This is a genomic window from Streptomyces sp. NBC_01012 (assembly GCF_045162755.1).
Classification (GTDB): domain Bacteria; phylum Actinomycetota; class Actinomycetes; order Streptomycetales; family Streptomycetaceae; genus Streptomyces.
Map to the genome: position 1 here is coordinate 1,372,805 of NZ_CP108688.1, position 56,676 is coordinate 1,429,480.

Genomic DNA, 56,676 nt, shown 5'->3' on the forward strand with positions numbered 1-56,676 from the left:
CACCGACTGGGCCGGCTTCGCGGTGACGGACTTCGTCGAGGACGCCCTGGGCGTCCCGGCGTTCCTGGACAACGACGTCAACGCCTTCCTCCTCGGGGAGGTCTCGGGCGGCGCCGTGCGCGACGAGCCGGACGTACTCGGGATCACCCTGGGGACCGGGGTCGGCGGCGCGCTCTGGAGCGGTGGCGCCCTGTTCACAGGACCGCACGGCGCGGCCGGCGAGATCGGGCACATCCCCGGCTTCGGTGACCTGCTGTGCTCGTGCGGCGGACGGGGCCATCTGGAGACCCTGGCCTCGGGCCGCTCCATCGCCGCCCGTTACGCGGACCGCACAGGCCGGCTGCTGACCGCCCGCGAGGTCGCCGGAGCGGCGCGCGACCACCGGGACCCGGACGCCCTCGCGGTGTACGAGGCGGCCGGTGCCGGTATCGCCCGGGCGATCGTGATGACGGCGGGCGTCGTGGACATCACGACCGTGGTGATCGGCGGCGGCGTCAGCCGGGCCTGGCCGCTGCTCGGCCCACTGATCCTCGCCGCGCTGGCCGCGGACCCGCCGGTCAGCGGCCACCCGGTCACGCTGGTGAGGGCCGCCCTGGGCTCCGACGCCGTACCGGTCGGGGCCGCCGCACGGGCGCGGCGCGAACTCACGGCCGAGTTGGCGGTCTGACGGACCCTGGGGCGTGGGCGGTGCGTGGGGCGGGCGTGGAGAATGGGAGCGTCGGAACACCCTCCTGATCCGAACTCCGAGAGGACGTCACCGCCATGCGTATCAGAATCGTCGGCGCCGGAGCCATGGGCCGCGGCATCGCCCAGTGGGCCGTGGCCGGCGGGCACACCGTCGAGCTCTGCGATGTCAGGGCCGAGGCGGTGACGGCGGCCGTGGACTTCGTACGGTCCATGCTGGGGCGCGCGGTGGACAAGGGGCGGATGTCCGCGGGCGACCGGGACGCGGCCCTGGAGCGGCTGGTGCCGCTGGCCGACCCCTGGGCGCCAGGCCCCGGGGTCGGCCTCGTCGTCGAGGCCGTACGGGAGGATCTGGACACCAAGGCCGAGGTGTTCGGGAAGCTGGAGCAGGTCCTGCCGGACTCCGCGGTCTTCGCGACCAACACCTCGTCCCTCTCGGTGACCCGGATCGCCTCCTCGCTGCGCGACCCGGGGCGCCTGGCGGGGCTGCACTTCTTCAACCCCGTACCGCTGATGAGGATCGTCGAGGTGGTGCCCGGCGCCGCGACCCGCCCCGGGATCCCGCCGGCGCTCACGGAGCTCGTCGAGAGCTGCGGCCATCACGCGGTCACCGTCGCCGACACCCCCGGCTTCCTGGTCAACCACGCGGGCCGGGGTCTGGTGACCGAGGCCCTGGCACTGCTGGAGGAGTCCGTCGCGGATCCGGCCGTGATCGACCGGATCGCCCGGGACGTCCTGGGGCTGCGCATGGGCCCGTTCGAGTTGATGGACCTCACCGGGCTCGATGTCACGGCTGCCGTGATCGACTCGATCTGGGAGGGCTTCCGCCACGAGGACCGGCTCCGGCCCTCGTATCTCACCCCGAACCGGGTCACCGCGGGCCTGCACGGCCGCAAGACCGGACAGGGCTGGTTCGCGTACGGCCCCGAGGCTCCCGCCCGTGCCCCCGAACCGCCGGTGACGGGCGACGCCGACCGGCCGGTGTTCATCGCGGGCGGCGCGTACGCGCAGGGCGCGGCCGCGCTGCGGGCCGCGCTGGCCGCCGCCGGGGCCACGGTCGAGACCGGTCCCGCGCCCACCGAGGGCGCCCTGGTCCTGGCCCCCGTGTGGGGCACCACCGTGGCGGCGGCGGTGGCCTCGGTCGGGCTGCCCGCCGACCGCACCTTCGGTGTCGATCCGCTGGCCCCGGCGGGCCGCCGCCGGGTGCTCGCGGTGACGCCCGCGTCCGACCCGGCGGCCGCGCGGGACGCCCGCGCGGTCCTGGCACGTGCGGCGGCCGGCGAGGAGGCCTGGGCCGTGTCGGTGGTAAGGGACACCGCCGGTTCGGTGGCGCAGCGGCTGCTCGCCTCGGTGGTCTCGGTCGCCGCCTCGATCGCCGAGCGCTCACTGGCCACCCCGGCGGACATCGACCTCGCCGTGACCACCGGCCTCGGCTACCCGACGGGGCCCCTGGCCTGGGGCGACCGGATCGGCGCCACGCGGATGCTGGAGCTCCAGCGGTCCCTGCACGCCACGACGGGCGACGACCGGTACCGGCCGACCCGGTGGCTCACCGAACGCGCTCACCTGGGCCTGCCGCTCACGGCACCCGGCACCTCGCCCCAGGAGTGCGTCTAGGGCGTGTCCTTGTCCCGGTTGCCGTGCAGCCGGGACTTCACGTCGTCCGGGGGCAGGAAGCGGGACCAGCGCTCGGGGAACTCGGAGGGCATGGAGACGTCCTCCTCGTCCTCCTCGTCGTCATCGGCGTACGCGTCCCAGTTCGCCGCCTGGGTACGGGCCACGAGCTCCGCGGCCTGCGCCGCTCGGGCGCGCTCGGTGGTGGCGCGGGCGGCGGCGGTGGCGAGCGAGGGCCAGACCCGGTCGATCGCGGCGTTCACGGCGGCGCCGACGAGCACGGCGAAGGCCGAGACCCCTATCCAGAGCAGGACGGCGATGGGCGCGGCCAACGAGCCGTAGATCGTGGGCCCTTCGATCGTGCTGGTGAGGTAGATCCGCAGCAGGAAGCTGCCGAGCACCCACATCCCGAGCGCCACGAGCGCGCCGGGCACATCCTCGATCCAGGGCGAACGGACGGGCACGGACACGTGGTAGAGCGTCGTCAGGAAGGCGATGGTCAGCAGTATCACCAGCGGCCAGTACATGACGGCGAGCACCTCGGTGCCCCACGGGACGAACTCCACCACCCGGTCGGGGCCGACCACGAGCAGCGGCAGCACGACGGCACCCAGCAGCAGCGCGACCACGTAGAGACCGAAGGCGAGCAGCCGCGTCCTGACGATGCCGCGGTGGCCGTCGAGCCCGTACATCACGGTGATGGTCTCGACGAAGACGTTCACCGCGCGTGATCCCGACCAGAGCGCGATCGCGAAGCCGAGGGAGATGACGTCGGGGCGCGCGCCCGTGGTCACGTCGGCTATGAGCGGTTTGGCGATGTCGTCGACGCCCCGCTCGGACAGCACGGTCTGCGCCGCGTTCAGGATGTTGCGCTCGATGGAGGCGACCGTGGCGGTGGACGTCCAGTCGTCGACGTAGCCGAGCAGCCCGATCAGGCCGAGCAGCAGCGGCGGCAGGGACAGCAGGGTGAAGAAGGCGGCCTCGGCCGCGAGGCCGAGGATCCGGTACTCCATGCACGAGTTGACCGTGTCCTTGAGCAGTTGCCACGCCATCTGTCGCTTCGAGACGTTGCGGTAGAGGACGCGAGCCCGGTGGAGCCGACCCGGTGGCCGCTCGGGTGTTTCATTTGCTGCCTGCACGTCCTTACCGTAGCGGCATGGCACCTAGCACCCACACAGTGACCAACCAGGTTCCGCCGCTGGTCGGCTATGACGTCTACGCCGGAGACCGGGCGCTGACCGAGGCCGTCGAGCGGCATCTCGCGCCCGGAACCGTCGAGGAGGCCCGGCAGGAGCTCAGCCGTCTCGGCAGGTCCGCCGGCTCCTTCCAGGCCCAGGAGTGGGGGGCGCAGGCGAACGAGAATCCGCCGAAGCTGCGCACGCACGACCGCTACGGGAACCGTATCGACGAGGTGGAGTTCCACCCGGCCTGGCACCGGCTGCTGGGGCACGCGGTGAGCGCCGGGCTGACGGACGCCTGGGGCAGGCCCGGCGGTCATGTGCGGCGCGCGGCGGGGTTCCTGGTCTGGACGCAGGCCGAGGCGGGCCACGGCTGCCCGCTGTCGATGACGCACGCGGCGGTCCCCGCGCTGCGGACCGATCCGGCGCAGGCCGCGGAGTGGGAACCGCTGCTGACCTCGCACGTGTACGAGCAGGGGCTGCGGCCGGCGTCGCAGAAGGCCGGTGTGCTCCTCGGGATGGGCATGACCGAGAAGCAGGGCGGCACCGACGTACGGTCCAACACCACCAGGGCCGATCCGCTGGCGGCCGACGGGGAGTATCTGCTCACCGGCCACAAGTGGTTCTGTTCGGCGCCGATGTCCGACGGCTTCCTGGTGCTGGCACAGGCGCCGGGCGGGCTGAGCTGTTTCCTGCTGCCACGGGTCCTGCCGGACGGCACCCGCAACCCCTTCGCGATCCAGCGGCTCAAGGACAAGCTGGGCAACCGGTCCAACGCGTCGAGCGAGGTCGAGTTCGACGGGACGTGGGCCCGCCGGGTCGGCGAGGAGGGGCGTGGGGTGCGCACCATCATCGAGATGGTGGCGGCGACCCGTCTTGACTGCGTGCTCGGTTCGGCGGCGCTGATGCGTCAGGCGGTGGCGCAGGCGATCCACCACAGCGCCTACCGCAGCGCGTTCGGCGGGCTGCTGATCGAGAAGCCGCTGATGCGCAACGTGCTGGCCGACCTGGCCCTGGAGTCGGAGGCGGCGACCACGCTCGCGCTGCGGCTGGCCGCCGCGTACGACACGGACACCGAGGAGGAGCGTGCCCTCCTGCGGATCGCGGTGCCGACGGCGAAGTACTGGGTGACGAAGCGGTGCGGGGCGGTGGTCGGGGAGGCGCTGGAATGCCTCGGCGGCAACGGTTATGTGGAGGAGTCGGGGATGCCCAGGCTGCTCCGCGAGGCCCCGCTCAACTCGATCTGGGAGGGCTCGGGCAACGTACAGGCCCTCGATGTGCTGCGGGCCCTTCAGCGTGAGCCGCAGGCGCTCAACGCCTTCCTTCAGGAGGTCGGAAAGGCACGCGGCGCCGACCACCGGCTCGACGCGGCGATCAAGGACCTGCTGACGGAGCTGGCGGACCTGGACGCCGTCGAGGCGCGGGCCAGGCGGCTGGTGGAGCGGATGGCGCTGGTGCTGCAGGGCTCGCTGCTGCTGCGCTGGGCGCCGCCCGAGGTCGCGGACGCGTTCTGCGCCTCACGGCTCGGCGGGGACTGGGGTTCGGCGTTCGGGACGCTGCCGCACAGCCTGGACCTGGCGACGGTCGTGGAGCGGGCGCGGGCCCAGGAGGGCTGAGGGCCCCCGGGGCGACTGCCCGGCCCAAACGACGGAGGGTGGTGCTGCGCCGACACGGCACCACCCTCCACGCTTGTGCAGCACCGCACGGCGGGCCGATGACTCTCCGCATGGTGCACACCCACTGTCGTACGGTCTGCGGCTTGCCAACAGAGTTGCAAAGGGTTGCAACCATTGCGTGGAGTGCGAGCCAAGGGGCTCCCCGCACGGCAGGATGTGTCCCTCGGGCCGGGTTTCGCTCTTCCGGGCCAGGCCCACGCCTTGTTGGGGGGACCCGTCTTGGAAACACAGCCTGTCGCACCGCCGCGGCCTTCGATCCCTTCACGCTCGTCCGCGGCAGAGCGTCTGGTCCACCGTGCGCGGGAGGCCCGGCTCGCGGGCGAGCGTACGGCGGCCGGCCCGCGCGCGGAGATCGACGCGTCCTGGGACCGTGTGCTGCGCAGCGGGGTCGACCCCGAGCAGTCGCCGGAGAGCAGACTGCTGCAGATCGACGAGATCGAGCACCGGCGCAGGAGCACGGCGCTCGGCGAGGTCATGCCACGGCTGCGGGAGGGTCTTGCCACGATCGCGGACGCGGCCCACCAGATCATGGTCGTCACCGACACCGAGGGCCGGGTCCTGTGGCGCCAGGGTCACGCGGCGGTGATGCGCAGGGCCAAGGACATCTGTCTCGAGGAGGGTGCCGCCTGGGCGGAGTCGGCGACGGGGACGAACGCCATCGGCACGGCGCTCGCCGCGCGCACCCCCATCCAGGTCCACTCCGCCGAGCACTTCATCCGCGCCCTGCACGGCTGGACCTGTGCGGCTGCCCCGGTGCGTGACCCCAGGGACGGCCGGCTGATGGGCATCGTCGACATCAGCGGCCCCGCCTCCACCTTCCACCCGGCGACGCTCGCGCTGGTCGGCTCGGTGGCGGCGCTGGCGGAGAGCGAGCTGCGCAGCCGGCATCTGGTGGCGATCGAGCGGCTGCGCTCGGTGGCCGCCCCGCTCCTGTGCAGGCTGGGCGGCCGTGCGCTGGTGGTGGACTCCCACGGCTGGCTGGCCGCCGTCAGCGGGATGCCGCCGGTGGACCGGCTGCCGCTGCCCAAGTCGCTGGAGCCGGGTCCCGTGTGGCTGTCCTCGCTCGGGATGTGCCGGGTGGAGCCGCTGCCGGGCGGCTGGCTCGTGCAGGTGTCGGAGGGCACCCAGGACCACTCACCGCGCCGGGTGGTGCTCGACCTGAGCCGGGAGCGGGGGCTCACGGTGCATGTGGCGGGCCCGGTGGGCAGCTGGACGCGCCGTCTCTCGCCCCGCCACGCGGAGCTGCTGTACGCCCTGGCCCTGCACGGGGAGGGGCGCACCGCCGCGGAGCTGGCCGAGGACGTCTTCGGTGACGCGTCGAGGACGGTGACGGTGCGGGCCGAGATATCGCGGATGCGCCGCCATCTCGCGGAGGTGCTCGAACACCGGCCGTACCGCTTCCGTGAGGGCGTCGAGGTGGATGTGGTGCATCCGGACGAGCCGGCCGATCTGCTGCCCCGTTCGACGGCTCCGGTGGTGCTCAGGGCGCGTGTGCCGATCGGGAGGATCTGAGACGGGGCGGTTTGGGTGGGCGGCACCGGCCGTGGTTTTCTGGCGGCCATGACCGCCATGAACTCCATGAATGACGCAGCGCGTGTCTCCGCGCCCACGGCCCCCGCCATGGCCGATGTCACCGTCTGGTCCCTCGAACAGACGGCGCCGGGCGATCTGAACCCGGCCGCCGTCCCCGGGGACGGGGTGACGGTGGCCCGCTCGCGGACACCGCTGCCGGAGTTCAGCCGGTTCCTCTACACGGCGGTGGGCGGGGACGTCCGCTGGACCGACCGTCTCGGCCTCACCCACGCACAGTGGCGGGAGATCCTGGAGCGTCCCGGGGCCGAGACCTGGGTGGCGTACGAGAACGGGACCCCGGCGGGGTTCATCGAGCTGGACGCCCAGGAGGACGGGGTGGTCGAGATCGCCTACTTCGGCCTGATCCCCGCCTTCCGGGGCCGCCGGATCGGCGGCCATCTGCTGGCGTACGGCGTGGCGCGCGCCTGGGACCTCGCGGAGCGCCATCCCGGGCGTACCCCCACCACGAGGGTGTGGGTGCACACCTGCTCCAACGACGGTCCGCACGCCATGGACAACTACCTGCGCCGGGGCTTCCGGCTGTTCGAGACGAAGACCGAGCAGGAGCCGGACGTCGCGAGCCCGGGCCCCTGGCCCGGCGCGTACGCCTGACGGGCGCCCCGGATATCGCTTTGTCGACGGATTGTCGGCGGGCCGGGCGTGACCGACACCACAACGTCTCATATACCGGGACCATCTCGTCCACATAATGGATCGTGGTGGACTGGCCCGAGATCCGCGTGACACGCTTCCGTCATGTCCGGAACTGGAATTGCCTTGGTGAGTCGGCGGCACGTCGACCTCGGCCGCATGTCCAGCGCCATCTGTCCGGTCCGCTGAGAGTTACCAGCACCGCGCCCCCCTGAAGTCCGCTCCATCCCCCTGCGCACCGCCGCGCCTCACGCGAGTGTGCAGTTCAGAGCCGCCCTCCTGCAGTCCCGAAGGACGTATCGCCATGGCCGCCATCCCTGAGAAGCCTGCTGCCGCCACGCCCCGCCGCAAGGCCGGACGTCACCGTGGTGAAGGTCAGTGGGCCATGGGTCACTTCACCCCGCTGAACGGCAACGAGCAGTTCAAGAAGGACGACGACAGTCTCAATGTGCGGACGCGCATCGAGACGATCTACGCCAAGCGCGGATTCGACTCCATCGACCCGAACGACCTGCGCGGGCGCATGCGCTGGTGGGGCCTCTACACCCAGCGCCGCCCCGGCATCGATGGCGGCAAGACCGCGGTGCTGGAGCCGGAGGAGCTGGACGACCGCTACTTCATGCTGCGCGTGCGCATCGACGGCGGGAAGCTGACGACCGCCCAGCTGCGCGTCATCGGCGAGGTCTCCGAGGAGTACGCACGCGGCACCGCCGACATCACCGACCGGCAGAACGTCCAGCTGCACTGGATCCGCATCGAGGACGTCCCGGCGATCTGGGAGAAGCTCGAAGCGGTCGGGCTATCGACCACGGAAGCCTGCGGTGACTGCCCCCGCGTGATCATCGGTTCGCCGGTGGCGGGCATCGCCGCCGACGAGATCATCGACGGCACACCGGCGGTCGACGAGATCCACGAGCGGTACATCGGCAGCAAGGAGTTCTCCAACCTGCCCCGTAAGTTCAAGACCGCCATCTCGGGCTCGCCGGTCCAGGACGTGGTGCACGAGATCAACGACATCGCGTTCGTGGGCGTCGACCACCCCGAGCACGGCCCCGGCTTCGACCTCTGGGTCGGCGGCGGGCTCTCCACCAACCCGCGCTTCGCCGAACGCCTCGGCGCCTGGGTGCCGTTGGACGAGGTCCCCGATGTCTGGGCCGGTGTCGTCGGTATCTTCCGCGACTACGGCTACCGCCGGCTGCGCACCCGTGCCCGTCTGAAGTTCCTGATGGCCGACTGGGGCCCGGAGAAGTTCCGCCGGATCCTTCAGGACGAGTACCTCAAGCGCCCGCTGCTCGACGGACCGCCGCCCGCGCGGCCCTCCTCCCGCTGGCGTGACCACATCGGGGTGCACGCGCAGCAGGACGGCCGCTTCTACGTGGGCTTCGCCCCGCGCGTCGGCCGGGTGGACGGCTCCACCCTCGCCAAGATCGCGGAGCTCGCCGAGGCGCACGGCTCCGGCCGGGTGCGCACCACCGTCGAGCAGAAGATGCTCATCCTGGATGTGGAGCAGGACCGGATCGAGTCCCTGTCCGCCGGCCTGGAGGCCCTGGACTTCCAGGTCAAGCCCTCCCCCTTCCGGCGCGGCACGATGGCCTGCACCGGCATCGAGTTCTGCAAGCTGGCGATCGTCGAGACGAAGGCGCGCGGCGCCGCGCTCATCGACGAACTGGAGCGCCGCATGCCGGAGTTCGAGGAGCCGCTCTCCATCAACATCAACGGCTGCCCCAACGCCTGCGCCCGCATCCAGACGGCGGACATCGGCCTCAAGGGCCAGCTGATGCTGGACGAGAACGGCGAGCAGGTCGAGGGATACCAGGTGCACCTCGGCGGTGCGCTCGGCCTGGACGCCGGCTTCGGCCGCAAGGTCCGCGGGCTGAAGGTCACATCGGCCGAACTCCCGGACTACGTCGAGCGGGTGCTCGGCAGGTTCCAGGAGGAACGCGAGGACGACGAGCGCTTCGCGACCTGGGCGGCCAGGGCCAGTGCGGAGTCGCTGTCATGAGCGAGCGAGCGGCGCCGTTCTACTGCCCGTACTGTGGCGACGAGGATCTGCGTCCGCACGAGACCGGGCACGGCGCCTGGGAATGTGCTTCCTGCAACCGAGCGTTCCAGCTGAGGTTCCTGGGTCTTCTGACTCAGGGTCTCCAGCGCAACGACGCCGAAGGGCAAGGGACATGACGGACACTCTGCAAGCGGCCGAGCTCACCGACGAGGCCCTGAAGGACCTGGCCGAGCAGGCCGGGCGCGATCTGGAGGACGCCTCGGCGAGCGACATCCTGAGGTGGGCGGCCGACACCTTCGGCAGCCGCTTCTGCGTCACCTCCTCCATGGAGGACGCGGTCGTCGCACACCTCGCCTCCCGGGTCTTCCCCGGTGTGGACGTCGTCTTCCTCGACACCGGCTACCACTTCGAGGAGACCATCGGCACCCGGGACGCGGTGGACGCCGTGATGGACGTCAACCTCATCACGCTGACCCCGCGTCAGTCGGTCGCCGAACAGGACGCCGAGTACGGGCCGAAGCTGCACGACCGCGACCCCGACCTGTGCTGCGCGCTGCGCAAGGTCGCGCCCCTGGAGGAGGGGCTGACGGCGTACTCCGCCTGGGCGACCGGGCTGCGCCGCGACGAGTCCCCCACCCGGGCGAACACCCCGGTGGTGGGCTGGGACGAGAAGCGCCGCAAGGTCAAGGTCTCGCCGATCGCCCGCTGGACCCAGGACGACGTGGACGCCTACGTCGCCGAACAGGGCGTACTGACCAACCCGCTGCTGATGGACGGCTACGCCTCCGTCGGCTGCGCGCCCTGCACCCGCCGGGTGCTGGAGGGCGAGGACGCACGGGCCGGCCGCTGGGCCGGACGGGGCAAGACCGAATGCGGGCTGCACGGCTGATGACGAACGAGCAGGAGATATCGATGAGCGTGACGGAGACGGGAGCCACCGTCTGGCTCACCGGACTGCCGAGCGCGGGCAAGACCACCATCGCCTACGAGCTGGCGGGCCGGCTGCGCGCCGACGGCCACCGGGTGGAGGTGCTCGACGGTGACGAGATCCGTGAGTTCCTCTCCGCGGGCCTCGGCTTCTCCCGCGAGGACCGGCACACCAACGTCCAGCGGATCGGCTTCGTCGCCGAACTGCTGGCCGCCAACGGTGTGAAGGCACTCGTCCCCGTCATCGCGCCCTACGCCGACAGCCGTGACGCGGTGCGCAAGCGTCATCAGCAGGAGGGCACCGCGTATCTGGAGGTGCATGTCGCGACCCCGGTCGAGGTGTGCTCGGAGCGCGATGTGAAGGGTCTTTACGCCAAGCAGGCAGCAGGCGAGATCAGTGGTCTCACCGGGGTGGACGACCCCTACGAGGCACCCGATTCGCCGGATCTGCGGATCGAGTCGCACCAGCAGACCGTGCAGGAGTCCGCAGCGGCGCTTCGTGCGCTGCTCACCGAGAGGGGCCTGGCGTGAGCACCGTCGCCACCGTGCCGGATGGCACCGTCAACCCGTACGCACTGAGCCACCTGGACTCCCTGGAGTCCGAGGCGGCGCACATCTTCCGTGAGGTGGCGGGTGAGTTCGAGCGGCCGGTGATCCTCTTCTCCGGCGGCAAGGACTCGATCCTGATGCTGCATCTCGCGCTGAAGGCGTTCGCCCCGGCGCCCATCCCCTTCACGCTGCTGCACGTGGACACCGGGCACAACTTCCCCGAGGTACTCGACTACCGCGACCGCACCGTCGAGAAGCACGGACTGCGTCTGCACGTCGCCTCCGTCCAGGAGTACATCGACGCGGGCAAGCTGCGCGAGCGTCCCGACGGCACCCGCAACCCGTTGCAGACCGTCCCGCTCACCGAGGCCATCCAGCAGCACCGCTTCGACGCGGTGTTCGGCGGCGGACGCCGTGACGAGGAGAAGGCCCGCGCCAAGGAGCGCGTCTTCTCCCTGCGCGACGAGTTCTCCCAGTGGGACCCTCGCCGCCAGCGCCCGGAGCTGTGGCAGCTCTACAACGGCCGCCACGCGCCCGGCGAGCACGTCCGTGTCTTCCCCATCTCCAACTGGACCGAACTCGACGTCTGGCAGTACATCGAGCGCGAGGGCATCGAGCTCCCGGAGATCTACTTCGCCCATGAGCGCGAGGTCTTCAGCCGCTCCGGCATGTGGCTCACCGCCGGCGACTGGGGCGGCCCCAAGGAGCACGAGCGGACCGAGACCCGCCAGGTGCGCTACCGCACCGTCGGCGACATGTCCTGCACCGGCGCCGTCGACTCCGACGCCACCACCCTGGACGCCGTGATCACCGAGATCGCCGCCTCCCGGCTCACCGAACGCGGCGCCACCCGCGCCGACGACAAGATGTCGGAAGCCGCGATGGAAGACCGCAAGCGCGAGGGGTATTTCTAGACATGACCACCACCACCGAGCAGCTCTCGGCGACCACCCTGCTGCGGTTCGCCACCGCCGGGTCCGTCGACGACGGCAAGTCCACCCTTGTCGGGCGGCTCCTGCACGACTCCAAGTCGGTCCTCACCGACCAGCTGGAGGCCGTCGCGCTGGCCTCCACCAACCGGGGCCAGGAGGCACCCGACCTGGCGCTCCTCACCGACGGGCTGCGGGCGGAGCGTGAGCAGGGCATCACCATCGATGTCGCCTACCGCTACTTCGCCACACCGCGGCGCCGCTTCATCCTCGCGGACACCCCGGGCCATGTGCAGTACACCCGCAACATGGTCACCGGCGCGTCGACGGCCGAGCTGGCCGTCGTCCTCGTCGATGCCCGCAACGGTGTCGTCGAGCAGACCCGCAGGCACGCCGCCGTCGCCGCTCTGCTGCGTGTCCCCCATGTGGTCCTCGCCGTCAACAAGATGGACCTCGTGGACTACGCGGAGCCCGTGTTCGCCGCGATCGCCGAGGAGTTCACCGCGTACGCCGCCTCGCTCGGCGTCCCGGAGATCACCGCGATCCCGATCTCGGCGCTGGCCGGCGACAACGTCGTGGAACCCTCCGCCCACATGGACTGGTACGGCGGCCCGACGGTCCTGGAGCACCTGGAGACGGTGCCGGTCAGCCATGACCTCACCGAGTGCCACGCGCGCTTCCCCGTGCAGTACGTGATCCGCCCGCAGACCAGCGAGCACCCCGACTACCGGGGCTACGCAGGTCAGATCGCCGCCGGGGTGTTCCGGGTCGGCGAGAGCGTGGCCGTGCTGCCGTCCGGGCGCAGCACGACGATCGAGGGCATCGAGGCACTCGGCGCGAGCGTCGACATGGCCTGGGCGCCGCAGTCGGTGACGATCCGGCTCGCCGACGACATCGACGTGTCACGGGGCGACCTGATCGCCCCCACCGACGACGCCCCCGCCGTCACGCAGGACGTCGAGGCGACCGTCTGCCATGTGGCCGACCAGCCCCTCACGGTGGGTCAGCGGGTGCTGCTCAAGCACACCACCCGGACGGTCAAGGCGATCGTCAAGGACATACCGTCGCGGCTCACCCTGGACGACCTCTCCCAGCACCCGGCTCCCGGGCAGCTGGTGGCCAACGACATCGGGCGGGTCGTCGTGCGTACCGCCGAGCCGCTCGCGCTCGACGCCTACGCCGACTCGCGGCGCACCGGATCGTTCCTGCTGATCGATCCCGCCGACGGCACGACGCTGACGGCCGGTATGGCGGGCGCCTCGTTCGCCGCCGTCGCCGAGGGGGCGGCGGCCGACGCGGACACCTCCGCCGAGGACGCGGAGTGGGACTTCTGATGGCGAACGACTTCTTCTCCACCTTCGCCAAGGAGGGCGGCCGGGTCGGCAGCGGCGCCCGCGGATGGGGGCACCCCCTGCTCGAGCGGAGTCGAGAGCTTGGGGGAGGACTGGGCGGGGTCGGGCGATGTGCGTGCTGACGTACGCGCACTGCCTGCGCGCCCGCTCGTACGACCCGCACCACCCGATCAGACGAAGACCTGCCGACCGCCCGGTCGCGCCACCCGACTCCGGGGGGACGTGAGCACCGGGCCAACGAGAGGAAAGCCTCCCGTGCCTGCCACCCGTACCACTCTCCGCCGCAGTCTCGCCGCAGCCGCGGCTCTGCCGCTGCTCGCCGTGGCGCTCACCGCCTGCGGTTACGGTTCCGAGGCGGACGACGACGACTCCGCGAAGTCGACCGCCTCCACCGGCGGGAAGAAGCTCTCGGCGGACACCGTGAAGCTCGGTTACTTCCCTAACCTCACACACGCCACCGCCCTGGTCGGTATCCAGGAAGGCCTCATCGCCAAGGAGCTCGGCGGCACCACGGTCAAGCCCTCGACCTTCAACGCCGGGCCCTCCGAGATCGAGGCGCTCAACGCGGGGTCCATCGACATCGGCTTCATCGGCCCCTCCCCCTCGATCAACGGCTACACCAAGTCCAAGGGCCAGAGCCTGCGGATCCTCGGCGGCTCGGCCTCCGGCGGCGTGAAGCTCGTCGTGAACCCGAAGAAGATCAAGACCCTGGACGACCTCAAGGGCAAGAAGATCGCCACCCCGCAGCTCGGCAACACCCAGGACGTGGCCTTCCTCAACTGGATATCCGAGAAGGGCTGGAAGGTCGACGCCCAGAGCGGCAAGGGCGACGTCTCCGTCGTACGCTCCGACAACAAGGTGACCCCGGACGCCTTCAAGTCGGGTTCCCTGGACGGCGCCTGGGTCCCGGAGCCGACCGCTTCGAAGCTGGTCTCCGAGGGCGGCAAGGTCCTGCTCGACGAGTCGACGCTGTGGCCGGACGACAAGTTCGTCATCACGAACATCATCGTGTCGCAGAAGTTCCTCACCGAGCACCCGGACGTCGTGGACGCGGTGCTCAAGGGCACGGTGAACACCAACAAGTGGATCAACGCCAACCCGGACGAGGCGAAGGCCTCGGCCAACAAGGCGCTGGAGAAGCTGAGCGGCAAGGCGCTGCCCGACGAGGTCCTCGACCCGGCGTGGGAGTCCATCGACATCACCGACGACCCGCTGGCCGCCACGCTCGAAGCGCAGGCCGACCACGCGGTCAAGGCCGGTCTGCTGGAGAAGCCCGACCTCAAGGGCATCTACGACCTCAAGCCGCTGAACAAGGTCCTCAAGGCCGAGGGACAGCCCGAGGTCGACGACGCCGGTCTCGGCGTCGAGTAGACCGACCGCACCAGGATCCCCGATGACTCCCAGGAGGTGACGACCATGGCGACCACCACCCTCACCAAGGCCGAGGACCGCGCGGCGGTCGAGCACGCCGCTCGTCTCACGAACGTGTCCAAGTCCTTCGCCGGACCCACCGGGCGGCAGCTCGTCCTGGACGACATCACGCTCGATGTCGCTCCGGGCGAGTTCGTCACCCTGCTGGGAGCATCCGGGTGCGGCAAGTCGACGCTGCTCAACCTGGTGGCCGGACTCGACCGCCCGACCGCGGGGTCCATCGAGACCCCCGGCGGGCGGCCGGCCCTGATGTTCCAGGAGCACGCGCTGTTCCCGTGGCTGACCGCGGGCAAGAACATCGAACTGGCCCTGCGGCTGCGCGGGGTACCGAAGTCGGAGCGCCGCCCGGAGGCGGAGCGGCTGCTCGAACTCGTGCGCCTCGGCGGGGCGTACGGCAAGCGGGTGCACGAGCTCTCGGGCGGGATGCGCCAGCGGGTGGCGATGGCGAGGGCGCTCGCCCAGGACAGCCAACTGCTGCTGATGGACGAGCCGTTCGCCGCGCTCGACGCCATCACCCGCGATGTGCTGCACGACGAACTGACCCGGATCTGGCGCGAGACGAACGCCTCCGTCCTCTTCGTCACCCACAACGTGCGTGAGGCGGTACGGCTCGCCGAGCGCGTCGTCCTACTCTCCTCTCGCCCCGGCCGGGTCGCCCGGGAGTGGACGGTCGACATCGAGCAGCCGCGCCGCATCGAGGACACCGCCGTGGCGGAGCTGTCCGTAGAGATCACCGAACAACTGCGTGGGGAGATCCGCCGTCATGGCCAGCACTGAGACGAAGGCCGACGACCTGGCGGGGCTGGAGGCCGGCCTCGACGCCCTCGACGCCGTACAGGTGCGCAGGACGCCGACCCGCGAGATCCTGCTCAACAAGGTCCTGCCACCGGTCGTCGCGGTCGTCCTGGTCGTCCTGGTCTGGCAGGTGCTGGTCTGGGCGAAGGTCACCGACGACTACAAGTTGCCGCCGCCGTCCGCGGTCTGGGACAGCCTGACCGACATGTGGGCGAAGGGCACCCTGCTCGAGGTCATCTGGACCAGCGTGTCGCGCGGTCTGCTCGGCTTCGTGATGGCTGTCGTCATCGGTACGCCGCTGGGTCTGCTGGTCGCACGGGTGAAGCTGGTCAGGGCCGCGATCGGCCCGATCCTCTCGGGGCTGCAGTCCCTGCCGTCCGTGGCGTGGGTGGCGCCGGCCATCATCTGGCTGGGCCTGGACGACAAGACGATGTACGCGGTGATCCTGCTCGGCGCGGTGCCCTCCGTCGCCAACGGGCTGGTCTCCGGCGTCGACCAGGTGCCGCCGCTGTTCCTGCGCGCGGGCCGCACGATCGGCGCGACGGGGTTGCGTGGCACGGTCCACATCGTCCTGCCGGCCGCGCTGCCCGGCTATCTGGCGGGCCTCAAGCAGGGCTGGGCGTTCTCCTGGCGCTCACTGATGGCCGCCGAGATCATCGCGTCGTCGCCCGACCTGGGTCTGGGGCTCGGCCAGCTGCTGGAGAACGGCCGCAACAACTTCGACATGCCGGGGATCTTCCTGGCGATCCTGCTCATCCTGTTCGTCGGTATCGCGATCGACCTGCTGATCTTCAGCCCGCTGGAGCGGCGGGTGCTGCGCGGCCGCGGTCTCCTCGTCAGGAGCTGAGTTCCATGGCCTCCCCCGTCCTGCTCGTCGTCGCCCACGGCAGCCGCGACCCGCGGCACGCGGCGACCGTGCACGCGCTCACCGCGCGGATACGGTCGCTGCGGCCCGGGCTGCGTGTGGAGACGGGCTTCCTGGAATTCAACGCCCCGTCCGTGCCCCGGGTGCTGGAACGGCTGGCCGCCGACGGCACGGACGAGGTCGTCGCGCTTCCGCTGCTGCTCACCCGCGCCTTCCACGCCAAGGCGGACATCCCGTCGGTGCTGCGCGAGGCCCGCGCACGGCTGCCGCGGCTGCGGATCGGTCAGGCCGATGTACTCGGTCCGGACCCGCTGCTGAACGCGGCACTGGAACAGCGGCTGTACGAGGCCGGGGTGCGCCCCGGCGACAAGAGCTCGACCGGTCTCGTCCTGGCATCGGCGGGCTCCACCGACCCGGAGGCGATCGCAGTGATCGCTGAAATCGCGCGGGAGCTGCGGCACACCGGCTGGTGCGCCGTGCGGCCTGCGTTCGCCTCCGCATCTCTCCCCAGGACCGCCGATGTCGTGCGGTCCCTGCGCGCCGACGGTGTGGACCGGGTGGCGGTCGCGCCGTACGTCATCGCGCCCGGCCGGCTCCCCGACCGCATCGCGACGGGGGCAGAGGAGGCCGGGGCCGATGTACTGGCCGGCGTGCTGGGCCCGTCCCCCGCGCTGGCCCGGCTGCTGCTGACCCGGTACGACGAGGCGCGCGTGCCGGTGACCGGGGCGATGAGCGCCTGAGGACCGAACGGCAACGGGCCGCGCTCGGTGAGCGCGGCCCGTCGGCAGGTGGTGCGTGCGTGCGGGTCCCGATGGCCCGCGTGCGTCTCCTAGAAGACGCTGACGCCGTAGGCGCTCAGCGCCTCGGTGACGGGCTGGAAGAACGTGGTGCCGCCGGAGGAGCAGTTGCCGCTGCCGCCGGAGGTGAGGCCGAGCGCCGTGGAGCCGGAGAACAGCGAGCCGCCGCTGTCACCGGGCTCGGCGCAGACGTTGGTCTGGATCAGGCCGCTGACGATGTCGCCGCTGCCGTAGTTCACCGTGGCGTTGAGGCCGGTGACGGTGCCGCTGTGGACACCGGTGGTGGAGCCGCTGCGCTTGACGCTCTGACCGACGCTGGGGGTCGCGGCGGAGGTGATGTCCTGGTAGCTGCCGTTGTAGAGGTAGACCGAGCCCTCCGCCGCGGCGGAGTTGCTGAGCCGGATCAGACCGTAGTCGTTGCCCGGGAAGCTGGAGCCGGCGCGGGTGCCGAGCGTCGTGCTCTGTCCGGAGTTGGTGTACCAGGTGCTGCCTATCTCGGTGCAGTGCCCGGCGGTCAGCGCGTAGTAGGTGCTGCCGCTGCGGACGTTGAAGCCGAGGGAGCATCGGCCGCCGCTGGCGTAGATGGCCTGTCCGCCTGCGATGAGCTTGTTGAACGTACCGTCGGTGTGCTTGATGTCGGCCTTCGCGCCCGAGTCCGTGACCGACTTCTCGATCGTGGCGATCTCGGCGGAGCTGACCGTGCTGTCGACCGTCACGACGACCTTGCCGGTGCTCGCGTCGGTGTACCAGGCGGTGCCGGCGATGTCGGCGCCGCGCACGGCGGAACTGGCGTCGGCCAGGGCGGCCTTGGACACGGTGGCGTCCGGGGCCGCCTGGGCGACCGCGGTGGGGGCCGCCAGCGCCACGGCGGTGACCAGGCCGGAGGTCGCCGCGATGAGGCGAGCACGTCTGGAGAGCGAGGTGAGGGGAGCGAAGCGCTTGAAGGTCACAGGATCCTCCGTCATCGGGGGGTGTACCGGCCCACTGGGTGGGCGGGCCGGGTAGTACGGCCGTCCTCGACCAGCGGGTTCTGGTCGTGGACCTGCCAACCGCACGCCTCGAATCCTTGACTCCGCTTGAGCCGGTGACAAGGTCGCCTTCCGGACCTCGACGGAGAACGGACCCTGAACTCCGATATGCGTGCCAGGTAACTTCCGAACAGCGGCGTCCGCCCACCGAACGGAGGAGGGCAGCGAATTGCAGCAAAGCCCCTGATGCCGAGTGGACTTCGGCCGCTTTCTACGCGCATCGCGTTCACACACACCGGCCCTGCCCGGCAGGGGCGCGCCGACCGGTCCGCGCGGCCCGGAACGGGCGTGCCGCCGCATGGCCCGTTCGGGCGGCTTACCGGCGTTTTGACCGGGCGCGCCGGATGGCCGGAATCAGCCCTTCCAGCGAGAACCGGACGCGTTTCGGGCACGGAGCAGGCGCACTTCAGTCCGGTACCGCCCTCTTGCGGAACGGCGCCCGCGTATGCAGCGGGGGTGCGGCGGAACCCGGAACCGCGGGCTCAGACCTCGGCGAACGGATCGTCGATGAAGGGCGTCGCCTGATGGAAGTAGAGCATCCAGCCGGATCCGGTCAGCCGCCACAGTGAACTGCGGTGGGAGCGCAGGCCCTTGGACTCCGTGTCGAAGGTGAGGTGCACCAGGTCGGGTGCGAGCTGCTCGCCCCGCATCCGGGACGCGGTGAGCGGTCCGGGGCGCGGCGCGCCAGGGGCCGTGAGCATGGCGATGATCGTGTCCCGCTCCCACAGCCGGCCGCTGGTACCGATCTCCCGGAAGTCGGGGTGCAGCAGCGTCGCCAGGACATCCGCCGAGGCACGCACGACGGGGTCGAGGAGGCGGAGCTCGCCCTCGATGGCTGCGGCCACGGCGGCCGGGGGCTCAGTCACGCGTCATCTCCGCAAGCTTGACCACGGTGTTCCAGTTTCGGCTGGTGGCGACGAGACCGCGGTTGAGCGCGGGCCGCCCGAGTGCCACGGCGAGCTTGGAGCGGCCGAGTCCGTCGGGCGCGTACAGATACAGGGCACGGTCCCCCAGCCGGAACTCCTCCGGGCGGAAGGCCTCGGCGTCGAGCGGCGCGAACCGTGCCGCGTCGACCGGCTTGTCGAAGTACGTGACGTGCAGCTGCTTCGCGTCGAGCTCGGCGGCCGGGAACGGACAGGTCGCGACCACGTCCGCGAGATAGCCGCCGGGGCGGACGACGCAGTCGACCGGAAAGCCGAACCGCTCCTCGATGGCCCGCTCCAGCTCGGCACGCAGGGCGTCCTCGTCCCCCGACGCGCCGCGGAATACCGCGTTGCCGCTCTGCAGATGGGTGGCGACGTCCTCGTGCCCCAGCTCCCCGAGCAGCGCCCGGAGTTCCGGCATCGGGACCCGCCGGTGGCCGCCGACATTGATCCCCCGCAGCAGCGCCGCGTACATCGTACTCATGGTCCATACCTTAGACCGGCCGGCGAACAGGGCCTTGGAGTTCCGCACCCGAACGGGCCGCCGCGCCCCGTGGGGGAGGGCGCGGCGGCCGTCCGTCTGTTCTCTGTCAGGCCTTGCCCGGCCTGCTACTCCACGACCTTCAGGAGCTTGTTGGGCGTGCCCTGGGAGGCGTTGGAGATGGCGTCCGGGGTGGCCCCTTCGGTGAGCGCGTCGGAGACCTCCTCAGGGGTGGCGTCCGTGTGCCCGCCGAGGTAGAGCGCCGCGGCACCCACGACGTGCGGAGTGGCCATCGACGTACCGGAGATGGTGTCGGAGCCGGTGTCGCTGTCGTTCCACGCCGAGGTGATGTCCGAACCCGGGGCGTAGATGTCCACGAGCGAGCCGTAGTTGGAGAACGACGACTGCTCGTCGTCCACCGTCGACGAGGCGACCGTGATGGCCTCGGGGACGCGCGCCGGGGAGCTCTCGCTCGCGTCGCTGGACTCGTTGCCCGCGGCCACCCCGTAGGTGACTCCGGAGGCGATGGACTTCTGGACCGCCGCGTCGAGCGCCTCGTCCACGCCGCCGCCGAGGCTCATGTTGGCGACGGACGGGCCCTCGTGGTTCTCGGTGACCCAGTCGATGCCGGCGACGACCTGCTCGGTGGTGCCCGAGCCCGAGTCGTCGAGGACCCGGACGGCCACGATGTTGGCCTTCTTGGCGACGCCGTACGTCGCACCGGCGATGGTGCCGGCCACGTGCGTCCCGTGACCGTAGCCGTCGTCGGCGTCATCGTCGTCGTCCACGGCGTCGTAGCCGTAGCTCGCCCGGCCCTCGAACTCCTCGTGCGTGATGCGGACGCCGGTGTCGATGACGTACGCGGTCACGCCCTCACCCGCGCTGTCCGGGTAGTTGTACGCGTCGTCACCGGCGGTGTCGGTCTGGTCGATGCGGTCCAGGCCCCAGGACGGCGGGTTGTCCTGGGTGGCGTCGACGTGGAACTTCTTGTTCTGGACGACCTTCGAGACGGCCGGGTCGGCGGCGAGCCGCTTGGCCTCGGTCTCCGAGAGCCCGCTGGCGGAGAAGCCGTTGATGGCCGACGTGTAGTTGCGCTGGAGCTTGCCGCCGTACTGCTTGGCCAGGTCGGCCTTGTCGGCCTTCTGGTCCAGCATCACGATGTAGCTGCCGGAGACAGCTGTCGCCGCGTCCGCGCCGTAGACGGTGCCCAGCGCGGGCGCCGGGGCGGCACCGGCCATGGGGCTGGCGAGCAGGGTGACACCGGCGGCCGCTGCCACAGCGGTGATCGCGGCGGTGAGCTTGACCGAGCGTATGCGCTTGTTAATTGCCATGAAGAGGGGGTCTCCTCGTCATTCTTTGTGGGGGGATTAACCCTCGGCCGGAAAATCTCCGGGGGTTGCCTCGAAACACTGCTCGATTGACGCGCCCAGATCAAGAACTTCATGCATCCGTCACGTACTCGGCAAGTTATGGACACAAAAAACCTGGGCACTTCCCGTCAAGTCGGACGTACTGCCGAGTAGTTCATGAACACCGGGGCCGCACCCCCGCCACCCGAAGGGGTGAATCCGGCCCGATCAGGCCTGCCGGACGGGGAGTTCGGCCTCGATGAGGTCCGCGGCACGCGGCGCCCCGCCCTCGGCCGCCATCCGCTCCTGGATCCGCGCCAGCCGCGCCGCCACGTCCGGGTCGTCCACCAGGGCGAGCACGGCGGCACGCAGGGACGCGGCGTCGGCCTCCTCCTTGGCCAGCCGCCGGGCGACGCCGAGTGCCTGGAGCATGTCGGCGTTGCCGAACTGGTCGACGGCCTGCGGGACCGCGACCATCGGGGTACCGGTGGCGAGCCCCTCCTGGCTGCCGCCGGCGCCCGCGTGGGTGATGAAGGCGTCCGCCTGCTTCAGCACGGACAACTGCGGGACCCAGGAGTGAAGCTCGACGTTGTCGGGTACGTCACCGAGTGCGGCGGGGTCGACGTGGGCCCCGATCTGCAGCACCACATGCCAGCCGCGGAGATCACCGAACGCGTCGACGCACGCCCGGTAGAACCCGGGCTCGTCGGTGAACGACGAACCGAGGGAGACCAGCAGGACCCTTTCGGCACCGGCGGGCCGCTCCCACTCGCCCTGGTCGGCGCGGTCGCCCTGGCAGGCGCCGACGAAGGTGAACCTGGTGTGGTCCACCCGCCCGGCGTTCGGCTGGAGCGCCTCGGGGATCAGCACCAGTCCGCGGCGCGGCCGGGCGACGAAGTCGTCCGAGGAGAGGTCGCCCAGGCCGTTCTCCGTGAGCCAGGCCGCGAAGCGCGCGTAGTAGGCCCGGCCCCGCTCGGTCTGCTTCAGCCCGGCTGTCGCCGGCTCCCCCACCTCCTCGGCGTATCCCTCCCAGGGGACCAGGTTGGGCCAGAGCTGGACGGCGGGCACGCCCCAGCGGTGGGCGAGCACACGGGCCGGGTAGGAGGTGATGTCGTGCAGGACGAGGTCGGGCTCGTCCCCCTCGAAGGCGTCGGCGAGCTTCGGGAGCGCCTGGACGGCGTCGTCGAGGAACGGCTCGATGTTGTCGATGAGTTCGGTCCCCCAGGCCTCCGGATTGTCCTCGGTGGGCAGCACCGAGGTGTAGATCACCGGTTCGGCCCCCGTGGCGGCGACCTTCTCGGCGAAGGAGGCGGGGATGGCGTAGCTGACGCGGTGTCCACGGGTGACGAGCTCCCGGATCACTTCGAGACTCGGGTTCACGTGCCCGTGGGCGGCGATGGAGAACATGGCGACATGGGCGCGCGGGGTCGTATGCATGCCCCGACCCTAGACGAGACGGTTCGTCTCGCCCACTCGTTTTCCGGGTGGTGCCCACTCGTTTTCCGGGTCGCTCCCGGTCGCGCGCTCAGCGCTGGTAGCGGGCCAGCACCCGGTTCCCGTCGTCGACCAGACGTCTCTCCAGCTCATCGGCGCCGATGGCCCCGCTGTAGTACTCCTGGAGCGCGGGCGTGGCGACCTTGTCCTTCCACTCGGGGTAGCCGCGCACCGACTGCGCGGGGGCCGGCCGCAGCGCCCCGGCGAGTGCGGTGCCCGTCGCCCAGCCGTTCTTCCCGGTGTGCAGCGAGGGATCCCGCAGTGCCTCGGTGCCGGTCGGCAGCATCCAGTCACCCCTGGCGAGGCGCACCATGTTGGCGGGGCGCAGCAGGAAGTCGATGAACCGCGCGGCCTCCTTCTTGTGCGGGCTGTCCTCGGCGACCGAGAGAGTCTGCGGACTGACCCCCTGGGCCAATCCCCCGCTGCCGGCCGGCATGGGCAGCACCGTCCAGTCGAAGCCCTCGGGTGCCTGCTCGACGACCTGCTGGCGGTAGGAGAAGCCCAGCGGGACCATGGCGTACTTGCCGCCGAAGAATCCGGGCAGGGTGTCCGAGCCTCCCATCCCGAGGGCCCCACGCGCCGCGCTGCGGTCGGAGTTGACCTGGTCCCTGACCGTGTCGGGCATGACCTGGTCGCCCTTGCCCGACCGGATGGTCACCTTGCCGTCCGCGCCGCGGTGGAAGAGCCGGCCGCCGGCGGAGAGGCCCAGATTGAGGGTGACGGAGACCGGCTCCTTGAGCGGCCAGGCGACCCCGTACGTCCCCTTCTCCGTCAGCCGGTCGGTGACCTGCCGGAATTCCGGCCAGCTCCAGGGCTTCTCGGGGGTCGGGATCCGGGCACCCGACGACCTGAGGATCTCGGTGTTCGCGATCAGGACCCTGGGCTCCTGGAGGAAGGGGACTCCGTAGACACCGCCGTCGAAGGTGGTGGCCTGCCAGGACCGCTGCGGGATGTCCTGGGTCAGCCGGTCGGGCAGCAGGCTCCGCAGATCGGCGAGGTATCCGCCGTACGCGAAGTCCGCGAGGTCGTCGGACGCGTCGTGGATGATGTCGGGCGCCTCACCGCCCTCGAAGGAGGTGAGCAGCTGGTCGTGGACGTTGTCCCAGCTGCCCTGGACGTAGTCCACCTGGATGTCCGGATGGGCGGCGTTCCACTCGCGTACGAGTTGTTCGTTGGCGTCGACGGACTCCTTCTGCCAGGCCAGCGACTGGAAGCTGAGCCTGATCGTGCCGTCGGCGTCCGCGCCCCGGCGGCCCTGGTCCGAGCAGCCGGCCAGCAGGAGGGCGAGCGCGGTGGCCGCGGCGGCGAGCGCGGGCAGGTGGCGGCGCATCAGTGCTTCACCGCCCCGGCCGTCAGACCGCCGGTGATGCGCCTCTGGACGACCGCGAAGAGCACGAGCGAGGGCAGGGTGGCGAGGAACGCGGCGGCGGCGAGCGGGCCGAGGTCCGCGGCACCCTCCGCGCCGAGGAAATGGGTGAGTACGACCGGCAAGGTCTGCTTCTCCGGTGTCTTGAGCAGGACGAGCGCGAAGAAGAACTCGTTCCATGCGGTGATGAACGCGAAGAGGGCGGTGGCGACGATCCCGGGGGCCAGCAGCGGCGCGGTGACCGACACGAGGATCCGCGCCTTTCCCGCCCCGTCGACGGCCGCGGCCTCCTCCAGCTCGGCCGGCACCGCCCGTACGTATCCGGCGAGCATCCAGAGCGCGAAGGGGAGCGACCAGACGACGTACACCAGGGTCAGCCCCCACAACGAGTTGATCAGGTGCAGGTACTTCAGGACCAGGAACAGCGGAATGATCACCAGGACGAAGGGAAACGCCTGGCTGACCACGACCCAGCCGGTGGCGGCCGTGGCCAGCCGACCGCGGTGGCGGGCCATCACATAGGCCATGGGCGTGGCGATGACGACCGCGATCAGGGCGGCGCAGACCGCCGCGGTGAGCGAATTGGCGGCGGCCCGCAGCAGCGGCTGCTCGTCGAAGGCCTGCCGGAAGTTGTCCAGCGTCGGATTCGCGGGAATCCAGGTGGGGTGCAGCGAGCCGAGCTCACGGGCCGGCTTGAAGGCGGTGGAGATCAGCCAGAGGAAGGGGAACGCCAGGAAGACGAGGTAGCACAGGAGCGCGGCGTACTGCCCGGCGCGCGCGGTTCTGCCCGTACGAAGACTCATGCGTCCTCGCCTCCCCTGAGCCGGCCGACGAGAAAGAGGGCGAGCAGCACCGAGATGACGGCGACCATCACACATCCCATCGCGGCGGCGTAGCCGAACTGTCCGTAGCGGAAGGCCTCTTCGTAGGCGAAGAGCATGGGCAGCCTGGTGCGTCCGCCGGGTCCGCCGTTGGTCAGGACGTAGACCAGGGCGAAGGAATTGAAGTTCCAGATGAGGTTGAGGGCGCTGATCGCCAGGGCCACCGGCCGGATGGCCGGCCAGGTGACCGTACGGAAACGGCGCCAGGCACCGGCCCCGTCGAGGGCGGCCGCCTCGTGGAGTTCGTCCGGGGTGTTCTGCAGGCCGGCCAGCAGCGCCACGGTGGTCTGCGGCATCCCGGCCCAGACGCCCACGATGATCACGGCGGGCAGCGCGGTGGCGAGTCCGGTCAGCCAGTCCCTGCCGTCGCCGAGGCCGAGATCGCGGATGGTCTCGTTGAGGATGCCGGCGTCCGGGTTGTAGACCAGGCGCCACATGATGCCGACGACGACCTCGGGCATGGCCCAGGGGATGATCGCCAGCGCCCTGGCGAGCCAGCGCATCCGCAGGTTCGCGTTGAGCAGCAGCGCCAGGCCGAGGGCGAGCAGGAACTGCGGGACCGTGACCCCGACCGCCCACAGCAGGCCGATCCGGAAGGACTCCCAGAACAGGGAGTCGTGCAGCAGGTCCTGGAAGTTGAGGACACCGACCCACTGGGTGGAGCGGGTGCGGCCCGACTGCGCGTCGGTGAAGGCCAGCAGGATGCCGTACAGCAGAGGGCCCACGCTGAGGATCAGGATCGGGATCAGCGCGGGCAGCACCAGGAACCAGGTGGCGCCGTCCCGCCGACGCGCGTCACCCCGTCGGCCTCGCCCGCCCCGTGGGCCCTGTGCGTCTGGGCCCTTACGCCCGGACCGCGTCATCGCGGTCGCCAGTGTCATGAATTCGACCCCTTTATCCCTTGGATCGGTTTCATCCCCTTATGGCTGCCGAGGCGGCCCCCGTCATCGTGCTGACGGGCCGCCCGTCCGTCAAGGTGGCCTGCGAGGATGAGAAAATCCAGCCATGGACGACATGCGTGCGCGCGAGGTACTGACCGCCGCCGGACTTCCCGCCGACGCGGAGCTCCTCGCGCTGGGCGAGAACGCGGTGTTCGGCTTCGGCGGCCTGGTGGCCAAGGTCGGCCGGGACGCCGCACACCACCCGGAGCTGCGGGAGCGGGCCGAGCGCGAGGTGGCCGTCGCCCGGTGGCTGGCGGCATCGGGGGTTCCCGCCGTGCGCGCCGCCGAACCCCGGGCCCGCCTGGTGGAGGGGCATCCCGTGACCCTGTGGCACCGGCTGCCCGAGGCCGTGCGCCCGTCCGAACCGCGCGATCTGGCCCCGCTGCTCACCCAGGTGCACGCGCTGCCCGCCCCGGAGGACTTCACACTGCCGCGCCGTGAGCTGCTCGGTGGTGTCGAGCGCTGGCTGCGGCTCGCGGGTGACGCCATCGATCCCGCCGACGCCGACTATCTGCGCGGCCGGCGCGACGGCTTCGCGAAGGCCGCGGCGGCCCTCGCCCCGCACCTGCCGCCCGGCCCCGTCCACGGCGACGCGCTCCCGCGCAATGTCCATGTCGGCCCGGACGGACCGGTGCTGGTCGACCTGGAGACCTTCTCCGCCGACCTGCGCGAGCACGACCTGGTGGTCCTCGCGCTCTCCCGCGACCGCTACGGGCTGCCCGCCGAGGCCTACGACGCGTTCACCGAGGCGTACGGCTGGGACGTACGCACCTGGGACGGCTGCGCGGTGCTGCGCGGCGCCCGTGAGACCGCGAGCTGCGCCTGGGTCTCCCAGCACGCCCCGGCGAATCCCCGGGCGCTGGCGGAATTCCGGCGCCGGGTGGCGTCACTGCGCGAGGACGACCCCGAGGTGCGCTGGTATCCGTTCTGAACGGCTGCACCGCTGTTACGCGGTTGGAGCGGGGAGTCACCGTTTCGCGGCTACGATCCTGAGCTGAGCACGGCGGCACAGCTGCCTCCGGCCCACCGTCCCCGTTGATCCTAAAATTGGAGTACCCCATGCCCATAGCCCACCTGAACGTGGCGAAGTGGAGCCTTTCGGCCCTCGCCGCCGGTGTGCTGCTCGCAGGCTGCTCGGGCTCGGTCAGCATCGGGAACTCGGAGCCGAAGATGGCTTCGGACAAGCTGGCCGACACGGTCGCCGAGAAGCTCGCCAGCACCATGAACCAGCCGAAGCCCGACATCACCTGCCCCGACGATCTCGTCGGGAAGGTGGACACCACCACGCGTTGCACGCTGAACGCGGAGGACGGCAGCACCCTGGGCGTCACGGTCACCGTCACCGGGGTCGACGGCGAGAAGATCAGCTTCGACATCAAGGCCGACGACACCCCCACCCCGGCCCCGAACTGACACCCGGCGTCAGGACCCGCTCCCGGCCGCGCCGGCCGACCCGGTCAACGCATCCCGGTCAGCACATCCGAGTCAGCGCAGCCCGGTCAGCGCATCCGGGGGATGAGCGGCCAGGCCGCTTCGACCACGGCCGCCGGATCCGCGGTGCGCCGCAAATAGGCCTGCAGGGAGAGCGACTGCTCGGCCGCCGCGCGCACCTGGAGGCCGTGCAGGTCGGCCAGCGGCATCACCCCGACCGGCTGATGCGTCTCGCCCATACGCCGCACCACACGGGCGGCGGCCACGGCGTCCGCCCGCGCGTCGTGCGCGTCCTCCAGCTCCACCCCGTAGTGGGCGCACAGTGCGTGCAGGGCCCGCTTGCCCTTCCGGTACTTGTCGACGTGCTTGTCGATCACCAGTGGGTCGATGACGGGCGAAGGCGCGTCGCCCAGACGCTCGCTGACCGACGCGACCGCGTACCTCCGGCACTCGCGGTCGAGCAGCGACAGGTCGTAGCGCGCGTTCATCACGACCAGCGGTGTCCCCGAGCGCGGCCCGTCGGCGACGGCATCCGCGATCTCCTCGATCGCGGATGCCGCGGGCGCCCCGTGCTCACGGGCGCGCTCCGTCGAGATGCCGTGGATCGCGGTGGCCTGCTCGGGTATGGCCACACCGGGATTCAGCAGCCAGGTCCGCTCCTGGGACACGGATCCATCGGCCTCGATCCGGACGACCGCCGCCGTCACGACACGGTCGGTCTCGACGTCCGTCCCCGTGGTCTCCAGGTCGAACGCCAGCAGCGGTCCGCTGATCCAGCTCATCCCGTACCTCCTTCTGTGGTGCGTTCCCCCAAGTGAGGACCACCTTCGCACGCCCCACTGACAACGCCGGAAGAGGCGTCAGGAAACCGGCCTGGAGTCCGTCCAGACCGACTCGAACTCCTCGCGGTACGTCTCGAAGAGTCCGTGCTCGCTGTCCTGCCCCGCCCTGACCACCGCACGCCCACCGCCCCGCAGCACGAGCACCGGCGCCTCCATGCCGCGTGCGCGCCGCAGATACGGCTGGACGACGCCGACCGCGTCGGGCCCGTCGCCGTCCACCAGATAGGCCGTGAAGCGCGGCGTCTCGTCGAAGACATGGATCTGGAAGGCGCCCGGGTCGCGGAGCTTGGAGCGGACCCGGCGCATATGGAGGATGTTCATCTCCACGGAGCGGCTGAGCTCGCCCTTCTTGAGCCCCAGTTCACGCTCCCGGCGCTTGACCGCGCTGCTGGCCGGATTGAGGAACAGCAGCCTGACCCGGCAGCCCGACTCGGCGAGGCGGACAAGCCGGCGTCCCGAGAAGTTCTGCGTGAGTAGATTGAGCCCGATGCCGATCGCATCCAGCCTGCGCGCTCCGCCGAACAGGTCCTCGGCGGGCAGCTGCCGTTGCAGCCGCACCCGGTCGGGGTGGACGGAGACCACATCGGCGTAGCGGTCGCCGACCAGCTCCTCCACGGCGTCCACCGGCAGCCGGTCGGCGGACGGGACCGCCGCGCCGCTGCCGAGGATCTCCAGCAGCCGCCCCGATGCCCGCTCGGCCTGCGCGAGGACCGCCTCGTTGAGCGCGCGGTTGCGGGAGACGACGTTGCGCGCCACCTCCAGCTCGTCCAGCGCGAGCTCCACCTCGCGGCGGTCGTCGAAGTACGGCTCGAAGCAGGGCCAGTGCTGGACCATCAGCTCCCGCAGCTGCGGAAGCGTGAGGAAGCTCAGGACGTTGTCGTCGGCCGGGTCGAGCAGATAGCCCTTGCGGCGCGAGACCTCCCGGACCGCCACGGCACGCTGCACCCACTCCTGGCCCGCGGGTCCCGCCGCCGCCACCACCCAGTCCTCGCCGTGCACCGGCTCGTAGATCGGCCGGATCACGGCGGAGACCACGGCGCGCAGCCGCTGTTCCACCAGATTCAGCCAGATGTACGCCCGCCCGGCGCGCTGGGCCCTGGTGCGCACCTCGTTCCAGGCGTCCGCTCCCCAGTCCAGCTCGGCACCGATCTCCATGGGCTGTGCGAGGGAGACGGCCCCCGGCGGGGCATCGGTCGATTCCCCCTCGTGACCCGCGTCACCTGGGGGCAGCTCGAACCCTCCCGAGCTCACCCGCGCACCGCCTTCCGCTCCCCCACCAACGATCAAGGAAGGGTACTCCGGGAGCGGGAGCCGGTGCAGCCGGATGCACAGGCTCCTCACTCAACTCCCGTGATCCACAGGCTTGTTCCATGCGGCGAGATCGGGTGGAGTGAGATGGTTCATAGTGATTGCGCACCCCTTGGCGCACCGTACGCAGGGCCGAGGGGCCACCGGGCGACCCGGACCCCCTGTCCGGGCGACACGGAGGTGCACCGGGTTGACCGGCCCGGCGCGATCATGCGACGGGATCCGGCCGCACCGGCCGACGTACTAGGTACAGGACCGTCTTTCGGGGAGTATCGGGGCGAAACCCCCCAGCACCCGGATCAGAAGTGGAAGAGTCCTATCTATGCAGGTCTGGCCGGGACACGCGTATCCTCTCGGCGCCACGTACGACGGCGCCGGAACCAACTTCGCGGTCTTCTCGGAGGCCGCCGACCGGATCGAGTTGTGCCTTCTGCACGACGACGGTTCAGAAACGGCGGTGGAGCTCCGCGAGACCGACGCCTTCGTCCGTCACGCCTATCTGCCCGGAGTGATGCCGGGCCAGCGCTACGGCTTCCGGGTGCACGGACCGTACGAGCCGCGGCACGGGCAGCGCTGCAATTCGGCGAAGCTGCTCCTCGATCCGTACGCACGTGCGATCTCGGGGAAGATCCAGTGGGGCGAGGCGGTGTACGGCTACCCGTTCGGCAAGCCGGACGAGCGCAATGACCTCGACTCGGCGCCGCACACGATGAGCTCGGTGGTGGTCAATCCGTACTTCGACTGGGGTGACGACCGCCGCCCGCGCACCGACTACCACCGCACGGTGATCTACGAGGCCCATGTGAAGGGCCTGACGATGCTTCACCCCGGCCTGCCCGATGAGCTGCGCGGCACCTACGCCGGCCTCGCGCACCCCGAGATCATCGCGCATCTGACGGAGCTGGGCGTCACCGCGATCGAGCTGATGCCCGTGCACCAGTTCGTCCAGGACCACCGGCTCGCCGACGCGGGCCTGGCCAACTACTGGGGCTACAACACCATCGGCTTCTTCGCCCCGCACAACGCCTACGCCTCCTGGGGCGACCGCGGCGAGCAGGTGCTGGAGTTCAAGCAGGCGGTGAAGGCGCTGCACCAGGCGGGCATCGAGGTGATCCTCGACGTGGTCTACAACCACACCGCCGAGGGCAACCACCTCGGTCCGACGCTCTCCTTCCGCGGCCTGGACAACGCCTCGTACTACCGCCTGGCCGACGACCAGACGTACTACATGGACACCACCGGCACGGGGAACTCCCTGCTGATGCGGTCCCCGCACGTCCTCCAGCTGATCATGGACTCCCTGCGGTACTGGGTGACCGAGATGCATGTGGACGGCTTCCGCTTCGATCTGGCGGCGACACTCGCGCGCCAGTTCCACGAGGTGGACCGGCTGTCCTCCTTCTTCGACCTGGTGCAGCAGGACCCCGTGGTCAGCCAGGTGAAGCTGATCGCCGAGCCCTGGGACGTGGGCGAGGGCGGCTACCAGGTGGGGAACTTCCCACCGCTGTGGACCGAGTGGAACGGCAAGTACCGCGACACGGTGCGCGATCTGTGGCGGGGTGAGCCCCGGACCCTCGCGGAGTTCGCCGGGCGCCTCACGGGCTCGTCCGATCTCTACCAGGACGACGGCAGGCGCCCGCTGGCCTCGATCAACTTCACCACCTGCCACGACGGTTTCACCCTGCACGACCTCGTCTCGTACAACGACAAGCGCAACGACGCCAACGGCGAGGGCAACCGGGACGGCGAGAGCCACAACCGCTCGTGGAACTGCGGGGCCGAGGGCGAGACCGAGGACAAGGAGGTCCTGGAGCTGCGCAGCCGGCAGATGCGCAACTTCATCGCGACGCTGATGCTCTCCCAGGGCGTGCCCATGCTGAGCCATGGCGACGAGTTCGCCCGGACGCAGCGGGGCAACAACAACGGCTACTGCCAGGACAACGAGCTCTCCTGGGTCCACTGGCCCGACCCGGCCGCCGTCTCGCGCGCCGAGGACGGCGGAGAGGACGGCGGCGGCTCCACGGACACCAGCCTGCTGGAGTTCACCCGGTCCATGGTCTGGCTGCGCCGCGACCACCCGGTGTTCCGCCGCAGACGCTTCTTCCACGGCCGTCCGGTGGAGGGCACGCACGACGAGCTGTCCGACATCGCGTGGTTCACCCCCAGGGGCGACGAGATGACACAGCGGGACTGGCAGGCCGCACACGCCAAGGCCATGACGGTCTTCCTCAACGGCCACGCGATCTCCGAGCCGGGGCCGCGCGGTGAGCGGATCTCCGACGACTCCTTCCTCCTCATGTTCAACGCGAGCGCCGACAGACTGGACTTCGCCGTTCCGACGAACCACGGCAAGCAGTGGCAGGTCGTCGTGGACACGGCGATCCCGGACGGGGTGCCGCCGGGTGCAGGGCCCAAGGTGTCGGCGGGCGAGCGGGTGACGCTCGTCGGGCGGAGCCTGACGGTCCTCAAGCGTCCGGCGTAGGCCCCCGGGTACGGGCCCCGGAGTAGGCCGATGGGGTGACCGGCACCGGGCGGGCGCCGCCAGGGCGGTGCCGGGTGGCGCGGGAGAGGGGAGAGAGGCGGAACGCTGGGTACGTACGAATCCATGACGCCCACCGCCACGTACCGGCTTCAGCTCCAACCGGACTTCCCGTTCGCCGCAGCGGCGGACGCCGTGCCGTACCTCGCCGAGCTCGGCGTCTCCCATCTGCATCTGTCTCCCGTCCTGGAGGCCGTGCCCGGCTCGGGGCACGGCTACGACGTCGTCGACCACAGCACGGTGCGGGCCGAGCTCGGCGGTGAGGAGGGGCTGCGGGCGCTGGCGGGCACGGCACGCGCCCATGGCCTCGGGCTGATCCTGGACATCGTGCCGAACCACATGGCCGCGGCGCCCCGGTACAACCTGCCGCTGTGGGAGGTGCTGCGCGAGGGCCCGGATTCCCCGTACGCCCGCTGGTTCGACATCGACTGGGCGGCGGGTGGCGGGAAGGTGCTGCTGCCCGTGCTGGCCGGGCGCTTCGGGCAGGAGAGCGGCAGCTTCGAGCCGGGCACGCGGGACGACGGCACGCCCGTGCTCCGCTACGGCGACCTGGAGTTTCCCCTGCGCGAGGGTACGGCCGGCCTTCCGCTGCCGGAGCTGCTGGCCGCCCAGCACTACCGGCTCGCCTGGTGGCGGCTGGCCAGGACGGAGCTGAACTACCGGCGCTTCTTCACGATCTCCGAGCTGATCGGTGTCCGGGTGGAGCACCCCGAGGTCTTCGACGCCACCCACGGCAAGATTCTCGAACTGGTCGGCGACGGGGTCGTCGAGGGGCTGCGCATCGACCATCCGGACGGGCTGGCCGACCCCGCCGCGTATCTCGGGCGGCTCGGCGACGCCTCCGACGGGCGGTGGACGGTGGTGGAGAAGATCCTCACCGGGTCCGAGGCCCTGCCGGCCGGCTGGGCGGTCGCGGGGACGACCGGGTACGACGCCCTGCACCGGATCGACGGGCTGTTCACCGACCCGATGGGCGCGGCCGACCTGCTCGGCCGCTACCGGGACTTCGCGGGCCCTCCGGGTGACCGCGGCGGCTACTGGACCGCGACCGTCCGCCGTGCGGCGTACCGGGTGGTCACCCATGAGCTGGCCGCCGAGACGGAGTGGCTGACCCGTCTCGCCGTCGAGGCGTGCGCGGGGGATCCGGCACTGCGCGACCACGCGCCGTGGGCGCTGCACACGGCGGTGCGCGAGCTGCTGGTGCGGGTGCCCGTTTACCGCCCGTACGTGACCGCGGGCGGCCCGCTCACGGAGATCGCCGAGTCGACGCTGCCGGCCGAGGCGGTGCGGGATGCCAGGGCGGTGTTCGCGGTCTCCCAGGAGGCGGACGCCGTCGACGTGGTGCGGGATCTGGCACTGGGCAGGCTCGGCGAGGGGCCCGAGCACACGGCGTTCTGCGCCAGGTTCGCGCAGACCGCGTCGGCGCTGCATGCCAAGTCGGTGGAGGACACGGCGTTCTACCGCTACGTGCCACTGATCTCCGCGACCGAGGTGGGCGGTGACCCGGGCCGCCCCGCGGTGAGCCCGGAGGAGTTCCACGCCTTCTGCGCCCGGATCGCGCGGGACTGGCCGGCCACCGGCACGGTGCTGACCACGCACGACACCAAGCGCAGCGGGGACGTACGCGCCCGGATCGCGGTCCTCTCCGAATGCCCCGAGCTGTGGTCGGCGCTGGTGGCGCGGCTGTCCAGGGCCGTGTCGGTGCCGGCCCCCGACCCCCAGCTGGCCTGGGGCGCCTGGCAGTCGGCGTACGGCTGCGCGGGCCTCGACGCCGGTGAGATGGCGGGCAGGCTGGAGCCGGCGCTGCTGAAGTCGGTGCGCGAGGCGGGCCTGTTCACCAGCTGGACCGAGCCGGATCCCGCGTACGAGCGGGCGGTGACCGACTTCGTGGCGGCGGGCCCCGGCAGCGACGCGGGCGAGGCCAGATCGATGATGACCGGGTTCGCGGAGTCGCTCGCCCCGTTCGCTCGGGCCAATGTGCTCGGTGCCGCGCTGGTGCATCTGACGATGCCCGGTGTGCCCGATCTGTATCAGGGCACGGAGCGGGAGTACATCGCCCTGGTCGACCCGGACAACCGGCGGCCGTTCGCCGTGCCCTCCGCGGACCGCGACGAGAAGACCGCGCTGACCTCGGCCGCGCTGCGCCTGCGCCGGGAGCGCCCGGAGGTCTTCGGCGAGTCGGGCACCTACGCCCCGCTGACGGCACGGGGCCCCGGGGCCGCGCACTGTCTGGCGTTCTGCCGGTCCGGTGAGGTGGTCACGGCGGTGACCCGGCTGTCGCTCAGGCTCGACGAGGAGGGCGGCTGGCGCGACACGGAGCTGACGCTGCCCGACGAGGGCCCGTGGAGCGATCTGCTGTCGGCGGGCCGGGAGTTCACGGGGCCCACCGTCCCCGTGGCGCGGCTCTTCGCCGACCGGCCGGTGGCGCTGCTGGCGAGGGCCCCGGGACGCTGAGCTCAGGCCGGAGGCACGGGCAGGGACGCGGTGAGCCGGAAGGCCATCCGTCCGAAGCTCACCTGGTCGCCGTCGCTCACCGTGACCGCGCCGACGACCCGCTGGCCGTTGACGCACGTGCCGTTCGTCGAGCCCAGGTCGCGCAGGATCCACCGGCTGCCGTACGCGGTCAGTTCGGCGTGCAGCCGTGACACCGTCTCGTGGTTGAGCCGGAGCCCGTTGCCCGGGTCGCGGCCGATGCGCAGCGGGTGCGGTCCCGGCATCGGCAGCAGAAGCTTGGGCAGCCGCTCGGACTGCCACGCCCTGCGCAGCCTGGCCGGAAAGGCCGAGACCTCGCCCACCGCGCGGAACAGACCGCGGGACCAGCGCCCGCCGCCCGGCTCCAGGTCCGAGGTGAGCGCCTTGAGTTCCTCGGAGCGCCGGGCGGTGAGGGCCAGTTCCATGCGCCGCAGGAAGGTGTCGTGGGAGAGCTTCCCCTGTGCGGCGCCGTCTCTGAGCACACCGAGTACACGGTCGCGCTCGGCGTCCGAGAGCCGCGCGGGATACGTGTAGGACTCGAAGGAGGACGTCACGACAGCAATTGTCGGGCCGAGGGGCCCGAGGTGTCCAGACGATGCCGGTTCCCGGCCGCCCTGACCAGGGCGACTGTGAACAATTACCGCGCGGCGGCCGTGCGGACGTTGTTATCGTCGCGCGCCGCCTCCAGCAGGACGCGGCGTGCACGCGTCGAGGAGAATTCGTGACCCCTGCACCACCGGAACTGACCGTCCGTCCGCTCACCGGAGCGGATGAACTCGGTCTCTTCCAGCGCCTTTCCTATGTGCTCGACCATGAGCTCGCCGACGACCTCGCCACGGGCCGTCGCCGCCCCGAGTGGATGTGGGTGGCCGTGCGCGGCGACCGCGTCGTGGGCCGGCTCTCCTGGTGGACGGGCCAGGAGGGCGGCGATCCCCAGTTCCTGGACTTCTTCGACCTGGACGACACCCTGCCGGAGCCGGAGCGCGGGGCGATCGGCCTGGAGCTGGTGGAGCAGGCGACCGCCGCGGTCGTGCCCGCCGGGGCGGCGCGGCCCGAGTACGGCCGCTACGTCCCGCCGGACTGGCACGAGGACCCCGCCGTGCGCGAGGTCGTGGAGGCCCGTATCCGGGTCATGGAGGCGAGCGGCGCCCGGTTGCTCGTGGAGCGGCTGCGTCTTGAGTGGCGGGCGGGCACACCGGTGCCGGAGGACACGGGCCGGCTGGTGTTCCGGGAGGTCACCGGGCGCGAGGACCTCGTCGCGCTGATGACCCCGGTGATGGAGGGCACCCTGGACGCGCACGGCCAGCAGGACCTGGCGTCCGGGCTGAGTGCCCGCGAGGCCGCGGAGAAGCACTACGACGAGGAGTTCGCCGGCCTCCGCACGCCGCGGGACTGGTGGCGGGTCGCCGCGCTGCCGAGCGGTGAGCCGGTGGGCTTCGTCGTCCCGGCGCGCAACAACTACCACCCGATGATCGCCTATATCGGGGTGCTGCCGGCGCACCGGGGGCACGGCTACATCGACGACATCCTGGCCGAGGGCACCCGGGTGCTCGCCGCGCAGGACGTGGAGCGCATCAGGGCGGCGACCGACCTCGGCAACGTCCCGATGGCGAAGTCCTTCGAGCGCCTGGGCTACGTCAACTTCGAGCGGTCCTTCGACATGGTGTGGGACCAGCCGTAGGGCGCGCGTTCACTCGGCGCGGGCTCACCCGGAGGCGCGTTCACCTGATGTGAGCGCAGGCCCGTCCGCGCCGCCGGTGCGCTGGGCGCGGATCACGTCGCGGTACCAGGCGTAGGACTCCTTGGGGGTGCGCTTGAGCGTCTCGTAGTCGATGTGGACCAGGCCGAACCGTTTGCTGGCGCCCTCCGTCCACTCGACGTTGTCGGTCAGTGACCAGGTGAAGTAGCCGCGTACGTCCACGCCCGCGTCGATGGCCGTACGCAGCGCCTCCAGGTGCCCTTCCAGGAAGGCGATGCGGCGGCCGTCGGCGACGGGCTCGTCGACCGCGCAGCCGTTCTCCGTGATGTAGACGGGCGGCAGCCGGTCGCCGAAGCGGTCCCGCAGCCCGCCGAGCGTCTCGGCGAGCCCCTGGGGGACGACGGGCCAGCCGAAGTCGGTGGTGTCGTAGCCCTCGATCTCCCTGATGCCGAAGGGGAGCCCGGCGGGCATCGGGTAGCCCGAGAAGGAGCCGAGCGCCTCGGGCGTGGGGGCACCGACCAGGGTCGGGTTGTAGTAGTTGACGCCGTACCAGTCCAGGGGCGTGGAGATGACCTTGAGGTCGTCGTCGACGGGCCCCGGCATCAGCGCGGCGAACCCGTCGTCGGGGTAGCGGCCGGTGAGGACCGGGTCGGCGAACAGCCAGTTGGTCAGGGTGTCGTAGATCTCCGCTCCCGCCCGGTCCTCGTCGGAGTCCCCCGCCGTCCAGACGGGGGTGTGCGAGAGCGCGATGCCGATGTTCTCCGCGCCGGCCGCGCGCAGTGCCCGCGCGGCCAGTCCGTGTGCGAGCAGCTGGTGGTGGGCGGCCGGCAGGGCGTCGAAGAGGAGGGTGTGGCCGGGGGCGTGCTCGCCGAGGGCGTAGCCGAGCATCGTGACCTCGGCCGGTTCGTTGATGGTGATCCACATGGGGACCCGGTCGGCGAGACGTTCGGCGACGATGCCCGCGTACTCGGCGAAGCGGTAGGCGGTGTCGCGGTTGAGCCAGCCGCCCTCCTCGTCCAGCGGGAGCGGGGTGTCCCAGTGGTAGAGCGTGGGGGCGGGGGTGATGCCGTGGGCACAGAGTTCGTCGACGAGCCGGTCGTAGAAGTCGAGGCCCGCCGGGTTGAGCGCGCCGCTGCCGCCGGGGACGACCCGGGGCCAGCTGATCGAGAAGCGGAAGGCGTCGGCGCCGAGTCCGGCGAGCAGGGCCACGTCCTCGCGGTAGTGCTCGTGGAAGCCGGTGCCGCGTGTGGTGTCGGTGCCGTCCTTGATGCGGCCGGGCTGTGCGGCGAAGGCGTCCCAGCCGGAGAGCCCCTTGCCGTCGGTGTCGAAGGCCCCTTCCGTCTGGAAGGCGGAGGCTGAGGCTCCCCACAGGAAGCCGGGTGGGAAGGTCGGAACGGACATCGCGGCCTCCAGCAGCCGTAAGAGGGACCTTGTACTTCTGCCCGGGCTCGCCGCGTATGAGCAGAACCCGGCAGGGCAATGATCAGGACCAGACCCTAATCCCCAGGTGCGGACCCGCTCCAGTGTCCGGAGGGGCCCCGGGCACCGGGTTCATGGACGAGGAGTGCTGAATGCAGTTCGAGGTGTGGGCCCCCGAGGCCGGGTCGGCGGCGCTGTGCACGGCGGGCGGCCGTCTGCCGATGGAGCGCGACCCGCTGCGCGCGGGCTGGTGGACCGCGGAGGCCGAGGCGGCGGACGGGGACCGTTACGGCTTCTCGCTCGACGACGGCCCCGTGCTGCCCGATCCGCGCTCCCGCCGCCAGCCGGACGGACCCGACGGCGAGAGCGCGGTCGTCGACCAGGACGCCTACGCCTGGCGCACCGTCTGGGCCGGGCGGGGGCTGCCGGGCGCGGTCCTGTACGAGCTGCACATCGGCACGTTCACCCCGGAGGGCACCTTCGCCGCCGCCGCCGGGCGGCTCGGCCACCTCGTGGACCTCGGTGTCACACATGTGGAGCTGATGCCCGTCTGCCCGTTCCCGGGAACCCACGGCTGGGGGTACGAAGGAGTGTCCTTCTGGGCGGTGCACGAGCCGTACGGCGGCCCGCAGGGACTGAAGCACTTTGTCGACACGGCGCACGGTACGGGGCTCGCGGTCGTCCTGGACGTGGTCCACAACCACCTGGGGCCCTCGGGTAATTACCTCCCGGCCTTCGGCCCGTACTTCACGGACACGCACCACACCCCCTGGGGTTCGGCGGTCAATCTCGACGCCCCGGGCTCCGACGAGGTGCGCGCCTATCTGCTGGGCAGTGCGCTCGCCTGGCTGCGCGACTACCGCCTTGACGGGCTGCGTCTGGACGCCGTCCACGCCCTGGCCGACGGCAGGGCGTTCACCTTCCTGGAGGAGCTCTCCACGGCCGTGGACACGCTCGCGTCGGAGCTCGGCCGGCCGCTCGGGCTGATCGCGGAGTCCGATCTCTGCGACCCGAGGACGACCACTCCGCGCTCGGAGGGCGGCATCGGTATCGGCGCCCAGTGGAACGACGACTTCCACCACGCCCTGCACACGGCGCTCACCGGCGAGGCCCAGGGCTACTACGCCGACTTCGCCGCGGCCCCGCTTGCCGCCCTCGCCAAGACGATGACCAGGGCGTTCTTCCACGACGGTACGTACTCCAGCTTCCGGGGCCGCACCCACGGGCGCCGCGTCGACACCGCCAGGACCCCCGCCCACCGTTTCGTCGGCTACGCCCAGACCCATGACCAGATCGGCAACCGCGCCCTCGGTGACCGGCTGGCCGCCGGGCTCTCCCCCGGGCTCCAGGCGTGCGCCGCTGCGCTCGTGCTCAGCGGGCCGTTCACGCCGATGCTCTTCATGGGCGAGGAGTGGGGCGCCCGTACCCCGTGGCAGTTCTTCACCGACCACACCGACCCGGAGCTCGCCCGCGCCGTACGCGACGGCAGACGCCGGGAGTTCGCGGCGCACGGCTGGGCCGAGGAGGACGTGCCCGATCCGCAGGACCCGGACACCAGGGCCCGCTCCTGTCTCGACTGGAGGGAGCCGGAGCGGGAGCCGCACGCCCGGCTGCTCGCCTGGTACCGCGAGCTGATCGTCCTGCGCCACGCCATGGCGGACCTCTCCGACCCTGATCTGGCGTCGGTGCGGACGGCGTACGACGAGGAGGCCCGATGGATCGCCTGCCGGCGGGGCGATCTGCGGATCGTGGTGAACCTCTCCGGGGAGCCGGCCGCCGTCCCACTGGGGGCCGGCCGGCACCGGAAGGGCGGTGGCAGGGTGCTGGCCGCGTGGGAGCCGGTCACGGCGCCCGGGGCGGACGGCGTGCTCCATCTGCCGCCCGAATCGTGCGTCGTACTGGCCGACGACTGACCAACTCCCCTGCCCTTTGCCCCTACTCGACGACCGCCAGCTCGCGCGCGGTGGTGTTCAGCCGCCTGCCGCCGCTCTCGGTGACCGTGACGATGTCCTCGATACGGACGCCGAAGCGGCCCGGGAGGTAGATGCCGGGCTCCACGGAGAAGCACATCCCGGGGACCAGCGGCTGCCCCTCGCCCTCGATCATGTAGGGCGGTTCATGGGTGGTGACGCCGATGCCGTGGCCCGTGCGGTGGATGAAGCGTTCGCCGTAGCCGAATTCGGTGATGACGGCGCGGGCCGCCCGGTCGATCTCCTGGCAGGCCACCCCCGGCCGCACGGCACGGCAGCCGGCCTCCTGCGCCTCGCGTACGACGTCATGGACCCGCTGCTCCTCGGCGGTGGGCTCGCCGACATGGACCGTACGGGAGGTGTCGGAGCCGTAGCCGTACTTCAGGCCGCCGAAGTCCAGGACGACCATGTCGCCGCCCTCGATGGTGCGCTCGCCCGCTTCGTGGTGCGGGTTGGCGCCGTTGGGGCCGGATCCCACGACGGTGAAGTCGACCTGGGAGTGGCCGTGTTCGGTGAGGAGCGCGGCCAGGTCGGCGGCCACGTCGCTCTCCCGCCGCCCCGAGAAGCGGACCTTGAGGATCTCCTCGTACGTCGCGTCGGCCGCGGCCCCCGCCGCGGCCAGCCGCTCCAGCTCGGCGGCGTCCTTGACGGCGCGCAGCATGGGCAGGGCCTCGGTGAGCGAGGCGTAGGAGGTGTCGGGGAGGAGCCCTCGCAGGGCCAGCAGGTGCAGCGCCCAGGCGTTGTCGCTGATCCCGAACCGGCCCTTGGCGTCGAGCAGCCCCGCGGTCAGGGTGTAGGGGTTGGCGGCGTCGGTCCAGTCCCGCAGGGTCAGGGCCCCGGCACCGGGGGCGCGTTCCGCGTCGGCCGCCTCCAGGGCGGGGACGACGAGGACGGGGTCCTGGCCGGCCCGCAGGACGAGCAGGGTGAGGCGCTCGGTGTCGGCGGTCGGCCGGTATCCGGTGAGATGGACCAGGTCGGGGCCGGGCGCCACGAGGACACCGGCCAGACCCGCGGCGTCGGCGGACTCGGCTGCGCGGGTCATCCTGGCCCGGTAGTCATCGGCGGTGAAGGGCACGGGCTGGTCGGTGCTGGGCATGGGACAACCTCCTGGCGGGGCGACGCGGCACACAGCATCCTGCCCGTACGCCCGGCCGGACGCGAGCAGGATTACGGGCGCGCCGCCCCCGGCTCAGCGCAGCCGCACGACGAGGTCGGCGCGGTCGCGGTGGAGCTCGACCAGCCGGGCGTTGCGTTCGTCGGAGCCGGCGACCCAGCGCTCGGCGTGCGGGCGGGTCTTGCCGAAGCGCACATGCCGGTCCACGAGCCCGCGCACCCGTAGCCCCGGGTCGACGTCCAGGAACCACACCTCGTCCAGCAGTCCGCGCACCTGCGCCCAGGGCCCGTCGTCCAGCAGCAGGTAGTTGCCCTCGGTCACGACGAGCGGGACATCCGGACCGACACACACGGACCCGGCGACGGGCTCCTCCAGCGCCCGGTCGAAGGCGGGCGCGTACACGGGTTCCGGGCCTTCGGGGTAGCGCAACCGCCGGAGCAGGGCCGCGTACCCGGCGGCGTCGAAGGTGTCGGGGGCGCCCTTACGACCGGCCCGCCCGAGCCGCTCCAGCTCGGCCCCGGCCAGGTGGAAGCCGTCCATCGGGACGAGCACGGCGCACCCCGCGAGCCGCTCGACGATCCGGGCGGCCAGCGTGGACTTCCCCGCACCGGGCGCCCCGGCGATCCCGAGGATCCGCCGCCCACCCCCGGCGGCAAGACCACGGGCACGGTCCGTCAGCGCGGCGAGGTCATTCGTGTCCATGGCGGGCATTGTCCCCTCTGACGGGCCGGGGCGTGCCCCGGCGCCTCACGCCGGTCCCGCTGCCGCGTGCAGTGCTCGCAGGACCGGCTTGATCAGGGGGTGGCCCTCCGCTCCCTGGCGTACCGCGGCGAAGACCCGGCGGGTCGGGGCCGCGCCCTCCACCGGGCGTACGACGACCCGGCCCAGCTCGGTGCCGCGCAGTGCCGAGCGGGGTACCAGGGCCACGCCGGCGCCCGCGCCCGCCAGGGCGACGACGGCGTGGAAGTCGTCCGACGAGTGTTCGAGCAGGGGCTCGAAGCCGGCGTACTCGCAGGCCAGGACGACCACGTCATGGCAGGGGTTGCCGGGGTACGGGCCGATCCAGGTGTCCTTGGCGAGATCGGCGACGGCCACCTGGTCCTGGTCGGCGAGGTGGTGGCCGACCGGCAGCACCGCGTCGAAGGGCTCGGAGTACAGCGGCACCCGGGTCAGCCGCCGGTCGTCGTCACCGGGCGCGCCCCGGTACTCGACGGCGACCGCCACATCGGCCTGGCGGTCCAGCACCATCGGCACGCTCGCGTCACCCTCGGCGTCCTGCACCCGGACCCGGATACCGGGGGCGGTGCGGGTGAGCTCGGCGATGGCGGGGGCGAGGACGAGACCGATCCCGGTGGCGAACGCCGCGACCGTGACCGTCCCCGCGACACCCGCGCTGTAGTCGGCGAGCTCGGCCTCCGCCCGCTCCAGCTGGGCCAGGACCGCGTTGGCGTGGGTCAGCAGGATCTCCCCGGCCACCGTCAGCCTGGCGCCGCGCGCCCCGCGCTCGACCAGACGGTGGCCGGTCTCCTGCTCCAGGGCGGCCAGCTGCTGGGAGACCGCGGAGGGGGTCAGATACAGCGCGGCGGCCGCGGCGGTGACCGTGCGGTGGTCGGCCACCGCACGGAGGATACGCAGCCGCCGTGCATCGATCATGTGCCCATTGTCCCAGATGGTGAGACGGGGCTATCCCTCCAGGGCTGCCCGTGCGTCGACGAAGGCGTTCACGGCGCGGGTGACGTCCTCGGTGGAGTGGGCGGCGGAGAGCTGCACACGGATGCGGGCGGCACCCTGCGGGACGACGGGGTAGGAGAACCCGATCACGTACACCCCGCGTTCCAGGAGCAGTTCGGCCATCCGGGCCGCCTTCGCCGCGTCCCCGATCATCACAGGGGCGATGGCGTGGTCGCCGGGCAGGATGTCGAAGCCCTCCGCGGTCATCCGGGAGCGGAACAGCGCGGTGTTGGCGTCGAGCCGCTCGCGCAGGTCGCCGGCGGACTCCAGCAGGTCGATGACCTTGAGGGAGGCGGCGGCGATGACCGGGGCGAGCGAGTTGGAGAAGAGGTACGGGCGCGAGCGCTGGCGCAGCAGTGCGACGATCTCGGCGCGCGCGGCGACATAGCCGCCGGACGCGCCGCCCAGCGCCTTGCCGAGCGTGCCCGTGATGATGTCGACGCGGTCCATGACCCCGTGCAGTTCAGGGGTGCCACGGCCGCCGAGGCCGACGAAGCCGACGGCGTGCGAGTCGTCGACCATGACCATGGCGTCGTAGCGGTCGGCGAGGTCGCAGATCTCGGCCAGCGGGGCGACGTAGCCGTCCATGGAGAAGACGCCATCGGTGACGACGAGCCGGCGGCGGGCGCCGGAGGCCTCCTTGAGCTGCTGCTCCAGGTCGGCCATGTCGCGGTTGGCGTAACGGTGGCGCTTCGCCTTGGAGAGGCGGATGCCGTCGATGATGGAGGCGTGGTTGAGGGCGTCGGAGATCACCGCGTCCTCGGGGCCGAGGAGGGTCTCGAAGACCCCGCCGTTGGCGTCGAAGCAGGAGGAGTAGAGGACCGTGTCCTCCTGCCCGAGGAAGGCGGAGAGCCGCTGCTCCAGCTCCTTGTGGACCTCCTGGGTGCCGCAGATGAAGCGGACGGAGGCCATGCCGTAGCCCCAGCGGTCCAGCGCCTCGTGTGCGGCGGCGACGACCTCGGGGTGGTCGGCGAGGCCCAGGTAGTTGTTGGCGCAGAAGTTGAGCACCTCGCCGGCCCGGCCCCCGGAGGTGACGGCGACGGTGGCGGACTGCGGGGTGCCGATCACCCGCTCGGGCTTCTGGAGTCCGGCGTCGCGGATCTCGTCGAGGGCGGTGCGCAGGTCGTCGCGTACGGAGTCGAACATGGGGTGTCTCCCGGGAGGTGGAGGATACGAGTGCGGGCCACTGGGGCGAACGAGGGCCTACGAAGACGAACGAGGGCGTACGAGGGCGTACGACCGCCTCAGGCGGCCCAGTCGAGCAGGACCTTGCCGCCGAGACCGCTCGCGGCGTCGTCGAACGCGGCTTCGAAGTCGCGGTAGCCGTACCGGCCGGTGATCACCGGGGCGAGGTCGAGCCCGCCCTCCAGGAGCACGGACATGGCGTACCAGGTCTCGTACATCTCGCGGCCGTAGATGCCCTTGATCGTGAGCATGGAGGTGACGACCCGGGACCAGTCGACGGGGAATTCGGCGGACGGCAGTCCGAGCATCGCGATCCGGCCACCGTGCGTCATGTTCGCGATCATGTCCCGCATGGCCTCGGGCCGGCCGGACATCTCCAGGCCGATGTCGAAGCCCTCCCGCAGCCCCAGCGTGCGCTGGCCGTCGGCGATGGTCGCCGCGCCGACGTTCAGCGCGAGGTTCACCCCGACCTTCCTGGCCAGGTCGAGGCGGGCCTCGCTGACATCGGTGATGACGACGTTGCGGGCGCCCGCGTGCCGGGCGACCGCGGCGGCCATGATGCCGATCGGGCCCGCGCCGGTGATCAGGACGTCCTCGCCGACCAGCGGGAAGGACAGCGCCGTGTGCACGGCGTTGCCGAACGGGTCGAAGATCGCGGCGACGTCGAGGTCGACCTTGTCCCGGTGCACCCAGACGTTCGATGCGGGCAGCGCCAGATATTCGGCGAACGCCCCGTCGCGGCCGACCCCGAGCCCGAGGGTGGAGCGGCACAGGTGGCGGCGCCCGGCGAGGCAGTTGCGGCACTTCCCGCAGACCAGGTGGCCCTCACCGCTGACCAGGTCGCCGACCTCGATGTCGACGACGTCGGTGCCGATCCCGGCGACCTCGCCGACGAACTCGTGGCCCAGGACGAGCGGGGTGCGCACGGCCTGCTGCGCCCAGCCGTCGTAGTCGCGGATGTGCAGGTCGGTGCCGCAGATCCCGGTGCGCAGCACCTTGATCAGCACATCCCCTGGGCCGGTCTCCGGCTCCGGCACGTCCATCAGCCACAGTCCCGGCTCGGCCTTGTGCTTCACGAGTGCCTTCACAGCTGCGGCTCCCTGTACCTGGTACGTGGACATCCCGGCCGTGGGCATGCCGAAGGCGGCCAGCGGCCCGGGGTGTGTGGGGGTGACGGCGGACGGAGCGGCGCGGACGCGTGCGTCTGCCCACCGGTCCCGCCGGTGACGCCTCGCTCGCCGCCGTCACACAGACACTGCCGCACACCGGTGCCGGAGGTCCATCGAGGATTTCTTAAGCGGCGCCGCAGCTGCGCTTCACGCCTTCACCTCCCCGGAGCCGGGCAGGCCCCTGCGGGCTCATACCGTCCCGTACGGCCCCAGCCAGCGCGCCCGGCCGTCCTCGACCCGGTACAGGAACATCCCCGTCCCGGTCCGTACCTGGTGGGCTCCGTGGAACGAGATCCGCCGGCTGATGCCCTGGTAGTCCAGCAGGAACAGCCGCTGGGCCACTCCACCCCGCTCGGCGGTCGTCGCGCTCGTGGTCCGGACGGCGCGCGCGATCAGGCCGACCGCGTCGTACGCCTCGGCGGCCCAGCGACCGGGAACGGCGTCGAACCGGGCGCGGTGCGCCGCGGTGAACGCCTTCGCGGCGGGAGCGGCCGTGGGGTCGGTCCAGGCCTCGGAGAACACCCAGCCCTCCGCCGCCTCCCCCGCGTCCCGGAGGAAGGCCGGGGTCAGGACGGCCCCGGTGGACAGCGGTGTCCCGGTGAATCCGGCGTCCGCCAGCGCCCTGGCACAGCGGGCGCCCCGGGCGGCTGACCCGCCCGCGTAGACGACCGCGTCCGCGCGGGCGGAGACGGCGGACCGGGCGGCGGGGCCAAAGCCGTCGTCCGCCTTCACCGAGTGGACGGTGAGCGTGGCTCCGGTCGGAGCCGCGTCGCGGAAGGCGTGCGTGATCAGCCAGCCGCTCTGCGGGGTGGCCCCGTCGTCGATGATGTGGATCCGCTTGGCCGGGCTGGTGTTGACCACGTAGTGGATCAGCCCGGCGGGCAGCACACTGTCGGGCGGCCGGATCACGCACCGGGTCGAGGTGGTGCTCACCCCGTCCGACGAGCGGGCCGCGACGACGACCGTGGCGAGGTTGGAGCGCTCGTAGCGCTCGACGACGGCCTCGGGCGTGCTGTTCGTGCTCGGGCCGACGACGGCAAGCACCTTCGGGCTCGTGGAGAGTCGGTCGGCGACCCGGAGTGCTCCCTCGGCCGTTCCCTTGTCGTCCTCGGTGCGCAGGGCCAGGGCGAACTCCGCACCGGTGCCGGCGTTGTGGGCGGCGACGGCGAGCTGGGCGCCCCGCTGGTGGGCCAGACCGAGCTCTCGGCCCGGTCCGCTCAGGTCGGCGTGCAGGCCGATGGTGTACGTGGGGCGGGGACCCGAGCCCCCTGACCGCCCGTCGGCCGCGTCCCCGCGCCTGGCCGCCAGCCACGCGGCGGTGCCACCACCGGTCAGCAGGACGGCCCCGGCGGCGAGCGCCCTGCGCCGGGAGATCCCCCGGGCGGGCGCGGGGCCGAGGACGGTGGTGGGGAGGGGCTCGGGTTCCGGCAGGTCGAGTGCGGCGGCGGAGCGTTCGGCGATCAGCGCGGAAAGACCCGGCACCGACCAGGGGTCCGCGGATCCCCGGCCGGTCAGCAGCTCCGCGGCCTGTTCGGCGGTGGGGCGGTGCGCCGGGTCCTTGGAGAGGCAGGCGGTGACCGTGCCGAGGAGCTGGTCCGGCAGACCCGTCAGGTCCGGGTCCTCGTGAACGGTCCTGAAGAGTACGCCGGCCGCCGGGCCCTGGCCGAAGGGGAGCCGCCCGGTCGCCGCGTACACGAGGACGCAGCCGAGCGAGAAGACGTCGCCTGCCGCACCCGACTCCCCCACCGACGCCTGCTCGGGGGCCAGATAGCCGGGGGTGCCGATCACCGCGCCGGTCGCGGTGAGGGCGGTGGCGCCGTCGTGGCGTGCGATGCCGAAGTCGATGAGCCGTGGACCGTCGAGCGCCAGCAGTACATTGCCCGGTTTGACGTCGCGGTGGGCGAGGCCCGCGCCGTGCACCGCGGCCAGCGCCCGGGCCAGCCCGGCGCCGAGCGCCCGCACGGTGCCGACCGGCAACGGCCCCTGGGTGTCGACCGTTTCGGCCAGTGAGGGACCCGGCACGAACTCGGTGGCCAGCCACGGCTCCCGGGCCTCGGTGTCCGCGCCGGTCACGGGGACCACCCATGGCCCGGTGACCCGCCCTGCGGCCTCCGCCTCGCGCCGGAAGCGGGCACGGAATCCGGGGTCGTCGGCGTGTTCGGCGCGGATCACCTTCACGGCGGCCAGCGCGCCGCCGGGCGAACGCGCCAGGTACACGACCCCCATGCCGCCCGCCCCGAGCCTGACCAGCGTCCGGTACGCGCCGATGGCACGGGGGTCGTCGGAGGTGAGCGGCCGCATCTCAGGTTCCGGTCTTCGGTGCGGGGCCGACGAAGCGGTAGCGGCCCTTCTCGACCCGGTACAGATACGCGTCGTTGCCCACCAGGAGCTGGTCGTCGTCGAAGACATAGGTCCGCGAGACGCCCTGGTACACCGACGTGGCGATCCGCGCCACGAGTGCGGTGCGCGCGGGCCGCTTCCCGAAGGCGGTGAGCGCCTCGATGACGAGCCCGGCCGCGTCGTAGGCCTCGGCCGCCCAGTGCGCGGGCGCGGAGCCGAAGCGCTTGCGGTGCGCGGCGGCGAACTCCTCGGCTGCGGGCGCGGTCGCGTCGGTGTACGGCGCGGTGAACTCCCAGCCGGTGGCGGTGTCGCCCGCGTCCGCGAGGAAACCGGGGCCCATGGCCGTGTGCATCGCCATCCGGGGGCCGTTGAACGAGGTGTCCGCGAGTGCGCGTGCCGTCCGCGCCGCTCCGGCCTCGTCGCCCGCGTAGAAGAGGGCGTCGCTCCGGTGCGTGAGCATGTCCGCGATGACCGGGGCCATGTCCTTCGTGCCCGCCGGCACGACCCTCGGGTAGGTGGTGCCGGTGGTGAGGACCCCGGTCAGCAGGTTGGTGGCGTAGCCGCCCATGTACGCGGCCTGGCCGCCGCTCCGGTCGAACAGCACACCGAGGCGTTCGACGCCGGGACGTACGACGAGCCTGTTGACGATCGGCTCGGTCAGGACGGCGTAGGACGGGGCCGCCTGGAAGAAGGACTTCCTGGACCGGGGAGCGTAGGCGATCGACAGGGACGACACCGTGATCAGGGGCAGCATCGCCTCGTCGTAGACGCTCAGGACGGCGCCGGTCTCCGCATCGCCGGTCGGACCGATGACGGCGAGCACGTCACGGTCGCGGACGAACTCCTGGGCCGCCTTCACCGCGCGCCCGGTGTCACCCCCGTCGTCGAGCGCCTTGACCTGAAGCGTGAAGGGCTTGTCCTCACGGGAGTTGAAGCGCTCGACCGCGACGCGCACCCCTTGTTCCTGGGCCAGACCCGCCGCCTTGCGCGCCCCGGACAGGTCGGCCTGCACGCCGATGATCCAGGCGCGTTCGCCGGACTTCGCCGCGGCGCCGCCGGCCGGTTCGTCGCGCAGCGCCCGCCAGGTGGCGAAGGCTCCGCCGCCCGCCACGACGACCGCGCCACCGGCTGCCAGCGCGAGGACGCGGCGTCTGCCCGGCGATGCGGGCACGGGATCGTCGGCCATCGTGGGCTCGATGTCGGGCAGGGCGAGCATCTCGGCGGACCGGTCCGCGATCAGCCGCACGACGTCATCGGGCAGCCAGTCCGCCGCCCCCTTCGATGCGTCCTCGACGATGCGCTCGTCGAGGACGCGGGTCGTCGGCCGGTCGTCCGGGTTCTTGGCCAGGCAGTCGGCGACCAGGGCGCGCAGTCCGGTGTCCTCGATCCCGGCGAGGTCGGGTTCGTCGTGCACGGTGCGGTACAGCAGGGCATCGACGGCCCCGCTGCCGAAGGGCGGCCTGCCGGTCGCGGCGTACGCCAGGAGAGCGCCGAGGGAGAACACATCGCTCGCGGGCCCCGCCTCCGTGCCGTCCCCCGAGGCCTGTTCGGGGGAGAGGAAGCCGGGGGTGCCGACGACGAGGCCGGCGGCGGTGAGCGCGGTGGCGTCACCGGCCCGCGCGATACCGAAGTCGATGAGCCGCGGCCCGTCGACGGTGAGCAGGACGTTGCCGGGTTTGACGTCGCGGTGGACGAGCCCGGCGGTGTGCACGGCGGTCAGGGCCCTCGAGAGCAGCCGCCCGAGCACCCGCACACCGCGGGCGGGCAGCGGGCCGCAGCGGGCGACCGCCTCTTCGAGCGAGGGGCCGGGGACGAACGCGGTGGCCAGCCAGGGGCGTTCACCCTCGGTCTCGGCGCCGGTGACCTCGACGGCCCAGGGGCTGCGCACCTTGCGGGCGGCCTCGACCTCACGGCGGAACCGGGTCCTGAACTCCTCGTCCCCCGCGTACTCCGGGAGGATCACCTTGATGGCGGCGGTGGCTCCCTCGTCGGTGCGGCCGAGGTAGACCACCCCCATGCCGCCGGCGCCGAGCCGTCCGAGCAGCCGGTGCGCGCCGATGCGTGCGGGATCCGTGGGCCGAAGCTCATCCATCGGGTGTCCTCAGCTCTGCTTCTCGACGGCGGACTCGATCCGGCCCAGCATGGTGGTCAGCCCCTGGAGCACCAGGTCGGAGATCTCGTCCTCGGTGCGGCCCTTCGCTCCCTTGCCCGTCGCGGCCACCGTGAACTGCAGGCTCTGTGCCTGCTCCCAGACGTAGGGGTGCGGGCCGCCGAGCGCGGTGGAGGAGAACTCCCCGATCTCGGTCAGCGTGTCCTCGGCCGCTTCCTGGCCGCTCTCGCCGCCCAGCAGCGCGGCCGAGATCATCGAGCCGATCTGCTCGTCCTGCCGCAACTGCTGGGTGGGGCAGCGCATCGTCTCCTCGATCGACTCGGCCATCTCCCACCGCGCGTCCTCGCGGGTGCGGTGGACGGTGACGACCGCGGAGAGCCGCACGGGCCCCTTGCCCTTCGTGGCGGGCACCTCGTAGGAGCGGGAGAGCGTGGCCAGGACGTTGCTCGCGGGCTTCTCCTGGTGCCAGACGCAGTCGGTGCCGAGGACCGGCCAGGTGGCCGGGCCGCTCTCGTACGGACTGCGCTTCACCACGCCCGGGCCGAAGCTGTCGGGCTCCGCGATGACCCGGCCGATCAGGGCGAGCGCGGCCGTGCGGTCCTTGGGGAGCCGGGCGGGGTCGGCGTCGAGCACCGGGGCGGCGGACTCGGTGTTTCCACCCGGCGCCGCCGTCGCCGACGCGTCCTTGGCATCGCTGCCCGACGGGCTGCCGCCGTCTCCCTCGCTCACACAGGCCGCCAGAAGGATCAGCGGGGCCAGGACCGGTATGCCGTATCTGTGTCTGCGCAACGCCTGACGGTGTCTCACGAGTCCCTGTCCCCCACATGCTCTCGACACGCTCGATCATAGAAGCAGGGGGTGACAACGGACCGGGATCCGGCGGACTGTTGCGTCTGTGCGACAAGCGGCACACGCGTGTGACGCACGCGTCACCGTGCGCTCAGGGACGGGGCCAGGGCCTTCCGTCGAGCTTCTCGATGTCGCTGTTGAAACGCTTGAGGTACTCGGCGAACCGGTCGACCTCGTCGGGCGTCCAGTCGGCCATGACCCGCTCCAGGCCGCTGATGTTGTCCGCGCGCTCCTCGTCGAGGTCGCGTTCACCCGCATCGGTGATGCGGAACTTGCGCGCGATACCCCCGTCGGGGTCCGGGATGCGTTCGACCAGGCCGGCCCGCAGCATGGCGGCGGTCTGCCGGTTCAGGGTGGAGGCGTCGAGACCGAAGGCCTCCCTGAGCTGCCCGATGGACATCGGGCCCTCCATACGGATCCGGCTCAGCAGCGTGTAGGCGCTGCGGTCGAGACGTCGGCCGCCCCTGGCGCGGAGCACGCTCGGCTGGAGGTGCCGCCCGAGCAGCATCGTCTCGAACTCGATCAGGTGCGTCGGCTTGTCCACGGTCCTTCTCTCGACCGCCTGCGCGGTACCTCGGGGCTCTGCACCGCACATATACCACCCGGCCACCGGCCCCGGGTCTCCCGTCCCGGTCAGGGCAGCGGTACGAAGGCCCTGATGGCCTCGGTCAGCGGCTGGGGCCGGTCCTCGGGGATGAGGGTGAAGCTGTCGGCGATCTCCACGAGTTCGCCCCGTGGCAGCATCTCGGCCAGCCGCCGGCCGTGGGCGGGCGGCATGACCTTGTCCTCGGTCGCCCAGACGACCAGTGCGGGACGGTCGAAGGTGCGCAACGCCTCGGCCCACGCGAGGAGTTCGTCCTTCGGCGGCACCCCGAGCACGTACGCCCGCAGGTCCCGGCGGATCGCCGCGGAGGTCCACAGGGGCCGGAACCAGTCGTCCATCACCTCGTGCGGGACCGGCCGCTTGCTCATCCACCCCCAGGTCAGGGGCAGTCTGCGCATCGGCTTCAGCTTCAGCAGGGCGAAGGCGAGCCGCAGTCCGCCGGGGGTCCGGGCCGCGATCGCGAGGTTGCGGCCGGGCAGCCCGGGCGGATAGTTGTCGAACGCCTCGCAGGAGGTGATCACCAGTCGGCCGATCCGCTGGTCCCTGCCTTCCGCGACGAGGGCCTGCGCGCCGCCCCAGTCGTTCAGCACGAGTGTGACGTCATCGAGGTCCAGCTTCTCCAGGAACTCCGCCACCAGACGGGCGACTCCGGAAACCGTCAGATCGGCGTCGGGGCGCATCGGCCTGCGGTGGGCGCCCAATGGCAGCGTGGGCACGACGCATCTGACGTCGGGGCGCAGCCCGGCGACGACATGGCGCCACAGCGAGCCGTTCATGGCCACACCGTGGAGCAGCACCACCACGGGGCCGTCCCCGCCCGTGTCCTCGTACTCCACCACTCCCGCGGACAGCGTCACCTCGGTCGCGTCGGTCGTCACGTCGGTCATGGAGCCAACCTAAGGGCTTGTCCCCCGGGCGCGGGTCCAACGGGGCGTCAGGGCTTGATAGCGTCGCCCGCACGACTGCGGAAAGCTCCCCGCCGGGGTCGTCGCTCCGCCGGGCCGGGCCGCACCGACAGGGCGGCGAGCGGCGGTGCGTGTGACGGGGACGCACGTGGCAGGGACGATGAGGGCCTTAAGCATGAGCCTCCCGCAGTTGCACTACACCTCCGTCATGTCCGGGGACGGGGTGCCCGCCGGCCGGTTCACCGCCGTGGACCCCGCGATACCCGGGCCGGTGCGCGCGGAGGCCGCACCGCTCCTGGCGTACGACGCCCCGCCGGACACCCCCGACCCGCTCCCCGACGCACGGCTCCGCGCACTGCCCGTCGCGTTCGGCTTCGCCCTGCTCTCGGACGGCAGCCATCTGCTCAGCCGTACGGTGGCCACGGGCACGGGCGGGTTCCACGCCCACGCCGTCCATCTCACGCCCGGTGCGCCGATACCCGGCCAGGTGCTCCCCATCGCCGCGTGGGGAGCGGCGGGATGGCTCTCCCTGACGCCGGACCGCAGACTGCCCGACCCGCTGACGTCCCTGGTCACCGCGGACGGTCCCTCGCGGGGGCTCAGCAGGGAGGGGCTCGGCGACTTCGCCGTGGCCCGCAGCCCGTGGCTGGCCGCCGTGCTCGGCGATCTGCGCCGCGCGAGCGAGGACCCGTCCGCGCCGCCGGTGGTGCTCGTGGAGCGGCACAGCGCGGACGTGGCCCGGTGGGTGGCGCTGGCCACGGCCGTACTGCCCCGGGAGCACGCCGAGCGGCTGACGTTCACGACGTACACCCGGCATCCGGGACGGGCCACGCACCGGGTCATCGGTGTCCTGCCCGAGGACGCGCCGGACATCCAGGACCCCCGCTTCCGTGTGCACAACGCCTCGGGCCCCCGCCCCTCCCCCGCGGTGGACGACGCGTGGGCGGCGACGGCGGCCCGGATCTGGCGCAGCCGGGCCCCCGAGCTGTTCCGCCGGGCCGCGGAGCTGCCGGGCGAGCCCTTCGCGGCCGGACCGCTCGCCGTCACCGCGCTCGGCGCCGGCATCGAGCTCGGGTCGGAGGAGCGGGCGGCCGCGGCCGACTGGGCGGCCGAGCGGCCCTACGCGCTGGACGAGTCCAGGACCCGGCAGCTGACCGGGGCGCTGACCGCGCCCGCCGACGACCGTACGGCCGCGGAGTGTGCCGCGGCGCTCAGGCTGCTGACCGCGCTGGACGGCCGCTGCCCCGCGTCGGTCACCGCGCCGCTGGCCGCGCTGCTGGTGACGGAGGCGGTACGGGGCGGGGACGTGACCCTGGAGCCGCCCGCGCGTACGGCCTTCGACGAGCCCGCCGGAGAACGCGCCCTGGCCGCGCTGGTCGATGAGCTCGGCGACGAGCTGCTGGCCGAGCTGTCGTCCGCGGTGCCCGCGGGTGTCGCGCGGACCGTGCAGCTGCTGCGGATCGTCAGGCTGCTCGGCGTCGACCATGCGGAGCTGATGCCCGACGTGGTGGGCCGGCTGGCGCGCGCGCTGCTGGACGACCCGGGCGAGGGCGGGTACCGGACACTGCTGGATCTGCTGGACGAGCAGTTCGACGTCCGTACGGCGCTCCTGGGCGAGCTGGACCGGCTCGCCCCCGACCGCCCCGCGGACACGGAACGGCTGCTGGCCCTGGTCCCGCTGCCGTTCACCGGGACGCAGGCGCTGCCGCATCTGCGGATGTGCGCCGAGGCACCCGGGGCGAAGGCCCGGGGCACGGAGCGGGTGGGCGTCCTGCACACGGTGCTGCGCGCCGCGGGCATGTCCCCCTTCGCCGAGCCGCTGGTGCTGCGGACCGCCGTGGGCCTGGTGTGGGGCGAGGACGTACCGACGGCGGCCGAGGCCCGCTCACTGCTGGGCGAGACCACGTCCGACGCCCACCGGGCGGCCGGCACCTGGGCACGTCTCGTCGACGCCGCCCTCGCCGCGCCCTCCGGCGACGAGGAGGCGTCCGAGCTCGCCCACGACCTCCTGCGTGGCTTCCCGCAGGAGACCGGCGCGCGGACACGCGCCTGCCTGATGCTGCTGGACTTCGCCCGCGACATGCGCGCCGGCGAGGGCGAACCGGGCTGGGCGGACCGCGCCCGTACCCTGCGCAGCCGCGCCGAACCGGCCGAGGCCCCGGCCCTGGAGCACGCGTTCGGTGCCCTGGCCGACCGGCTGCTGGCCCCGGGCCGGCCGGGCGACGAGCTGTACGCCTTCGTGCACAGCGGGGACGAGGGCCTGATCGCGGCGTACGGCGGAGCGGCCCGCCGTGACGCGGTCCTGGCGCTGCTGCGGGCGGACCCCGCGTACGTGGCGGACTGCTTCACCGTATGGAACGCCCACCCGCACGCGGGCGACGACTGGACCCGCACCAGGACCGCCCTGCTGGACGAGGTGCTGCGCCCGGTGGTACGCGCCCTGTCCGCCGAGGAGCTCGCCGCGGTGGAAGCGGCCGTGGAACGCGAGGGGAGCAGCCGGACCCTGGACGCCTTCCGCGCCTGGAACCGTCCGTCGCGCTCCCTGGGACGGCTCGGCAGACGCATCGCGGGGCGGGTGCGCAGGGCGTGACGAGGTCACCGGACGCCCCGCACGACAGGTACCGTGGGACGTTCTGCTCTCGTGTGCCTCCTGTCGGGCTGCGTGACACCCAGGAGGAAACAGCATGACGACGAACCGTGGACGCAAGGACGTCATCCGGGACCGGATGGCCGCGACCGGCGAGTCGTACAACGTCGCCGCGCGGAACCTGAAGGCGATGAAGGACATGGGCGCGACCGACGAGGCCCGGCTCCTCCAGCGGTGGCTGCCCGCGGAGTCGCTGGACGTGCCGTGTCCGTGCGGCGGTACGTGTGAGCCGGGTGAGACGTGCGAGCGCTGTCACGCCAGGCACCGGCATGTGAAGCGCTACCCGGGCAGCCTCACCGAGGTGGAGATCTGGGCGGACCGCTACGAGTGCATGGGCTGCTCCGCGTCGTACACCCTCACCGTCCGTCTGGCGGGACGTCCCTGGGGCGTGGCCGAGACGGTGGTGCGGGGCGGTGCGGCCGAGGAGGTCGTGCGGGCCCGGGTCTTCCCCGGGGTGGTGCACCCGCTGCTGCGCGCCGAGGCGGCCGCCGCGTCCGATTCCGATCAGGACTGACGGCGGCCGGCCCGGCCCGGGTGCTCAGCTCTCGTCGGGCGCCAGCGTCAGCGAGATCGAGTTGATGCAGTACCGCTGGTCCGTGGGCGTGGGGTAGCCCTCGCCCTCGAAGACATGGCCCAGGTGCGAGCCGCAGCGGGCGCAGCGCACCTCGGTGCGGGTCATGCCGAGGCTGCTGTCCTGGAGCAGTTCGACCGCGTCGGTGTCCTTCGGGTCGAAGAAGGACGGCCAGCCGCAGTGCGACTCGAATTTGGTGTCCGAGCGGAACAGCTCCGCACCGCAGGCGCGGCAGGAGTAGACGCCCGGTGTGGTGGTGTCGGTGTACTCACCCACGAAGGCGGGCTCGGTGCCGGCCTTGCGCAGCACCGCGTACTCGGCGGACGTCAGCTCCGCCCGCCATTGCTCGTCCGGCTTCTCGACGTCGTACGACACGGTGGCTCCTCAGCTCGACAGGTGGTCCAGGATCTGCGGGCCGAGGTCGGTGACATCGCCCGCTCCCATGGTGAGAACCAGATCGCCGGGCTTCGCCATTCCCGCGACGGCTCCGGGGATCGACGCCTTGTCGTGGACGGCGGTGACGTCGGCGCCCGCGGCCCTCGCGGCGTCGATGATCAGCGCGCTGGTGACGCCGGGGAGGGGGTCCTCCCTGGCCGGGTAGATGTCCAGGACCAGTGAGGCGTCGGCGAGGGCGAGGGCCTGGCCCATCCCCGTGCCGAGCTCCTGGGTGCGGGAGAAGAGGTGGGGCTGGAAGACCACCAGGATCCGGGCGTCGGCCGCCGCGCCGCGCATGGCCTCCAGGTCGGCGGTCATCTCCGTGGGGTGGTGGGCGTACGAGTCGATGACCTGCACTCCCGCGGCCTCGCCCTTGAGCTGGAGGCGGCGCTTGACCCCGGTGTACTTGCCGAGGGCGGAGGCCAGGTTGTGCGCGGGGATGCCGAGGGCGACACCGGCGGCGAGCGCGGCGACCGCGTTGTGCGCGTAGTGCCGGCCGGGCACGGAGACCGCGAAGGTGAGGTACTTGCCGTTGAGGACGACCGTGACCTCGCTGGTCAGACCGCGTGGGGTGACCTTGTGCACGCGGACGTCCGCGCCCTCGGACTCGCCGTAGGTGACGACGGTGAGCGAGGAGAGCTCGCGGACCCGCCGGGTCAGCTCGACGGCGCCGGGCTGGTCGGCGGCGATGACGAGGGTGCCGCCCGGGACGACCTTGCCGACGAACGTCTCGAAGGACTCGTAGATCTCGTCCATCGACGCGTAGTTCGCGTGGTGGTCCAGCTCGACGTTGAGGACGATCGCGACCTCGGGGGCGTACTTCTGGAAGCTGCGGTCGCTTTCGTCGGCCTCGGCGACGAAGATGTCGCCGTGGCCGTGCGTGGCGTTGGTGCCGGGGCCCTCCAGGTCGCCGCCGATCGCGTACGAGGGGTCGAGGCCCAGCTCGGACAGCGCCACGGCGAGCATCGACGTGGTGGTGGTCTTGCCGTGGGTGCCGGCGACCGCGAGGGCGCGCGCGCCCTCCATCAGGGAGGCGAGCGCGTCGGAGCGGTGGACGACGGGGATGTCCAGCTCGGCGGCGCGTACCAGCTCGGGGTTGTCGGCCCGGATGGCGCTGGAGACGACCACCGAGGTCGCGTCGTCGGCCAGGTGCCCTGCGGCGTGCCCGATGTGGACGGTCACCCCCAGCGCGCGCAGGGCCTCGGCGGTGGCGGACTCCTTGGCGTCGCTGCCCGCCACCTTCGCGCCGCGCTGGGCCAGGATCTTCGCGATGCCCGACATTCCGGCGCCGCCGATGCCGATGAAGTGCGGCCGTTCAAGGGCGGCAGGAATACCGGGTGCCATACGTGTCTCTCCCGAGGTGTGACGTGCGTGGGGTCTGGGTCCGCCCCAGCCTATTCGCTGTGCGCGAAGAGCTTGAGCACCGGTACGCCGACCTTGTGACGGGCCCGGGACGCCCAGTCGCGGTGGAAGAACTCCTCGACGTAGTGCGGCGCCGTCAGCACGATGACCTCGTCCGCCCCGGAGTCCTCGACCACGGTCTTCAGCTTGTCCAGGGGGTGGTCCTCGATCACCTGTCCGACAGCCTCCGAACCCGCCTCGCGCAGCTCCCGGAGCGAGTACTCCAGCGCCATCTCGGCGGGCTCCCTGGCCTCCTTGCCTTCCGGCTGCTCGCCTTCGCGAACGGCTTCGCGCAGCTCGCCGATCGCCACGTCGTCGATCGCACGCAGCAGCACATCGGCCTGGTCGCTGCGGGGCTGCATCAGCACGACGAACGAGATCCGCTCCTCACCGTGGAGGGTCGTGACGAACTCCACGTCCTCGGGGGTGAGGGGTTTCTCGACCATCAAA

50 protein-coding genes (1 of these 50 running past the window's edge) are annotated in these 56,676 nt (G+C 71.9%); 24 read left to right on the top strand and 26 right to left on the bottom strand.

Going from position 1 to position 56,676, the window contains the following annotated elements:
- Both OG623_RS05925 and OG623_RS05930 read left to right on the top strand, forming a co-directional pair.
- Positions 1-667, top strand: partial view of an ROK family protein gene (locus tag OG623_RS05925; protein WP_406144913.1) — the 3' portion only. The gene continues 272 nt to the left of window position 1, outside the view; only the last 667 of its 939 coding nucleotides appear in the window; its start codon lies off the left edge, out of view; its stop codon occupies positions 665-667.
- Between the two features lie 95 nt (positions 668-762).
- Positions 763-2,301, top strand: coding sequence for a 3-hydroxyacyl-CoA dehydrogenase (locus OG623_RS05930; RefSeq protein WP_406144915.1), 1,539 nt, complete (start codon positions 763-765; stop codon positions 2,299-2,301).
- Here OG623_RS05930 and OG623_RS05935 read toward each other — a convergent pair.
- Positions 2,298-3,437: a YihY/virulence factor BrkB family protein gene (locus OG623_RS05935; RefSeq protein ID WP_406144917.1), complete on the bottom strand. Its 1,140-nt coding sequence runs from the start codon at positions 3,435-3,437 to the stop codon at positions 2,298-2,300. The genes OG623_RS05930 and OG623_RS05935 overlap by 4 nt on opposite strands.
- Before the next feature lie 17 nt (positions 3,438-3,454).
- On the opposite strand from OG623_RS05935, the gene OG623_RS05940 reads away from it, so the two are divergent.
- The 14 genes from OG623_RS05940 to OG623_RS06005 all read left to right on the top strand — a co-directional run bounded on the left by OG623_RS05940 (position 3,455) and on the right by OG623_RS06005 (position 16,965).
- Positions 3,455-5,092 carry an acyl-CoA dehydrogenase family protein gene (locus OG623_RS05940; RefSeq protein WP_406144919.1) on the top strand — a complete coding sequence of 546 codons (1,638 nt, stop codon included), beginning with the start codon at positions 3,455-3,457 and terminating at the stop codon, positions 5,090-5,092.
- A 279-nt stretch (positions 5,093-5,371) separates the two neighbouring features.
- Positions 5,372-6,664, top strand: a complete 1,293-nt coding sequence (locus OG623_RS05945; protein ID WP_406144921.1) for a GAF domain-containing protein — start codon at positions 5,372-5,374, stop codon at positions 6,662-6,664.
- Positions 6,665-6,730: 66 nt separating this feature from the next.
- The gene (locus OG623_RS05950) at positions 6,731-7,336 is read left to right on the top strand and encodes a GNAT family N-acetyltransferase (protein WP_406144923.1); all 606 of its coding nucleotides are present in this window, start codon (positions 6,731-6,733) and stop codon (positions 7,334-7,336) included.
- 144 nt (positions 7,337-7,480) lie between these two features.
- Positions 7,481-7,564, top strand: coding sequence for a putative leader peptide (locus tag OG623_RS05955; protein WP_349817346.1), 84 nt, complete (start codon positions 7,481-7,483; stop codon positions 7,562-7,564).
- A gap of 115 nt (positions 7,565-7,679) precedes the next feature.
- A complete protein-coding gene (locus OG623_RS05960) occupies positions 7,680-9,377 on the top strand; it encodes a nitrite/sulfite reductase (protein WP_406144925.1) in 1,698 nt (565 codons plus the stop codon).
- Complete coding sequence (locus tag OG623_RS05965; protein ID WP_406144927.1) at positions 9,374-9,553, top strand: hypothetical protein; 180 nt, start codon at positions 9,374-9,376, stop codon at positions 9,551-9,553. The genes OG623_RS05960 and OG623_RS05965 overlap by 4 nt, the downstream gene beginning before the upstream one ends.
- Entirely contained in the window at positions 9,550-10,266 is a 717-nt protein-coding gene (locus OG623_RS05970) for a phosphoadenylyl-sulfate reductase (RefSeq protein ID WP_406144929.1), read from the top strand. Before OG623_RS05965 ends, OG623_RS05970 begins: the two co-directional genes overlap by 4 nt.
- A 23-nt stretch (positions 10,267-10,289) precedes the next feature.
- Positions 10,290-10,835, top strand: a complete 546-nt coding sequence (gene cysC / locus OG623_RS05975; RefSeq protein ID WP_362894316.1) for an adenylyl-sulfate kinase — start codon at positions 10,290-10,292, stop codon at positions 10,833-10,835.
- Positions 10,832-11,767, top strand: coding sequence for a sulfate adenylyltransferase subunit CysD (cysD, locus tag OG623_RS05980; RefSeq protein WP_406144932.1), 936 nt, complete (start codon positions 10,832-10,834; stop codon positions 11,765-11,767). Before cysC ends, cysD begins: the two co-directional genes overlap by 4 nt.
- A gap of 2 nt (positions 11,768-11,769) precedes the next feature.
- Positions 11,770-13,116: a sulfate adenylyltransferase subunit 1 gene (locus OG623_RS05985; RefSeq protein WP_406144934.1), complete on the top strand. Its 1,347-nt coding sequence runs from the start codon at positions 11,770-11,772 to the stop codon at positions 13,114-13,116.
- A 273-nt stretch (positions 13,117-13,389) separates the two neighbouring features.
- On the top strand, positions 13,390-14,505 hold the full coding sequence (locus OG623_RS05990; protein WP_406144936.1) for an aliphatic sulfonate ABC transporter substrate-binding protein: 1,116 nt from the start codon (positions 13,390-13,392) through the stop codon (positions 14,503-14,505).
- Positions 14,506-14,550: 45 nt separating this feature from the next.
- Positions 14,551-15,342 (top strand): ABC transporter ATP-binding protein, encoded by a 792-nt coding sequence (locus OG623_RS05995; protein ID WP_406144938.1) that lies wholly within the window; start codon positions 14,551-14,553, stop codon positions 15,340-15,342.
- Positions 15,329-16,207: an ABC transporter permease gene (locus OG623_RS06000; RefSeq protein ID WP_406144940.1), complete on the top strand. Its 879-nt coding sequence runs from the start codon at positions 15,329-15,331 to the stop codon at positions 16,205-16,207. The genes OG623_RS05995 and OG623_RS06000 overlap by 14 nt, the downstream gene beginning before the upstream one ends.
- A 5-nt stretch (positions 16,208-16,212) precedes the next feature.
- The gene (locus tag OG623_RS06005; protein WP_406144942.1) at positions 16,213-16,965 is read left to right on the top strand and encodes a sirohydrochlorin chelatase; all 753 of its coding nucleotides are present in this window, start codon (positions 16,213-16,215) and stop codon (positions 16,963-16,965) included.
- An 89-nt stretch (positions 16,966-17,054) separates the two neighbouring features.
- On the opposite strand, the gene OG623_RS06010 is transcribed toward OG623_RS06005, so the two are convergent.
- From OG623_RS06010 to OG623_RS06045, 8 genes are all read right to left on the bottom strand, one after another.
- Positions 17,055-17,972, bottom strand: a complete 918-nt coding sequence (locus tag OG623_RS06010) for a S1 family peptidase (protein ID WP_406144944.1) — start codon at positions 17,970-17,972, stop codon at positions 17,055-17,057.
- A gap of 560 nt (positions 17,973-18,532) precedes the next feature.
- Entirely contained in the window at positions 18,533-18,916 is a 384-nt protein-coding gene (locus tag OG623_RS06015) for a DUF4440 domain-containing protein (RefSeq protein WP_406144946.1), read from the bottom strand.
- Entirely contained in the window at positions 18,909-19,457 is a 549-nt protein-coding gene (locus tag OG623_RS06020; protein WP_406144948.1) for a DUF1697 domain-containing protein, read from the bottom strand. The genes OG623_RS06015 and OG623_RS06020 overlap by 8 nt, the downstream gene beginning before the upstream one ends.
- Positions 19,458-19,582: 125 nt before the next feature.
- Positions 19,583-20,785 (bottom strand): S8 family peptidase, encoded by a 1,203-nt coding sequence (locus tag OG623_RS06025; protein WP_406144950.1) that lies wholly within the window; start codon positions 20,783-20,785, stop codon positions 19,583-19,585.
- Positions 20,786-21,031: 246 nt separating this feature from the next.
- On the bottom strand, positions 21,032-22,240 hold the full coding sequence (gene mgt / locus OG623_RS06030; protein ID WP_406144952.1) for a macrolide-inactivating glycosyltransferase: 1,209 nt from the start codon (positions 22,238-22,240) through the stop codon (positions 21,032-21,034).
- A gap of 88 nt (positions 22,241-22,328) precedes the next feature.
- Positions 22,329-23,627, bottom strand: a complete 1,299-nt coding sequence (locus OG623_RS06035) for an ABC transporter substrate-binding protein (RefSeq protein WP_406144954.1) — start codon at positions 23,625-23,627, stop codon at positions 22,329-22,331.
- Complete coding sequence (locus tag OG623_RS06040; protein ID WP_406144956.1) at positions 23,627-24,466, bottom strand: carbohydrate ABC transporter permease; 840 nt, start codon at positions 24,464-24,466, stop codon at positions 23,627-23,629. Before OG623_RS06040 ends, OG623_RS06035 begins: the two co-directional genes overlap by 1 nt.
- A complete protein-coding gene (locus OG623_RS06045; RefSeq protein ID WP_406144958.1) occupies positions 24,463-25,425 on the bottom strand; it encodes a carbohydrate ABC transporter permease in 963 nt (320 codons plus the stop codon). The genes OG623_RS06040 and OG623_RS06045 overlap by 4 nt, the downstream gene beginning before the upstream one ends.
- Before the next feature lie 124 nt (positions 25,426-25,549).
- Here OG623_RS06045 and OG623_RS06050 point away from each other — a divergent pair, with 124 nt between their 5' ends.
- Together OG623_RS06050 and OG623_RS06055 are read left to right on the top strand one after the other, a co-directional pair.
- Positions 25,550-26,416, top strand: a complete 867-nt coding sequence (locus OG623_RS06050; protein WP_406144960.1) for a phosphotransferase enzyme family protein — start codon at positions 25,550-25,552, stop codon at positions 26,414-26,416.
- 128 nt (positions 26,417-26,544) lie between these two features.
- Positions 26,545-26,898 carry a DUF4333 domain-containing protein gene (locus OG623_RS06055; protein ID WP_406144962.1) on the top strand — a complete coding sequence of 118 codons (354 nt, stop codon included), beginning with the start codon at positions 26,545-26,547 and terminating at the stop codon, positions 26,896-26,898.
- 86 nt (positions 26,899-26,984) lie between these two features.
- On the opposite strand, the gene OG623_RS06060 is transcribed toward OG623_RS06055, so the two are convergent.
- Together OG623_RS06060 and OG623_RS06065 are read right to left on the bottom strand one after the other, a co-directional pair.
- A complete protein-coding gene (locus OG623_RS06060) occupies positions 26,985-27,698 on the bottom strand; it encodes a 3'-5' exonuclease (protein WP_406144964.1) in 714 nt (237 codons plus the stop codon).
- A gap of 78 nt (positions 27,699-27,776) precedes the next feature.
- Positions 27,777-29,009 (bottom strand): SAV2148 family HEPN domain-containing protein, encoded by a 1,233-nt coding sequence (locus tag OG623_RS06065; protein ID WP_362894334.1) that lies wholly within the window; start codon positions 29,007-29,009, stop codon positions 27,777-27,779.
- 379 nt (positions 29,010-29,388) lie between these two features.
- On the opposite strand from OG623_RS06065, the gene glgX reads away from it, so the two are divergent.
- A complete protein-coding gene (gene glgX / locus OG623_RS06070) occupies positions 29,389-31,548 on the top strand; it encodes a glycogen debranching protein GlgX (protein WP_406144966.1) in 2,160 nt (719 codons plus the stop codon).
- Between the two features lie 123 nt (positions 31,549-31,671).
- Positions 31,672-34,059 carry a malto-oligosyltrehalose synthase gene (treY, locus tag OG623_RS06075; protein ID WP_406144968.1) on the top strand — a complete coding sequence of 796 codons (2,388 nt, stop codon included), beginning with the start codon at positions 31,672-31,674 and terminating at the stop codon, positions 34,057-34,059.
- Between the two features lie 2 nt (positions 34,060-34,061).
- Here treY and OG623_RS06080 read toward each other — a convergent pair whose 3' ends face one another.
- Complete coding sequence (locus OG623_RS06080) at positions 34,062-34,631, bottom strand: FHA domain-containing protein (RefSeq protein WP_406144970.1); 570 nt, start codon at positions 34,629-34,631, stop codon at positions 34,062-34,064.
- Positions 34,632-34,798: 167 nt separating this feature from the next.
- Between OG623_RS06080 and OG623_RS06085 the strand changes: the two genes are divergently transcribed.
- Entirely contained in the window at positions 34,799-35,758 is a 960-nt protein-coding gene (locus OG623_RS06085; RefSeq protein WP_406144972.1) for a GNAT family N-acetyltransferase, read from the top strand.
- A gap of 24 nt (positions 35,759-35,782) precedes the next feature.
- On the opposite strand, the gene OG623_RS06090 is transcribed toward OG623_RS06085, so the two are convergent.
- A complete protein-coding gene (locus OG623_RS06090) occupies positions 35,783-37,177 on the bottom strand; it encodes a GH1 family beta-glucosidase (RefSeq protein ID WP_406144974.1) in 1,395 nt (464 codons plus the stop codon).
- A gap of 170 nt (positions 37,178-37,347) precedes the next feature.
- Between OG623_RS06090 and treZ the strand changes: the two genes are divergently transcribed.
- A complete protein-coding gene (gene treZ, locus OG623_RS06095; RefSeq protein WP_406144976.1) occupies positions 37,348-39,108 on the top strand; it encodes a malto-oligosyltrehalose trehalohydrolase in 1,761 nt (586 codons plus the stop codon).
- Between the two features lie 22 nt (positions 39,109-39,130).
- On the opposite strand, the gene OG623_RS06100 is transcribed toward treZ, so the two are convergent.
- The 10 genes from OG623_RS06100 to OG623_RS06145 all read right to left on the bottom strand — a co-directional run bounded on the left by OG623_RS06100 (position 39,131) and on the right by OG623_RS06145 (position 51,154).
- A complete protein-coding gene (locus OG623_RS06100; protein WP_406144978.1) occupies positions 39,131-40,261 on the bottom strand; it encodes a M24 family metallopeptidase in 1,131 nt (376 codons plus the stop codon).
- Between the two features lie 93 nt (positions 40,262-40,354).
- Positions 40,355-40,981: a nucleoside/nucleotide kinase family protein gene (locus OG623_RS06105; protein WP_406144980.1), complete on the bottom strand. Its 627-nt coding sequence runs from the start codon at positions 40,979-40,981 to the stop codon at positions 40,355-40,357.
- Positions 40,982-41,026: 45 nt separating this feature from the next.
- On the bottom strand, positions 41,027-41,932 hold the full coding sequence (locus OG623_RS06110; RefSeq protein WP_406144982.1) for a LysR family transcriptional regulator: 906 nt from the start codon (positions 41,930-41,932) through the stop codon (positions 41,027-41,029).
- Positions 41,933-41,962: 30 nt separating this feature from the next.
- Entirely contained in the window at positions 41,963-43,156 is a 1,194-nt protein-coding gene (locus OG623_RS06115; protein ID WP_406144984.1) for a glycine C-acetyltransferase, read from the bottom strand.
- A 98-nt stretch (positions 43,157-43,254) separates the two neighbouring features.
- On the bottom strand, positions 43,255-44,283 hold the full coding sequence (gene tdh / locus OG623_RS06120) for an L-threonine 3-dehydrogenase (protein ID WP_406144986.1): 1,029 nt from the start codon (positions 44,281-44,283) through the stop codon (positions 43,255-43,257).
- Positions 44,284-44,553: 270 nt separating this feature from the next.
- Entirely contained in the window at positions 44,554-46,665 is a 2,112-nt protein-coding gene (locus OG623_RS06125; RefSeq protein ID WP_406144988.1) for a bifunctional serine/threonine-protein kinase/ABC transporter substrate-binding protein, read from the bottom strand.
- A 1-nt stretch (position 46,666) separates the two neighbouring features.
- Entirely contained in the window at positions 46,667-48,796 is a 2,130-nt protein-coding gene (locus OG623_RS06130) for a bifunctional serine/threonine-protein kinase/ABC transporter substrate-binding protein (RefSeq protein ID WP_406144990.1), read from the bottom strand.
- Positions 48,797-48,805: 9 nt separating this feature from the next.
- On the bottom strand, positions 48,806-49,603 hold the full coding sequence (locus OG623_RS06135) for a hypothetical protein (RefSeq protein ID WP_406144992.1): 798 nt from the start codon (positions 49,601-49,603) through the stop codon (positions 48,806-48,808).
- A gap of 151 nt (positions 49,604-49,754) precedes the next feature.
- Positions 49,755-50,258: a MarR family winged helix-turn-helix transcriptional regulator gene (locus OG623_RS06140; RefSeq protein WP_406151696.1), complete on the bottom strand. Its 504-nt coding sequence runs from the start codon at positions 50,256-50,258 to the stop codon at positions 49,755-49,757.
- A 38-nt stretch (positions 50,259-50,296) separates the two neighbouring features.
- Entirely contained in the window at positions 50,297-51,154 is an 858-nt protein-coding gene (locus OG623_RS06145) for an alpha/beta fold hydrolase (RefSeq protein ID WP_406144994.1), read from the bottom strand.
- A 193-nt stretch (positions 51,155-51,347) separates the two neighbouring features.
- On the opposite strand from OG623_RS06145, the gene OG623_RS06150 reads away from it, so the two are divergent.
- Together OG623_RS06150 and OG623_RS06155 are read left to right on the top strand one after the other, a co-directional pair.
- Entirely contained in the window at positions 51,348-53,762 is a 2,415-nt protein-coding gene (locus OG623_RS06150; RefSeq protein WP_406144996.1) for a GTPase-associated protein 1-related protein, read from the top strand.
- 94 nt (positions 53,763-53,856) lie between these two features.
- Positions 53,857-54,333: a hypothetical protein gene (locus OG623_RS06155; protein ID WP_406144998.1), complete on the top strand. Its 477-nt coding sequence runs from the start codon at positions 53,857-53,859 to the stop codon at positions 54,331-54,333.
- A gap of 24 nt (positions 54,334-54,357) precedes the next feature.
- Here OG623_RS06155 and msrB read toward each other — a convergent pair whose 3' ends face one another.
- Genes msrB through OG623_RS06170 form a run of 3 tightly spaced genes read right to left on the bottom strand, consistent with a single transcriptional unit; the run spans position 54,358 to position 56,672 of the window.
- Positions 54,358-54,765 (bottom strand): peptide-methionine (R)-S-oxide reductase MsrB, encoded by a 408-nt coding sequence (msrB, locus tag OG623_RS06160; RefSeq protein WP_406145000.1) that lies wholly within the window; start codon positions 54,763-54,765, stop codon positions 54,358-54,360.
- Between the two features lie 9 nt (positions 54,766-54,774).
- Positions 54,775-56,169, bottom strand: coding sequence for a UDP-N-acetylmuramate--L-alanine ligase (gene murC, locus OG623_RS06165; protein WP_406145002.1), 1,395 nt, complete (start codon positions 56,167-56,169; stop codon positions 54,775-54,777).
- A 50-nt stretch (positions 56,170-56,219) separates the two neighbouring features.
- A complete protein-coding gene (locus OG623_RS06170; RefSeq protein ID WP_406145004.1) occupies positions 56,220-56,672 on the bottom strand; it encodes an indole-3-glycerol phosphate synthase in 453 nt (150 codons plus the stop codon).
- Positions 56,673-56,676 lie beyond the last annotated feature (4 nt).

Excerpts from the sequence above, each read along its gene's own strand:
- OG623_RS05930 (WP_406144915.1), top strand. The coding sequence starts at position 763 with ATGCGTATCAGAATCGTCGGCGCCGGAGCCATGGGCCGCGGCATCGCC.
- OG623_RS05940 (WP_406144919.1), top strand. The coding sequence starts at position 3,455 with ATGGCACCTAGCACCCACACAGTGACCAACCAGGTTCCGCCGCTGGTC.
- OG623_RS05950 (WP_406144923.1), top strand. The coding sequence starts at position 6,731 with ATGAATGACGCAGCGCGTGTCTCCGCGCCCACGGCCCCCGCCATGGCC.
- OG623_RS05955 (WP_349817346.1), top strand. The coding sequence starts at position 7,481 with ATGTCCGGAACTGGAATTGCCTTGGTGAGTCGGCGGCACGTCGACCTC.
- OG623_RS05960 (WP_406144925.1), top strand. The coding sequence starts at position 7,680 with ATGGCCGCCATCCCTGAGAAGCCTGCTGCCGCCACGCCCCGCCGCAAG.
- OG623_RS05965 (WP_406144927.1), top strand. The coding sequence starts at position 9,374 with ATGAGCGAGCGAGCGGCGCCGTTCTACTGCCCGTACTGTGGCGACGAG.
- OG623_RS05970 (WP_406144929.1), top strand. The coding sequence starts at position 9,550 with ATGACGGACACTCTGCAAGCGGCCGAGCTCACCGACGAGGCCCTGAAG.
- cysC (WP_362894316.1), top strand. The coding sequence starts at position 10,290 with ATGAGCGTGACGGAGACGGGAGCCACCGTCTGGCTCACCGGACTGCCG.
- OG623_RS05985 (WP_406144934.1), top strand. The coding sequence starts at position 11,770 with ATGACCACCACCACCGAGCAGCTCTCGGCGACCACCCTGCTGCGGTTC.
- OG623_RS05995 (WP_406144938.1), top strand. The coding sequence starts at position 14,551 with ATGGCGACCACCACCCTCACCAAGGCCGAGGACCGCGCGGCGGTCGAG.
- OG623_RS06000 (WP_406144940.1), top strand. The coding sequence starts at position 15,329 with ATGGCCAGCACTGAGACGAAGGCCGACGACCTGGCGGGGCTGGAGGCC.
- OG623_RS06005 (WP_406144942.1), top strand. The coding sequence starts at position 16,213 with ATGGCCTCCCCCGTCCTGCTCGTCGTCGCCCACGGCAGCCGCGACCCG.
- OG623_RS06020 (WP_406144948.1), bottom strand. The coding sequence starts at position 19,457 with ATGAGTACGATGTACGCGGCGCTGCTGCGGGGGATCAATGTCGGCGGC.
- OG623_RS06025 (WP_406144950.1), bottom strand. The coding sequence starts at position 20,785 with ATGGCAATTAACAAGCGCATACGCTCGGTCAAGCTCACCGCCGCGATC.
- mgt (WP_406144952.1), bottom strand. The coding sequence starts at position 22,240 with ATGCATACGACCCCGCGCGCCCATGTCGCCATGTTCTCCATCGCCGCC.
- OG623_RS06035 (WP_406144954.1), bottom strand. The coding sequence starts at position 23,627 with ATGCGCCGCCACCTGCCCGCGCTCGCCGCCGCGGCCACCGCGCTCGCC.
- OG623_RS06040 (WP_406144956.1), bottom strand. The coding sequence starts at position 24,466 with ATGAGTCTTCGTACGGGCAGAACCGCGCGCGCCGGGCAGTACGCCGCG.
- OG623_RS06045 (WP_406144958.1), bottom strand. The coding sequence starts at position 25,425 with ATGACACTGGCGACCGCGATGACGCGGTCCGGGCGTAAGGGCCCAGAC.
- OG623_RS06050 (WP_406144960.1), top strand. The coding sequence starts at position 25,550 with ATGGACGACATGCGTGCGCGCGAGGTACTGACCGCCGCCGGACTTCCC.
- OG623_RS06055 (WP_406144962.1), top strand. The coding sequence starts at position 26,545 with ATGCCCATAGCCCACCTGAACGTGGCGAAGTGGAGCCTTTCGGCCCTC.
- OG623_RS06060 (WP_406144964.1), bottom strand. The coding sequence starts at position 27,698 with ATGAGCTGGATCAGCGGACCGCTGCTGGCGTTCGACCTGGAGACCACG.
- glgX (WP_406144966.1), top strand. The coding sequence starts at position 29,389 with ATGCAGGTCTGGCCGGGACACGCGTATCCTCTCGGCGCCACGTACGAC.
- treY (WP_406144968.1), top strand. The coding sequence starts at position 31,672 with ATGACGCCCACCGCCACGTACCGGCTTCAGCTCCAACCGGACTTCCCG.
- OG623_RS06090 (WP_406144974.1), bottom strand. The coding sequence starts at position 37,177 with ATGTCCGTTCCGACCTTCCCACCCGGCTTCCTGTGGGGAGCCTCAGCC.
- treZ (WP_406144976.1), top strand. The coding sequence starts at position 37,348 with ATGCAGTTCGAGGTGTGGGCCCCCGAGGCCGGGTCGGCGGCGCTGTGC.
- OG623_RS06100 (WP_406144978.1), bottom strand. The coding sequence starts at position 40,261 with ATGCCCAGCACCGACCAGCCCGTGCCCTTCACCGCCGATGACTACCGG.
- OG623_RS06105 (WP_406144980.1), bottom strand. The coding sequence starts at position 40,981 with ATGGACACGAATGACCTCGCCGCGCTGACGGACCGTGCCCGTGGTCTT.
- OG623_RS06110 (WP_406144982.1), bottom strand. The coding sequence starts at position 41,932 with ATGATCGATGCACGGCGGCTGCGTATCCTCCGTGCGGTGGCCGACCAC.
- OG623_RS06115 (WP_406144984.1), bottom strand. The coding sequence starts at position 43,156 with ATGTTCGACTCCGTACGCGACGACCTGCGCACCGCCCTCGACGAGATC.
- OG623_RS06125 (WP_406144988.1), bottom strand. The coding sequence starts at position 46,665 with ATGCGGCCGCTCACCTCCGACGACCCCCGTGCCATCGGCGCGTACCGG.
- OG623_RS06130 (WP_406144990.1), bottom strand. The coding sequence starts at position 48,796 with ATGGATGAGCTTCGGCCCACGGATCCCGCACGCATCGGCGCGCACCGG.
- OG623_RS06140 (WP_406151696.1), bottom strand. The coding sequence starts at position 50,258 with ATGTGCGGTGCAGAGCCCCGAGGTACCGCGCAGGCGGTCGAGAGAAGG.
- OG623_RS06145 (WP_406144994.1), bottom strand. The coding sequence starts at position 51,154 with ATGACCGACGTGACGACCGACGCGACCGAGGTGACGCTGTCCGCGGGA.
- OG623_RS06150 (WP_406144996.1), top strand. The coding sequence starts at position 51,348 with ATGAGCCTCCCGCAGTTGCACTACACCTCCGTCATGTCCGGGGACGGG.
- OG623_RS06155 (WP_406144998.1), top strand. The coding sequence starts at position 53,857 with ATGACGACGAACCGTGGACGCAAGGACGTCATCCGGGACCGGATGGCC.
- murC (WP_406145002.1), bottom strand. The coding sequence starts at position 56,169 with ATGGCACCCGGTATTCCTGCCGCCCTTGAACGGCCGCACTTCATCGGC.
- OG623_RS06170 (WP_406145004.1), bottom strand. The coding sequence starts at position 56,672 with ATGGTCGAGAAACCCCTCACCCCCGAGGACGTGGAGTTCGTCACGACC.